General features: G+C 67.9%; 46 protein-coding genes, 5 pseudogenes and 3 CRISPR repeat arrays. Of the genes and pseudogenes, 39 read left to right on the top strand and 12 right to left on the bottom strand.

What is annotated here, in order from left to right:
- Positions 1-116: 116 nt before the first annotated feature.
- Positions 117-500 carry a toxin Doc gene (locus tag KM933_RS22015; RefSeq protein WP_221354777.1) on the bottom strand — a complete coding sequence of 128 codons (384 nt, stop codon included), beginning with the start codon at positions 498-500 and terminating at the stop codon, positions 117-119.
- A gap of 2 nt (positions 501-502) precedes the next feature.
- Positions 503-751: an antitoxin MazE7 gene (locus tag KM933_RS22010; RefSeq protein WP_221354775.1), complete on the bottom strand. Its 249-nt coding sequence runs from the start codon at positions 749-751 to the stop codon at positions 503-505.
- A 183-nt stretch (positions 752-934) separates the two neighbouring features.
- On the opposite strand from KM933_RS22010, the gene KM933_RS22005 reads away from it, so the two are divergent.
- Positions 935-1,741, top strand: a complete 807-nt coding sequence (locus tag KM933_RS22005; protein WP_221354773.1) for a hypothetical protein — start codon at positions 935-937, stop codon at positions 1,739-1,741.
- 217 nt (positions 1,742-1,958) lie between these two features.
- Here KM933_RS22005 and KM933_RS22000 read toward each other — a convergent pair whose 3' ends face one another.
- Together KM933_RS22000 and KM933_RS21995 are read right to left on the bottom strand one after the other, a co-directional pair.
- Positions 1,959-2,279, bottom strand: coding sequence for a 4a-hydroxytetrahydrobiopterin dehydratase (locus KM933_RS22000; protein ID WP_221354771.1), 321 nt, complete (start codon positions 2,277-2,279; stop codon positions 1,959-1,961).
- 2 nt (positions 2,280-2,281) lie between these two features.
- Positions 2,282-3,526, bottom strand: a complete 1,245-nt coding sequence (locus KM933_RS21995) for an NsdA family TPR-like regulatory protein (protein WP_221354769.1) — start codon at positions 3,524-3,526, stop codon at positions 2,282-2,284.
- 112 nt (positions 3,527-3,638) lie between these two features.
- Here KM933_RS21995 and KM933_RS21990 point away from each other — a divergent pair, with 112 nt between their 5' ends.
- The 4 genes from KM933_RS21990 (at position 3,639) to KM933_RS21975 (ending at position 5,311) form a co-directional block, all read left to right on the top strand.
- Positions 3,639-4,034 carry a DUF6415 family natural product biosynthesis protein gene (locus KM933_RS21990; protein WP_221354767.1) on the top strand — a complete coding sequence of 132 codons (396 nt, stop codon included), beginning with the start codon at positions 3,639-3,641 and terminating at the stop codon, positions 4,032-4,034.
- On the top strand, positions 4,031-4,345 hold the full coding sequence (locus tag KM933_RS21985) for a hypothetical protein (protein WP_221354765.1): 315 nt from the start codon (positions 4,031-4,033) through the stop codon (positions 4,343-4,345). The genes KM933_RS21990 and KM933_RS21985 overlap by 4 nt, the downstream gene beginning before the upstream one ends.
- Positions 4,346-4,691: 346 nt before the next feature.
- Positions 4,692-4,928, top strand: coding sequence for a hypothetical protein (locus KM933_RS21980; RefSeq protein ID WP_221354763.1), 237 nt, complete (start codon positions 4,692-4,694; stop codon positions 4,926-4,928).
- 8 nt (positions 4,929-4,936) lie between these two features.
- Entirely contained in the window at positions 4,937-5,311 is a 375-nt protein-coding gene (locus KM933_RS21975; protein WP_221354761.1) for a fic family toxin-antitoxin system, toxin component, read from the top strand.
- 176 nt (positions 5,312-5,487) lie between these two features.
- Here the strand turns inward: KM933_RS21975 and KM933_RS21970 are convergent, their stop codons facing one another.
- Together KM933_RS21970 and KM933_RS21965 are read right to left on the bottom strand one after the other, a co-directional pair.
- Positions 5,488-5,919, bottom strand: coding sequence for a ferritin-like domain-containing protein (locus KM933_RS21970; protein WP_221354759.1), 432 nt, complete (start codon positions 5,917-5,919; stop codon positions 5,488-5,490).
- Between the two features lie 379 nt (positions 5,920-6,298).
- On the bottom strand, positions 6,299-6,790 hold the full coding sequence (locus tag KM933_RS21965; RefSeq protein WP_221354757.1) for an NsdA family TPR-like regulatory protein: 492 nt from the start codon (positions 6,788-6,790) through the stop codon (positions 6,299-6,301).
- 12 nt (positions 6,791-6,802) lie between these two features.
- Between KM933_RS21965 and KM933_RS21960 the strand changes: the two genes are divergently transcribed.
- A complete protein-coding gene (locus KM933_RS21960; protein ID WP_221354755.1) occupies positions 6,803-6,943 on the top strand; it encodes a hypothetical protein in 141 nt (46 codons plus the stop codon).
- Here the strand turns inward: KM933_RS21960 and KM933_RS21955 are convergent.
- Positions 6,934-7,875: a hypothetical protein gene (locus tag KM933_RS21955; RefSeq protein ID WP_221354753.1), complete on the bottom strand. Its 942-nt coding sequence runs from the start codon at positions 7,873-7,875 to the stop codon at positions 6,934-6,936. The two genes, KM933_RS21960 and KM933_RS21955, sit on opposite strands and share 10 nt — an antisense overlap.
- Before the next feature lie 94 nt (positions 7,876-7,969).
- Between KM933_RS21955 and KM933_RS21950 the strand changes: the two genes are divergently transcribed.
- The 4 genes and pseudogenes from KM933_RS21950 to KM933_RS21940 all read left to right on the top strand — a co-directional run.
- On the top strand, positions 7,970-8,542 hold the full coding sequence (locus KM933_RS21950; protein ID WP_308013503.1) for an HNH endonuclease family protein: 573 nt from the start codon (positions 7,970-7,972) through the stop codon (positions 8,540-8,542).
- A gap of 106 nt (positions 8,543-8,648) precedes the next feature.
- On the top strand, positions 8,649-9,293 hold the full coding sequence (locus KM933_RS21945) for an SMI1/KNR4 family protein (RefSeq protein ID WP_221354749.1): 645 nt from the start codon (positions 8,649-8,651) through the stop codon (positions 9,291-9,293).
- 209 nt (positions 9,294-9,502) lie between these two features.
- Positions 9,503-9,654 (top strand): annotated as a pseudogene (locus KM933_RS40650) (IS3-like element ISRhosp1 family transposase); the annotation flags it as partial.
- Between the two features lie 45 nt (positions 9,655-9,699).
- Positions 9,700-10,214, top strand: a pseudogene (locus KM933_RS21940) (IS3 family transposase); the annotation flags it as partial.
- Here KM933_RS21940 and KM933_RS21935 read toward each other — a convergent pair.
- From KM933_RS21935 to KM933_RS21920, 4 genes and pseudogenes are all read right to left on the bottom strand, one after another.
- A pseudogene (locus KM933_RS21935) lies at positions 10,212-10,750 on the bottom strand (transposase family protein); the annotation flags it as partial. The pseudogenes KM933_RS21940 and KM933_RS21935 sit on opposite strands and share 3 nt — an antisense overlap.
- Before the next feature lie 42 nt (positions 10,751-10,792).
- Complete coding sequence (locus KM933_RS21930) at positions 10,793-11,239, bottom strand: hypothetical protein (RefSeq protein WP_260333948.1); 447 nt, start codon at positions 11,237-11,239, stop codon at positions 10,793-10,795.
- An 87-nt stretch (positions 11,240-11,326) separates the two neighbouring features.
- A pseudogene (locus KM933_RS21925) lies at positions 11,327-12,580 on the bottom strand (NF041680 family putative transposase); the annotation flags it as partial.
- Positions 12,559-12,951, bottom strand: a complete 393-nt coding sequence (locus KM933_RS21920; RefSeq protein ID WP_221354747.1) for a transposase family protein — start codon at positions 12,949-12,951, stop codon at positions 12,559-12,561. The gene KM933_RS21920 and the pseudogene KM933_RS21925, both read right to left, overlap by 22 nt.
- 165 nt (positions 12,952-13,116) lie before the next feature.
- Between KM933_RS21920 and KM933_RS21915 the strand changes: the two genes are divergently transcribed.
- From KM933_RS21915 to KM933_RS21860, 14 genes and pseudogenes are all read left to right on the top strand, one after another.
- Positions 13,117-17,739, top strand: coding sequence for a DUF6531 domain-containing protein (locus KM933_RS21915; protein WP_221354745.1), 4,623 nt, complete (start codon positions 13,117-13,119; stop codon positions 17,737-17,739).
- A gap of 1,001 nt (positions 17,740-18,740) precedes the next feature.
- Positions 18,741-19,193: a MarR family transcriptional regulator gene (locus KM933_RS21910; RefSeq protein WP_221354743.1), complete on the top strand. Its 453-nt coding sequence runs from the start codon at positions 18,741-18,743 to the stop codon at positions 19,191-19,193.
- A complete protein-coding gene (locus tag KM933_RS21905; RefSeq protein ID WP_221354742.1) occupies positions 19,190-19,501 on the top strand; it encodes a replication initiation protein, RepL2 in 312 nt (103 codons plus the stop codon). Before KM933_RS21910 ends, KM933_RS21905 begins: the two co-directional genes overlap by 4 nt.
- Positions 19,502-19,899: 398 nt before the next feature.
- Positions 19,900-20,196, top strand: a complete 297-nt coding sequence (locus tag KM933_RS21900) for a hypothetical protein (protein ID WP_221354739.1) — start codon at positions 19,900-19,902, stop codon at positions 20,194-20,196.
- Positions 20,197-20,367: 171 nt separating this feature from the next.
- A complete protein-coding gene (locus KM933_RS21895) occupies positions 20,368-20,646 on the top strand; it encodes a hypothetical protein (RefSeq protein WP_221354737.1) in 279 nt (92 codons plus the stop codon).
- A gap of 174 nt (positions 20,647-20,820) precedes the next feature.
- Entirely contained in the window at positions 20,821-21,465 is a 645-nt protein-coding gene (locus KM933_RS21890) for an RNA polymerase sigma factor (RefSeq protein ID WP_221354735.1), read from the top strand.
- Positions 21,462-22,454 (top strand): CU044_5270 family protein, encoded by a 993-nt coding sequence (locus KM933_RS21885; protein WP_221354733.1) that lies wholly within the window; start codon positions 21,462-21,464, stop codon positions 22,452-22,454. Before KM933_RS21890 ends, KM933_RS21885 begins: the two co-directional genes overlap by 4 nt.
- 173 nt (positions 22,455-22,627) lie before the next feature.
- A complete protein-coding gene (locus KM933_RS21880) occupies positions 22,628-23,302 on the top strand; it encodes a peptidase inhibitor family I36 protein (RefSeq protein ID WP_221354731.1) in 675 nt (224 codons plus the stop codon).
- Positions 23,303-23,683: 381 nt separating this feature from the next.
- Positions 23,684-27,565 carry a GDSL-type esterase/lipase family protein gene (locus KM933_RS21875; RefSeq protein ID WP_308013501.1) on the top strand — a complete coding sequence of 1,294 codons (3,882 nt, stop codon included), beginning with the start codon at positions 23,684-23,686 and terminating at the stop codon, positions 27,563-27,565.
- A gap of 8 nt (positions 27,566-27,573) precedes the next feature.
- Positions 27,574-28,047 (top strand): hypothetical protein, encoded by a 474-nt coding sequence (locus KM933_RS21870; protein WP_221354729.1) that lies wholly within the window; start codon positions 27,574-27,576, stop codon positions 28,045-28,047.
- 36 nt (positions 28,048-28,083) lie between these two features.
- Positions 28,084-28,200 (top strand): annotated as a pseudogene (locus tag KM933_RS39550) (IS630 family transposase); the annotation flags it as partial.
- Entirely contained in the window at positions 28,170-28,823 is a 654-nt protein-coding gene (locus tag KM933_RS21865; RefSeq protein WP_488269385.1) for an RHS repeat-associated core domain-containing protein, read from the top strand. The pseudogene KM933_RS39550 and the gene KM933_RS21865, both read left to right, overlap by 31 nt.
- Before the next feature lie 587 nt (positions 28,824-29,410).
- Positions 29,411-29,545, top strand: coding sequence for a hypothetical protein (locus tag KM933_RS39545; protein WP_260333947.1), 135 nt, complete (start codon positions 29,411-29,413; stop codon positions 29,543-29,545).
- Between the two features lie 96 nt (positions 29,546-29,641).
- On the top strand, positions 29,642-30,307 hold the full coding sequence (locus KM933_RS21860; RefSeq protein ID WP_221354728.1) for an HNH endonuclease family protein: 666 nt from the start codon (positions 29,642-29,644) through the stop codon (positions 30,305-30,307).
- A gap of 190 nt (positions 30,308-30,497) precedes the next feature.
- Here the strand turns inward: KM933_RS21860 and KM933_RS21855 are convergent, their stop codons facing one another.
- On the bottom strand, positions 30,498-30,989 hold the full coding sequence (locus KM933_RS21855) for a lamin tail domain-containing protein (RefSeq protein ID WP_221354726.1): 492 nt from the start codon (positions 30,987-30,989) through the stop codon (positions 30,498-30,500).
- 419 nt (positions 30,990-31,408) lie between these two features.
- A CRISPR array of direct repeats spans positions 31,409-32,047; the repeat unit is 29 nt; unit sequence GGGACCATCCCCGCGGGTGCGGGGAGCAG.
- Positions 32,048-32,787: 740 nt separating this feature from the next.
- Between KM933_RS21855 and KM933_RS39540 the strand changes: the two genes are divergently transcribed.
- The 15 genes from KM933_RS39540 to cas2e all read left to right on the top strand — a co-directional run bounded on the left by KM933_RS39540 (position 32,788) and on the right by cas2e (position 48,588).
- Positions 32,788-32,955 carry a hypothetical protein gene (locus KM933_RS39540; protein ID WP_260333946.1) on the top strand — a complete coding sequence of 56 codons (168 nt, stop codon included), beginning with the start codon at positions 32,788-32,790 and terminating at the stop codon, positions 32,953-32,955.
- 51 nt (positions 32,956-33,006) lie between these two features.
- The gene (locus KM933_RS21845; protein WP_221354722.1) at positions 33,007-33,777 is read left to right on the top strand and encodes a transposase; all 771 of its coding nucleotides are present in this window, start codon (positions 33,007-33,009) and stop codon (positions 33,775-33,777) included.
- A 567-nt stretch (positions 33,778-34,344) separates the two neighbouring features.
- Entirely contained in the window at positions 34,345-35,340 is a 996-nt protein-coding gene (locus KM933_RS21840) for a radical SAM protein (RefSeq protein WP_221354720.1), read from the top strand.
- Between the two features lie 2 nt (positions 35,341-35,342).
- Positions 35,343-36,140: a hypothetical protein gene (locus tag KM933_RS21835; RefSeq protein ID WP_221354718.1), complete on the top strand. Its 798-nt coding sequence runs from the start codon at positions 35,343-35,345 to the stop codon at positions 36,138-36,140.
- A gap of 60 nt (positions 36,141-36,200) precedes the next feature.
- On the top strand, positions 36,201-37,061 hold the full coding sequence (locus tag KM933_RS21830) for a hypothetical protein (RefSeq protein ID WP_221354716.1): 861 nt from the start codon (positions 36,201-36,203) through the stop codon (positions 37,059-37,061).
- Positions 36,983-37,594: an AAA family ATPase gene (locus KM933_RS21825; protein WP_221354714.1), complete on the top strand. Its 612-nt coding sequence runs from the start codon at positions 36,983-36,985 to the stop codon at positions 37,592-37,594. Before KM933_RS21830 ends, KM933_RS21825 begins: the two co-directional genes overlap by 79 nt.
- Positions 37,595-37,649: 55 nt before the next feature.
- A complete protein-coding gene (locus KM933_RS21820; RefSeq protein ID WP_308013500.1) occupies positions 37,650-38,096 on the top strand; it encodes an NUDIX hydrolase in 447 nt (148 codons plus the stop codon).
- A 145-nt stretch (positions 38,097-38,241) separates the two neighbouring features.
- Positions 38,242-39,001: direct repeats of the CRISPR family, unit length 29 nt; unit sequence GGGACCATCCCCGCGGGTGCGGGGAGCAG.
- Between the two features lie 356 nt (positions 39,002-39,357).
- Positions 39,358-42,177 (top strand): CRISPR-associated helicase Cas3', encoded by a 2,820-nt coding sequence (gene cas3, locus KM933_RS21815; RefSeq protein ID WP_260333945.1) that lies wholly within the window; start codon positions 39,358-39,360, stop codon positions 42,175-42,177.
- Positions 42,170-43,855: a type I-E CRISPR-associated protein Cse1/CasA gene (casA, locus tag KM933_RS21810; RefSeq protein ID WP_221354710.1), complete on the top strand. Its 1,686-nt coding sequence runs from the start codon at positions 42,170-42,172 to the stop codon at positions 43,853-43,855. The genes cas3 and casA overlap by 8 nt, the downstream gene beginning before the upstream one ends.
- Entirely contained in the window at positions 43,852-44,502 is a 651-nt protein-coding gene (gene casB / locus KM933_RS21805) for a type I-E CRISPR-associated protein Cse2/CasB (RefSeq protein WP_221354709.1), read from the top strand. The genes casA and casB overlap by 4 nt, the downstream gene beginning before the upstream one ends.
- Before the next feature lie 44 nt (positions 44,503-44,546).
- On the top strand, positions 44,547-45,737 hold the full coding sequence (gene cas7e / locus KM933_RS21800) for a type I-E CRISPR-associated protein Cas7/Cse4/CasC (protein ID WP_221354707.1): 1,191 nt from the start codon (positions 44,547-44,549) through the stop codon (positions 45,735-45,737).
- Positions 45,734-46,462: a type I-E CRISPR-associated protein Cas5/CasD gene (cas5e, locus tag KM933_RS21795; RefSeq protein ID WP_221354705.1), complete on the top strand. Its 729-nt coding sequence runs from the start codon at positions 45,734-45,736 to the stop codon at positions 46,460-46,462. Before cas7e ends, cas5e begins: the two co-directional genes overlap by 4 nt.
- Positions 46,462-47,235: a type I-E CRISPR-associated protein Cas6/Cse3/CasE gene (gene cas6e / locus KM933_RS21790; RefSeq protein ID WP_221354703.1), complete on the top strand. Its 774-nt coding sequence runs from the start codon at positions 46,462-46,464 to the stop codon at positions 47,233-47,235. The genes cas5e and cas6e overlap by 1 nt, the downstream gene beginning before the upstream one ends.
- Positions 47,236-47,239: 4 nt before the next feature.
- Complete coding sequence (gene cas1e / locus KM933_RS21785) at positions 47,240-48,244, top strand: type I-E CRISPR-associated endonuclease Cas1e (RefSeq protein ID WP_221354701.1); 1,005 nt, start codon at positions 47,240-47,242, stop codon at positions 48,242-48,244.
- Entirely contained in the window at positions 48,241-48,588 is a 348-nt protein-coding gene (gene cas2e / locus KM933_RS21780; protein WP_221354699.1) for a type I-E CRISPR-associated endoribonuclease Cas2e, read from the top strand. Before cas1e ends, cas2e begins: the two co-directional genes overlap by 4 nt.
- A gap of 87 nt (positions 48,589-48,675) precedes the next feature.
- Positions 48,676-50,046: direct repeats of the CRISPR family, unit length 29 nt; unit sequence GTGCTCCCCGCACCCGCGGGGATGGTCCC.
- Between the last annotated feature and the right edge of the window lie 2 nt (positions 50,047-50,048).

Below are 50,048 nucleotides of genomic sequence, written 5' to 3'. Positions count from 1 at the left end.
TCCCACCTGGTGCTACTTCCTCTGGAACCTCAGGCTCCAGTCTCCAGGCGTCCACGATCAAGGGGAAGGTTCACGGAAAGAGCGTCCCCCAGAAGCAGGGCACTCAGCTGACCCATTTACTCAGGGAGCCGCAGGGAGCGCAGCCGGTCGGCGATGTCGTACACGGTCAGGCGCAGTGCGCGGATGTCGGCGACCAGGTCGCGCCACGGCTCGTATGCGGTCGTGTCCACGTCGTGGCCGGATGCTTTGAGGTAGGCGACGGCGACTCCGTAGGCGAAGAACTCGTTGCGGGCGGGCAGGGGGCGCAGCAGTACGAGTTGTTCCATGAGCGCGGCCGCCCGCCAGTACGCGTCCGGGGAGCCCTCCGTGAGCTGGGGGGTGTTCACCCGGTGCCGGGCCACAGCGGCCACGAGCGCGGAGTAGTCCAGGACGCCGAGTTCTTTGCCGAGCAGTTCCTCCTGCCGGTCCAGCAGCCAGCGGATGTCGATGTACAGGTCCAAGATCAGGCCGCCCGGTGCGTGGTACGCGGAGCCTGCGGCAGACCCCCGAAGTCACGGTCAAACGCCTCGGCCATGCCCGGCCGGGAGACCGCTTCACGAAACGCGTCCGTCGCCACCCCCAGCTTGAGCTGGTTCTCCTGCTCGATGGCCAGCTCGGCGAGCAGCGCGCGCACACTCGTCTTGCGGGCGGCGGCGATCGCAGCGAACCGGTCCCGGGTCTCGGTGTCGATCTTCACGGTGGTATCAGTCATGCCTTGAGTATGCACCCGAGAATACCTTCATGAATACCTCTGTGCGGCACGCACCACCACGCCGGACAAATCCCGGCCGAGAGCCTGAACCAAGCCCGGTTCATCGAGGACTGCACCGACTTCCTCAGCACGCCCGGGCTGCGCGAGGAATACGCTCTTCGATTCGGCTCTGCCGAGGATCAGGTGCTGTGGCAGCGTCCCGCCCCGGCCAACGACACCGGCGACGCGCAGCGCTGGACGATCTCCACGCCCGACGGGCAGGTCGCCGCACGCTTCGCCTACTGCACCCGGGCCGGCGCCCAGGCCGCGGCCGCCCGCGTCGCGGCCGCGCCGCCCGGCGGCGCATGGCCTACGCAGGCCGGCACGGGCGCCGCGCAACTGCTGAAGGCGGCGCGGGAGGCCTCCGCCGTACCGGACCTGCTGCCGCTGACCCACCAGGGCAAGCCGGACTGGGGCTCGGGCTACGGCCTGGACTTCGCCTACTTCTGGATGCCCGACACCCGCGCCGCCTACGAGCGGATGATCACCGCATTCGGCCGCAGGCCGAAGAACTGCCGCACCTGCGCACGCACCGCGCGCCAACAGAGGAAAGACGGGTGGGACCCGGCCACCGGGCACTGGCCGTCCTGGACGGTGCAGGGCCACCGCGGCCGCTACGACCACCCGCACTGCCTGTGCACCGGATGCCTGCGCCTGCACCAGCGGATCGGCGCAACGAAGACCCTCACCGGACCGGAAGACCAGCCGGTCCCCGCCGCGGCCGCCGTCGGCCTCTTCAGCCCGCTGACGGCCGCCGAACAGCACGACCCCGATCCTGGAGAGCGGCCTTTCGCCTGGTTCGCGCACTTCCTGCAGGACGCCGGACACGTCGTGATCGACGAACGACCGACCGAAGGGCTGTGGCCGCGCGGGGTGCTCCACGACGACGCGCTCTTTTGCGAAACCGGCGTCACCGGCCCGTGCGACGCTACCGACGACGCGCTCCTGTAGCCGGGAGCGATCCCCGAGGCGGCCGCGAGGCAGCCGGCCCGCCGCAGAGCTCCACCGAAGCGCACCAGTGCGGGGCCGGCCGCATGCCACTGGCCGGCCAGGTCCTGCAGTTCCTGCCAGATGTCCCGTGGACCGCAGGCGGTGACGATCCAGCAGGAGCGTCCTACCGGCTGCACCCGCAGCCGCGATCCGCAGGCGGGCCGGTTCGGTGTCCCGGTCAGGCGTCGAGGGGTTCGGCCAGGTGCGCTGCCGCGATGGTGTCGATGCGCTGGGCGAGGTCGAAGTCCGCGGCTGTCAGGCGGTGTCCCGCGTCGTGCGTCGTGATGGTGAACCTCACCCGGTCCCAGCGCAGGTCGATGTCCGCGTGGTGGCCGATGAGCCGCTGTACGTCCGCGACGTGCACGATCAGCGCGACCCCGCCGTGATAGCGGATGCCGAACGTACGGGTGATCTCGTTGCCTTCACGGCGCCAGCCCGCCATACCGTCCAGCGCGATCACGATTTCGTCCTCGGTCAGCGGCACGGGTGCCTCGGGCACGCTCAGCTCCCCTCGGTCACGGGCGCCAGAACCTCCGCGAGATCCTGGCCGACCGGGGCATCCTGCCACGGCCGCATCGCTTGCTGAAGGGCCACCAGTTCCCGGCGCATACGCGCCGATCGGGTCTGGGCAGCGATGTCCGCGGCCGTGCGGGCGATCTCCAGGGCCTGGTCCGGTTCGCCTGCTCCCGCAGCCGCGGTGGCGTGCCGGGCCAGGTACACGCCGCGGTCGCGGCGGGCCGTCTCGGGAACGATCTGAAGCACCTGATCCCACAGCGCGAGTGCCTGGGCGCCCAGACCGAGGCGGCCGTAGCAGGTGGCCCGCTGTACCTCCAGGTATCCGGGGGTGCGCCGGCACGCGTTTCCCCAGGGCAGAGCGTCATCGACTCGCCCGAGCAGTGCGTCCGCCTGATCGATGAGCCGGTCCACCGCGCCCCGGTCCCGGACGAGGGACGCTCCGTGCGCCTGCTGCTGCAGGGCCATCACCCGCACTTTGGGCACCAGCCGGTCCGGGCCGGCGAGCGCCGCCTCGCACAGGTCGATGACCGCGGGCCCGTCCCCGAGGTCGGTGCGCACCTGCGCCTGGTTGACGAGGGAGTAGCCGATCAGGTGCGCATCGCGGGAGCGCATCGCGATCTCCTGGGTGACCCCGCGCCAGAAGCTGGCGCCGCCCATGTCGCCGGCGTCCTGGTACAGCCAGCCGACCAGCGCGGCGTACGCGGCGCCGATGCGCAGGAGACCGCGGCGGGTCTCGCCCTTGGCCGAGCGGATCAGTTTGTCGATGAGCTGGTACTGCGCGGACACCGTGCCGATCAGGTCGTGCGGGCCCAGGAGCATGTCCGCCCGGTAGTGCCCCTCCAGCTGCTGCCGGAAGTAGTCGATCAGGGCCGGGTCGACGTGCTGCGGAGCGAACGGCCCGGCGACGAGCGCCGCGGCGGTGACGGACACGAACGCACGGCGTTTCACATCAGCCTCTTCGTGGTGCTCGGGGCGGATCCACCCGGGCGGGGTGGTGAATCCCAGGTCCTCGGGCCAGCGGCCGAGCGCGTCGTGCAGGACGATCGCGGTCTCCTCGGCGGGCCAGCCCGGATGCGCTCCCTCCCAGCGGCGCCAGGTGCGCGCGGAGACGCTGAACTGCCGGTCGTCGAGGAGCTGCTGCCCGTGCTGGGTGAGGCGGGCGGCCGCCTGTTCCAGGGTCCGCCAGCCGGCACGCAGCCGTGCAGCGCGCAGCGCGTCGTTACGGCCCATATGCCCAGTCTGTGCTGTCATCGCGTCCGTCCCCGGCCGTGGCCGCTGTGTGGCCGTACGTGGCCACGGCCTGGCCTGGTTGCCTCCCACCGTGCACACCCATCATCACCGTGTGGCTACAGAACGTGCACAGAATGCGGCAAGTGTCCCTCGCGCGGTCGGGCAGGACCACCTGCCCCTGGACGTGGAGGCGATGCGCGTCGCGGTGAACCGTCTGCTCGACCCCGGCGCCGGCGCGCACGGCGTCCCGCCGGCCGCCGGCGAGCTGGAGATGCTCACGCTGCAGCTGCGAGGACACCTCCAGCTGCTCGCGCCCGAGATCCAGCAGACCGCCAGCAGACTTCCCCGGCAGAGCCCCTCACGGTGCTGCGTCCTGGCCTGCCTCGGCGAGGCCCGCATGACGCTGGACACCGAGCCTGAGCCCACATCGGCGGCCGGAGCCGCCCACGCCCGGCAGCTGGCCCGCGTCCTCAACGCCCTGCTCGACCACCACGAGAACCTGGCATGAGCGCGGCCCTGTGGCCCGTGCCGCCGCCTTTCATGTGGTCCTGTGTCACCTGTTCGACCCTGCTCGACCTGCTGAACGAGTCGCTCCTGCTGACGGACGCCTCCCCGACGTGTGAGCAGGGCCTGTACGTCCAGATCGCTCTGGCCCGCCACATCGCAACCGATCATCCGCAGTCGCTGCCCGCAGCCCACGACGAGGACTGCCTGATCTGCCTCGGCTACCGCAGCCGTGTACAGGACCCAGGCGGCATGTGGGCCGAACATCGGGCGCGCAGCCTGTTCCTGCCCGACGCCTTCGCCCGACGCCTGTAAACCCCCACCCAGCAGGACCATGACCAGATGCCCCGGCGAGCGTGTTTGCCGGCGGCATCCTGTGGTGCTCGGCCCCGGCCAGAGCACGGCCGCCCCGCCTCCCCCGGTGTACAGGGGCGGGGCGGCCCCACACCGGCACGGCATGACATCACCGGATTCCCTCTGGCCGCTCTCGTCGAATCCGGAGCCGACCCGCCGCCTGCGCCCCGGGACAGACCCTCGAAGCCCGCAAGGATGAGCGAGCTGCCCGCAGCTCTGCATCCCCTGCCGCTGCACCGCTCCGGCTGGCAACCGCTGATCAGAGGATTCCTTCCGGTACGCCAGCAAAGACGGCTACGGTAAGAGCATGGACAAGGAGCTCCGGCTGAACATCGGCGAAGAGCAGTACGAGCAGCTCGTGCGCGAGGCGCAGGAGCGGCACGAGGACCCGACGGTGTATGCCGGACGGGTGCTGACCGAGGGCCTCAACCGGGCCCGGTTCGTCCAGGGCTGCGCCGACTTCCTCAGCACACCCGGGATGCGCGAAGAATTCGCCCTTCGATTCGGCCCCGCTGAAACCGGCACCAGCGTGTCGGCCGCCTGAGTCTGCTTGTGGAACTGAACGTAGATCTTCCGTGGCTGCTTGAAGTCGCGCGGACCCAGCTTGCAGATCCTGACGTCACGGACTGGGGGGCACTGGAAGCCGCCCGGGCCCGCCACTGCTTCCGCGTCCTGGACGCCCCCGCCTATGCCCGTCCCCACCACCGGGCCGCCGCCCTGTTCGAGGCCCTGTGCCGCCTTCCGGCACTCGAACACAGCAACGCACTCTTCGGTGTGACCGTCGCGGTCGGCTACCTACGCGCCAGCGGCCTGCCCGTACGCGTCAATGCCAAGGAGGCCGCAGCCCTGGCTGAACAGGTGACTTCCGCACAGATGGACGTGCGCGCCCTGGCCGACACGCTCAAGGAATGGACCGAGCGCGGCTGAAGTCTGCGCCTGCAGTCCCTGGAACCCATCCGCAGCAGCCTCTACCTGTGCTGGGCCCTGCTGCCGAAGCCCCTGCCCGCGTCCGCAGGTACAAAGAAGGGCTGGAAGCTGGTTGATCGTTCCGCACTCTATGCCGCGAAGCGCGGAACCGTGCGAGACACGGAGGATGCCGCTCCTCAGCTCCTCAGCTGATCGAGCTGGCGTTCCAGAAAGAATACGTGGGGTTCCCTGGCGATGAAGAAGTCCTGGAGCATCCTCTGGGACGTCCAGTCTCCCCGCGTACCTGCTATCCCGATGCCTTCGTTGAGTCCATCCCGTACCTGTAACTCAAACGCCAGGTCATTCTGCAGCATCTCCTCTAGGGTCTCTCCCTGGCGGAGCGGGTGCCTTCTCTGCGCGTTGGGCATGCCTTCCAGGTCGAGGATCCGGAAGGAAAGGGTCCTGACGTGGGTTGTCGATCGCACAGCCGCGGCTTCGATGGACTGTGCCAGAGCTGCACGGCCCTGGTGTTCATGACGGAAGGCGTGCTGGGAGAACTGGTCGACCGTGGTCAGCTCCCGCGTGAGATGTTCCTGTAATGCCTCCATGACCTGCGGATCACCCTTCATGAATCCACCTTCCGCCGTCGCTACTCCGCCCGCTCCGGACGAAGACGCCAGACCCGCAGTGACACCGGAGCCCGGCATACGGAGAAAGCTTCCCGTCCCCTGGAAGAGCGGGACAGAGAAAGTACGGTTGTGGCTCAATATGTCCCGTGGTCGGCTGTCTGTTCCAGGCCGTCCGCGGACCGGAACAGAGCCGGTCCGGTGCACCAGCGGCCGCCCGGGGCCCGCGGGGAAGGCCGCAGTACTCACAGCACAGCCACCGGTATATGCGCCGCGGGTTGGCCTGCGAGCGGAGCGCTTGCGGGACCGGCCCGAGGACCGCTCGGCCGGCGCTTCGCCCAGCCGGGGCGCCGCAGTTGCGGTGAGCGTACGGAGCGCTCACTCAGGCAGCAAACAACCGGCGTCGGGCGTCGTGCATGAAGACGGCAACGCTCGCTTCTCTGCGCCAGGCATCCAGTGCCCGGACGGTCTCACTGACGTAGCCGTGAGCCCGCGGGGAGCGCAGGTTCTGCAGGATGGCCAGGGACTCCTGAGCATGGGGCAGGCCTTGGTCGAGGTCGAGGCGCTGAAGATGGGTGCAGGCCAGGACAGCCCTGCAGATGCCGACGGCGCGGGTGAATCGGCTGGCGGGCATGGGCGCGGCCTTTTCGCTCCACCGGAACGCCTCGGTGGGGTTGCCCAGGTTCCGGTGGATTTCCACGGCGTCGGTGGCTAGTCGCCCATACCCGAAATAGGCCAGTTGCGCCGGATCGTAGGCTCCGAGCCGGATCGCCTCCAAGTAGCCTTCGGCCGCCGACAGGGCGGCGTGGGTATCGCCACGCCGACCCGCCCGGGCGTGGGTCCGGGCCTCGGCGAGTTTGGCGAATCCCAGCACGCGCGGCGCGGCGTGGCCCTTGGCCTACTCGTGCGCGACCTCGGCCATGTCGGCGGTCTGCTCCGGATAGCCGCGCAGATAGGCGGCCCGGGCCAGACGCAGGGCCTGCACCAGGTGGCGGACAACTGGGATGCCGGAGGGGCCTACATGTAGGGCTCCTCTGGCCAGGTCTGGCCGATGTTCGGATCAACGAACCAACCCTCTTTTGCCTCCTCCCCGTGCGAGGCGCGGGCCACGAACGGCCTCCCTTTGTCTTTGATGGTCAAGGTGCCGGTCTCACCGGATTTGGTCCCTCGATAGTCAGCCTTGATCACGAATTCGCAGTCTTTGTCGGCGAAGACCGAGACGTTTAGCGCGCCTGGCGTCTCGCCGCCGCCCACGTAGATGACCTTGTTCCATCGCAGCTCAGACGAGGTAAGCAACTTCCCGCTCAGCGCAGCCTTCTCAGCCTTCTTCGAGTCAGATGGAAGCACCTTCGTGCCCTTGGTCGCCGCGCGACCCGTGAAGCCGAAGGAGATGTCCTCCCAAGCCTCCGGTCCACCCACCTGAAGGCCAGCGTTCACCGTGGCGACTCGATTCCAGCACTTGATCACCTCGGCACGCAGCTTCGTGAGCATGACGATCTCTTCACGATCGCTGGTAATCGTGACTTCCCAGCCGGGGGACCCCTTGCCGTTGATGACGTGCCCTCCCCGGGCTTTGAAGAAGGCCTCAACTTTGTCAACGTCCCCGTGCGTCGCAGTGAGGGCTTCCACGTCAGACGGTTCGAGTCCTCGTTCCAGCTCCCACTGGCCCGAGGCCCCGGCGAGAGCGACGTTCGCTTGTACCGCGTGCCGAGCCTTGTCGATAGCGTTCTGGGCCTTGTCCTCAGCCTGAGCGTTGTCCTCGGCGAAGAGGATGCCTACCTTGTTCTCCAGCACCATCCCGCCGATCACCAGAACCATCGCGACCAACGCAGTGAAGAGTCTCCACCGAAGAGGCTTGCCTCGCGTGGCCTCGGTGGCCGGGGCCACGTCCAACAGATGCTCTGCGCCCCGTTGGCTGCGTGTACGCCAGTCCGTCAGGCGTGCCCGCCAGCCGCTCATTGCCGCCTCCTTATGTAGTTGATCAGGTGTGTAGCGTGCGCGGAAACATACCCTCAGCGCGCCATCCGTGGAGGTGGTTCACCGTCCGCAGACAATCCTGTTCTACGGAGTCCACAATGCCCGCGATCGTGAACGTGGTGCCTGTAGTTCGCGCGCGAAGGTACTCATTTCGGAGGCTGTCGAGGCGCCGCAAATCGGCCCGAACTGCCGGCTGACGGGCGGCCGCTGGTTCTCCTACTACGACGCGACCTCGGTGACGTCCGCGGCCGGTCTGGACATCGACCACATGGTGCCCCTCGCGGAAGCCTGGGACAGCGGAGCTTCCGCCTGGACGGCGCGACGCCGCGAGGCCTACGCCAACGATCAGGGTGCAGAAGCATCCCTGGTGGCCGTCACGGCCCGCTCCAACCGCAGCAAGAGCAACCAGGACCCGGCCACCTGGCTGCCGCCCGCCCCGGACACCGCGGTGCGCTGCACGTACGCCGCGCAGTGGGTCGCCACGAAGCTGCGCTGGGACCTGACCGTCGACGACACCGAGCTCGCGGCGCTACCATCATCGACGACGACCAGGAGCTGGTCCTCGAGAAGCTCACCCGGGAGCAGGTTCTGGACTGGCGCCATCGCGCCACCGCGCCGCCGCCGGCCACCAGCTGGTCAACAAGGTTGAGCAAGTGCTGAGCAGGGGCGAGCACCGTGTCCGGCGCTTTGGCCGCGCGTTGTCACCATGACCACTCATACAGGGTGATCACTCGTACTACACTACGGTTGGCCGCATGCCTGCCGAACAGAACATCGACTCCACCCACCTTGAGGCGGCTTGGCGGAACATCACCGCATGGCTCGCCGAATATGCACCCCTCTCGCGCGCCTCGCTCCTGCCGCCTGCGTCCGAGGCTGAGATCGAGCACGCCGATACTCTTCTCCGCGAACGCCTCGGCTTTGGACTTCCTGCTGAACTTGGGCAGTTGTGGCGACTGTGCGGTGGTGTGGAGCACCAGGACATCGGAGCTGACGAGCAGGGCGAGATCTTCTCTGGGCAGTTCTTCCCTGACGGGTTGCTTCTGGCGCCGGCCAAGGCGCTGGCGCCGCGCCTTCCCGGGCCTGGTACGGAGGACCTCTGGGGCGGCGCCGAGGTAGTTCCCTGGCTCACAGGGGACGACGAAGACGCTCCCTTGCAAGGCTCCTACATCGGCGCCCGTGGTGTCGGGAAGTGGTCGTTCGAGGACAACCCGGTCGGCACGCCCGATTACCCGTCGATGGCCGCCTACCTGGAGAATGTTTACCGCACACTTACCGTAGGGCCCGCGAATCTGATGGGCTCCGATGTGCCCGGCATCGTGTGGGGCTGCCTGATCTGGGACCGTCCTGAGGGGTCCTGGCTGACGGATGCCGCCGAGCACTGGAGCCCGGTTCACTGACCAAAGCGGTCCCCGTCCGGATCCGGGCGGGGACCGTCAAGGATTACCTGCTACGGCTTGGCCATCGTGCAGACGATTGTGGCCTTGGACGGGTCACACGCCTTGAACCAGGCATTGCTCGGGTCGAGGGTGTAGGCGTCGCCTGAGGCTGATCCTTCGGAGTGGACACCCTGACAATGGATCTTGATGGTCCAGGGAGGGATGGCCAGGTGGGACGCAAGTCTCCGTATCCGGAGGAGTTCAGGAAGGATGCCGTCGCGCTCCATCGCGCCGCCGCCGGGAAGCGGACGTATGCGGCGGTGGCCGCTGATCTCGGCTCACCGCGGAGTCGCTGCGAACGCGGGTACGCAAGGACGAGGCCCAGGCTGCGCCCGTGAGCCGCGATGGCAGCGTGAGCCCGGAGGGGGAGCCGGCCCGGCTGCGGGCGGAGAAGGAGTGGCACCTGGAGCGCGAGATCCTGCGCCGGGCAGCCGCCTGTTTCGCCCGGGAGGTGAAGTGAGCCCCCGCCGCTGGGCCTTCATCTCCGACCACCGCGCCGACTTCGGCGTCAAGCGGATCTGCCGGGTGCTCGGGGCCTCCCGGGCCGGCTACTACCGGCACCTGGCCACCGAGCAGGCCCGAGCCGAGCGCCGGGCCGAGGAGAAGCGGACCGTGAGCGAGATCCGCGCCATCCACGCCGCACACAATGGCGCCTACGGCGCCCCGCGCGTCCATGCTGAACTGCGTGCGAGGGGACGGAGGCTTAATCGCAAGCGCGTCAGCCGGCTGATGCGGATCAACCACATCGTCGGCCGTCACCTGCGGGAGAAGAAACGGACGACGATCGCGGACCCGGCCGCGCCGCCCGCGCCTGACCTGGTGATGTGCGACTTCACCGCGGACACGCTGGACACCACGTGGTGCGGCGACATCACTTACGTAGCCGCCGTCTGCGATGGTCATCGTCTTGCCGATGGCGGCCTTGGCCCCGGATTCTTCCCAGCCGCGGGAGTCGTGCCGGTTTCCCGGTAGGGGCCGGCCGACCACGACGACCAGGCGGGTGCCGGCGTCGATGACCACCTGATGGGCCGTGGAATAGCGGTAGTTCTTGGACTGCTCTGCGATCGTGTGGTCACGGGTGGGAACCAGGGTGCCGTCCACGATCAGAACGGTGTCCTTCGCGAACCGCTTGCGGGGCTAGAGTGCGAGCAGCGGCCCGAGGTGGTCGATGATCCGGTCTGCGGCCGATTTCGAGATGCCGAACAGCGGGGCGATCTGGCGCATGGTCAAGTCCGTGCGCCAGTAGGCCATGACAAGCAGAATGCGATCCTCCAGTGGGAGCCCCCAGGGCCGCCACGCTGAAGTTCGGCATCGGTCTCGCGCCGCACGGCGGTCACCAGCCTGCGGAAGCAGCGCGGGCTCAGCCCGGTGAAGGGACCTATCCAGGACGGCACCGACGCCGTGATCACTGCAGTCACACCAAGATCGTTTCACCTGGAGTCGACCGGGACGGGTATGGGTCAGGTACGGAGCCCGAGGTGCCGGTCCAGCTGACCGCGCAGACACGCAGAAGCCCCACGGAGAGTCCCGAGTTGTCGCACTTCCGCCGCCGCAAGTTCCGTCCGCCCAGCCAGCGCGAGCACAGCGGCATAGGGCCGCTCACCTTCGGCGAGCTTCGCCGCCACGGCATCACGGACGCCTCGCAGCACCGCGCGGTCCGCACTCGGATGCTCCGCCAGCAGCCGAAGGAGCCTGTTGTCGTTCCAGGCGCTGTCTTGCGCCGTGCTCAGTTCCAGCAGAGTGCCAGGCGCCGTGGCGGGATTGGCGGCGAGCGCCTGCCATACGAAGGGGTACGGACACCGTGCGAGTCGGTGCAGTACGGCACTGTCACTCTCGGCATGCGCCAGTTCGAGGTAGTCAGCAGGCGTGTGCACGGACATGGCCCCCAGAATCGTCGGGGCGATCATCCTGCCATCAGGGCCCAGTCGCCCGCGCGCGAGGCACTGCCGCAACCGGTCGAAAATTGCTTACGGGACAGCCCTTAATCTTGTTCCTTAACCTGGATTGGTCACTCTCTGTGTTGTGGGTTGTGATCGCTGCGATCTGTTTCGATCGCGTTCGGTCAAGGTCTCGGGGCGCTTGAGGGTTTTCCCCACGTCGTAGCGGGTGGGCCGCTGCCGGTTGGGGAGTCCAGGCGGTCTGCCGGGGCCGGGGCGGGCAGGTTTGGGTGCGCGGGCGGGACTGCCGAGGCGAGGGCGGATGTTCCTGAACCATCGCCGCACCCGGGTTGGGGTGAGTGCGGTGCCGGGGCGGGTGGTCTTCTCCCAGGGCTTGCGCTGATCGGCTGCCAGCGGCAGCGCGAGGCGGAGCTGGGTGTGGGCTGCGACGACGAGCCAGGTCCACCGGTCCGCGGCCTGAGGGTCGCGCAGCCGGGGTCGCGTCCAGCCCAGAGACTGCTTGAACAGGCGGAACGTGTGCTCCAGGTCGAATCTGCGCAGGTAGCAGGACCAGACGAAGTCGACGTCGTCCGGGGCGGCTCCGGTCGCGGAGGACCACAGCCAGACCGGTGGCGCGTCACGGTCACCGGGAAGGCGCTCGACTTTGAGGCGGATCAACGTGCCTTCGACGAGCGGAAGTTCTCCGTTCAGGTCGAGCCAGGCCGAGCGGTGGGTGAGCCGGGGATGGACCCGGTCCCAGGCGCGGGCTTCGGCTTTGCCGTAGCGGGAGGTGTCGTTCACCGTGAGCACCGCCGGTTCCGGCCAGGTCTCCGGCTTCGCCAGGCGGAACTCCGGCCCGTGCTTTGGCGGTCGGCCGCCCCTGGGGTCGTAGATGCGCGGCGGCTTCGGCATCCGCAGGACCCGGTCGGAGCGCAGGCGCCCGACGAGCTCGACGGGCAGATCACGCAGCACCCAGGGCAGCCGCATCACGTCATATCCCGCATCCATCACGACCAGGATGTGCGGGGGGTCCCCGCACTGCCACTGGCCGACCGCGACCAGGCGCTCGACCACGGCCCGCAGCTGGCCGGCCGTCACGGCCGCGGCGTCGTCGGCGGGCGCCAGCCGGACCACATCCAGCACCTGCGTCCACGAGGTGCGGTCCGGGGTGAGCGCGGCAACGAACGAGTACGGCCAGCCCGGCACCACGTGGTCCGACGAGCGGCCGTTGCGGCCGTGGACCAGGCAGAACAGCCGCTCCGGCGAGCAGGAGGCATCCGACCGCAGCCACGGCGAGACGTCCACCGTGAGCACGATCCGCCCGTCGAACCGCGGAAGTGCCAGCGATATCAGCAGGTCACGCAAGGCTTCGGCACTATCTTCCGCAGCGCCGGCGTCCTGCGCTGATATCGCTCCGTCAGCCCGCTAACCTGCTCGACGAACGTTGTCCTCGGACAGTCCGCGTTTTCGCAGTACAGCCGCCGCACCGAAAGATCGATCACCACGGGCCGCCCACCGATCGACTCGTCCGCGACGTGACGTACATACCGCGAGTGCACCCAGTTCGACTCCTGACCACACCCTGGGCACGCACGGCGCGCATCTTCCCTGGTGAAAGCGGTGATTCTCACGGTCTCCGGGCCGGTGCTCACCCGCTCAACTCGTAACCCCGCCAGCCGGGGCAGCAGTTTGTCGATGGTGACGTCACACACCGCCAGCCTGACACCGGCAGTCCGAGTCATGTGGCCAATCGTCAGAACGATCAACGCCTACGAAACTCTTGGAAGAGCCGCTTGTTCTGACAGACCCGAGTACGTCGGCTGGATTGAGGGGTACAACGAGTGAACCCGAGTGGTCAGGATGGAACGCGCGGAACCGGGTGCCACCGCATGTATATGGGGGGCAGTATGAGTACCGAGTCTTCATTCTTCGACCGGCCGGTGGCGGAGACGCTGGGGCGCTGTCCTGGTTATGCGTTCGCCGGGGACGGTGTGCAGACGGCGACGGGCAACTACACGCGCACGGACGTCGACCTGGTGACCCACGACAGGCTGCTCACCTGGGCACGTACTTACAACTCGCGCACGAAACGGGGCGGGGTGCTGGGGCGTGGCTGGACGTTCACATACTCCATGCGGCTGGAATCAGCAGCGGAGGGCGCTGTCCGCTTCCACGACCGCGGCGGACGGGTCCTCTCCTTTGTACCGGGGGACGACGGAGACTACCGGCGCCCACAGGACCTCGACGCAGACTTGCACCGCGAGGACGACGGAAGTTTCACCCTCTGCTTCTTCGCGGGGGAGCGGTGGCACTTTTCTGAGGATGGCAGGTTGCTGTCCTTGGCGGCCGAGGGGCGACGGGTGGAGTTGCGATACGACGATGAGGGGCGGGTCGTCATGGTCGTCCACTCGGCAGGGCTGCGGTTTGATCTCTCGTACGGGGCGGGTGGCCTGCTCTCGAAAGTCACCGCCGACGACGGGCGCGAGGTGGCCTATGCGTACTCCGGCTCCGACCTGGTGGCAGTCACCGGATCCGACGGCGCGGTCCTGCATTACGACACGGACGATGACGGCCTGCTGACGAGCGTGCGTGAGGCCGATGACATCCGGCTGATCATCAACTCCTACGACGACGTGCGCCGGGTCACCGAGCAGCAACTCGCCGGGGCAGGCGGTGTCCAGTTCATGTACCACTCGGAGAACGGACGTACCGATGTCACGGCCCGGCCCTCGGGGGGCCGGTCGTTCTTCCAGCATGACCGTATGGCTCGCGTGTCCGGGGTTACCGATGCGCTGGGTAACACAGTCAGCATCGCCTACGACCAAAATGGCCGCTTCGTTGAAGGGATGACCGCGGGCGGTACCCGGCTGGAGCGGGAGTACGATGCGGACGGTAACCTCCGCGTGGAAGTCTGGGGTGGCTCCGCCACACGCTACGTGTATGACGACAAGCGACGCGTCGTCCGCCGGACCGACCCCACGGGAGGGGTCACCAACTACGAGTACATCGGGGCAAGCCGCTTACCGGTCACCGTCACGGATCCCTCCGGTGCCCGTACCCGCTACACCGTCAAGGGCGGGCTCGTGACGAGCAGACGGGATCCCGACCAAGGAACGCAGCGCTGGGAGTACAATGCGCGGCGCCTGCTCGTAGCGGCCACCGATGCGACCGGGGGCAGGACGGAATACGCCTACGATGCCGCCGGACGGCTTGTGCGGGTCACGACGCCGTCCGGGGAGACGATCCGTTACAAGTACGACCGGGCGGGACGCATACTACAAGTGATGGATGCGGCAGACGCTACCACCCAGTACCGCTACTCCTCAGCGGGCCGCAGACTGTCTGTCACCGACCCGGTCGGCGCCGTCGAAACCCTCGGCTACGACGAGGCCGGCCGTATGACCGAGCGCGTCGACCGGCTCGGCGCCCGGACCCGGTTCGCCTACGACGACTCCGGCAGGCTTTCCTCGGTGACGCTGCCCGATGGCACTGAGACCACAGCTACCCGTGACGTTCTCGGCAGGATCATTGAGACCAACGATCCGACAGGGACTATCCAGTACACCTACGACTCCGACGGGCGCTGCATCAAAGAGGAGGGACTGGAAGGAACGACCACCACTGAATGGGACGCCCGCGGCAACCCCCTGGTGATCACCGGGCCCGATGGCACCGCCTGGCACTACACCTACGACCTCGGTGACCGCCTGATCACCCTCACCGATCCGGCTGGCGCCGTGCAGAGTACCCGCTACGAGGACGAGCACCGCAGAATCGTCGTGACGAATCCTGCGGGTGCCCGGACCACCCAGATCTTCACCGGCGGCGGCCACCTGCACGCTGTAGTCGACGCGTTGGGCAGGCGTACCGAATTCCAGCGTGACCGGGCAGGGCGGGTCGTCGAGAGAGTGGATCCCGAGGGCGGCCGGACCCGCTACACCCATGACAGTGACGGCCGGCTCATCGCGAGGATCTCTCCGGCGGACCTGTTAACCCGGTGGGCGTACCAGAAAGGGCGGTTGATCGCCGTCACCAATCCGCGTGGCTTCATCACCCGCTACGCCTACGACGCGCGCGGCGACAGGACACAGATCATCGAGCCGGGCGGCGCTGTAACCAGGCGCGCCTTCGACAATGGCGGACGGCTCATCCGGATCACCGACCCGCGTGGTGGCGTGACGCGCTTGACATACGACGCGGTCGGTAACCTCACCTCGATCACCGACGCCAAGGGTGCCGTCGCCCGCTACACCCACGACGCGGCGGGACGACGCACCTCGCGCACCGACCCGCTGGGGCGGCGCACCCGCCGCGAATACGACGTCGCGGGCCGGCTCACGGCGGTCATCGAGCCGTCAGGCCGTACTGTGCGAATGGAGTATGACGAGGCGGGTCGACTGGTACGCCGGTACGCCGAGGACGGCAGCGAAGTCCGCTTCACCTACGACAAGGCAGGCCGTCGCCTGACGATGCAGGACGCGAGTGGCGCCACTCGGTACACGTACGACAAGGCAGGTCGCCCGGTCACCGTGACCGGCCCGGACGGCGCCGACTTCCATTTGGCTTACGACAAGGCGGGACAGCGGATCGCGCTGCGTTACCCGGATGGCGCGAAGGTGACGTACCGCTACAACCTGAACGGCCATCTGGTCGGTATGCGCGACTCGGCCGCAGGCGAAGCCGTCTACGCTGTCGACCCGGACGGCAAGCTCCTCACGGAGCAACTGCCCGGCGGCTGGCTGCGCAAGTACGCCTACGACGGCGGGCTGCTGTGCCACTTCTCCGAGATCCGCGCGGGCGTACCGGTCACATGTACCCGGCTCGCCCGCAACGCCGACGACCGCATCATCAGGCGTGAGGATAGTGACGAGAGCTGGACGTACGCTTACGACCCGGCGGGACAACTGGTCCGCGCGATACAGGGCTCCGGCACGGCGCCGCCCAAGGTGACCCACTTCGCCTACGACCTGGTCGGCAACCGCACCAGTGTCGTCGACGGCAGCACCGCCACGCGCTTCTTGTACGACGCCGCCGACCAACTGCTCGCGCTGGAAACCGAAGGGCGGCGCGTCGCCTACACCTACGATCCCGCCGGACGGCTGCGTGAGGCCTACGACGGCGATGTACGGCACCGCGTTGAGTACGACGGTCTGGGCTCGCCCCGGGAGGCCGTCCGTACCCGTGCGTGGGCGATGGAACGCGTCCGGACCACGTACGACGGGGACAAACTGCTGGCGTGCGTCTCGGTAAGCACAGGCGATCAGCACGCACCGGAGACCACAGTGGACTACCGGTGGAGCCCCGACAGCGTGCCGCAGATCCTCACCCAGCGGGTGCGCACCAAGGTCCCGCAGGCGGACGACACGGCTCCGCTCGGGCGGGACCTAGCCAGCGCGCGCTTTACCTACGGTCACGGACGCGCATTCGCGACCTCGGCGCACGGATCGGTGAACTTCGCACGGGACGTCTTTGGGACAGCAGTCCACACGGAACAGACCGCGCCCTGGACCTGGGACACACCATATGACCCCTTCGGCGCCCCCGCGGGCGAGCAGCCCACCCGCCCACCGCTACTGCGACCGGAGATCCCCCGCTTCGGCTACCGGGGCGAGCTGATGTACGGCGCGTGCGCGGACCTGCGGGTCCGCCAGTACGACACCACACTGGGCCGCTTCACGACGCGCGACCCGCTCTCCGTCCTCGCTGCCGGAAGCGGGGCCAACAACCCCTACGCCTACGCCGCCAACGACCCGCTGAACAAGATCGACCCGCAGGGCACCTGGGCGGTGGCCGACACCGTCGCGGGACTACTGGCAGGCCTGCGCGCGCCCTTGGTCACCTGCGACGGCTGCCCAAGCGGGACCAATAGCATCGAGTCCCATCGCAAGTGCTTCCAAGGAACGGTCTGCTTGAGCACGCGCGGCGGTTTCGACTCCGATGAGCTGAACGCCGAACAGGCCAAGCTGGTCGGCCTTTGGAAGAGGGGCCAGGGCGAAGCAGCCGGTCAGGCGATGGCGATCCACGAACTCAACCGCCGCCGCCAAGGCCTCATGGACAAGTTCCTCCAATCCCTGGGAGCGGACACGGAGATCAGCTACAACGTCGATTGGGAAGTCGGAATCCGCGGCCCAGTGCTCGGTGGCTACCGCATAGACATCATGACGTCCGAACGCAACCACTTCGAGTGCAAGCGCTGGGCGGGTCCCGCGACGTGGTACGTGGTGGAGGAGCAGCTCCAGGACTACGAGCTGATCTGGCGCTTCGACTACGGACTTACGATCACGCCTAGCACCGAATTACAGGACTGGGCCGACGGATTCCAGGTGTACAACCACTGGTACTCGATCATCCCAGACACCGTCTACGTGTGGGGCCTGGGCAACACCGCAGGCCACATCTACATCGCCAAGGACGACAAGACCAGGGACGACGTCAAAGAGAAGGCCAACGAAAAGATCGCCCAGCGTAAACTGATGCCGGACGCCCCACTGATTCCTGGGATCCGCTTCCCGGTACCGGTCCCGGTATAGCAGCCCTCGGCACAGACACTTCCACGGATCACAGTGGCGGAATCAGGCAGTACCGTGCAGAGCTCCTCAAGTTAATCAGCCCTCAGTGGTCCTCGCTCCTGATGAGCCCGGACACCACCCTCAGCCGCAGCCTGTACGAGCGTCTCGGGTAAAAATGTGCAGGTCTGTACCACAACGAACCGGCGGTCCGGTCTACGACCTCCTGCTCCTCCAAGGCGACAACACGACGAACATCTCAAGATAACCACCCGCTGGCGAGTCGACATCGTGCACAGCAGGCGAAGTGCGGCTCTCTGCGCCCAGGGATCGGCCCCTGGGGGCCTCCGGTGCGCCGAGGGGGCTGGAGGTGACGGGCGGCTGCAGCTCGCTGGGCGTTGTCAAGACAGCGTGGCTGAGATTCGTAAGGGCTGACGGAGGCATACGTGGCGGGTGATCCCTCGGCTGCGGCCGCGTCGTGGCGTGCTTTCGTGGGCTGAGGACGGGGGAGGGGGCAGCAGTTTTTCCGACCGGTGAGAGCGGGTACGGATGTGACCGCCCCTCAGAGGGCTCGGAAATGCCGTGCGCGACTGCTGTTGAGGGCCACGCTGCTTGTGGCAATCCGGGCCGGGGACGGCCTGTCCTACTTACTAAAGAGAGCGCTGGCGTCGAGAGCACTCTGACCTGCACAAACGCGCTTTCCATCCAGATCCGGCGATCTGGCACCCAGTCCATACCATCGTGCACCCGGTTCCTAAGAGCAGGGCAGACAGTTCATGAAGCCTGAGTACCCACGTCCTGAGAACCGTGACCACGGTTACAGGAACCGACCAGATTGACGTCAGGTTCATCAGTAGGCGCTCTGTCCGCGCTCGAGGAAGAAGCGACGGACCGACGTCAGGTTCAGCGACACGCCCTGGGGGCGGAGTTCATGAACTCAGTGCTCATGTACGTTAGGTTCATCTAGTCGGCCTGAGGGCCGCGGCTCATGCACGTCGAGGCAATGTCCAGCTACGGAGGGCCCGTTGGGAGCAGTACGCAGACTCGTCGACGCGGACACGGGCGAGGCCATCCCCTATGCGCCCTATGCCTTCTCTGGTGAACACATCCAGGTCGACAAGGCGAGAGTCGCAGCGATCACGGAGAGCAGGGAATTCACCCCGAGCCAGAAGTACCTGGTGCTGTGGTGGATCGGAGTCTCTCCCCAGGGTATGGCACCCTTGAGGGCGACCGGCGCGGACATCGCCAAGAAGGTCGGGATGACCGCCGATGCCGTCGGCAAGATCAATCGGAAGCTCCTCAAGCGCCGCATCCTGATTGAGCGCGGCCGGATCGGCAACTACAGGCTCTACCGGATCAGCCCGTACATTGCTTTCCACGGGACCGGGATCGAGCAGCGCGAAGCGATCAAGTCGTGCAACCCGCCGGACATCCCCGGCTTTGACAACACGTCCCCTTCGTGGCGGGAGGCCCAGTGAACAACGACGACAAGCGAAAGCTCCTGGACGTCCTCCACCGCACCGCCGGCATGACCGCCAACCAGCGCCTGGTCGTCATGCTCTACGCGGTGCACCCCACTGACCGCGCCGGCGCCGTCGTCGAGACCGGCGCCAACCTGGCCAAGCTTGTCGGCATGTCCCCGACCGTCTTCTCCCGCACCCGACGCCAGGTCGTGGAAGCCGGATGGCTCGAGGAATCCGAGAGGCTCGCACACATCAGCTACTACCGGCTCAGCGAGAAGAGCACCGGCGAGGACGTCGTCGTCCCTCTGCGCCGCGCAACCTGAACGGTTCCGAGAACCACAGCTCATGTACGTGAGGTCAATGAGTACCGATCCCGGGATTGGTACTCATTGACCTCACGTACATGAGCTGCCCGTCCTGAAGCTCGGTCGAAATTGCCAGGCTCCCGGTCAGCCTTTCCCCGACGGCCCGACTCCTTTGCCTTGCGAAGATGGTTTAGAGATCGCGCGGATAGATTGCCGTCAGGCAGGGCGGATACCCCGCCGGTTCCAGTAGCGCCCGGGTGACTGGGAGCCGCGCGGATCGTCGCCGCGGCCAACGCGGCAGCCGGAACCGACGCGGTGCGCACGGTGCGGGTCCTGCCCCCCCCCCGGGGGCCGCGCCTGCGCCCCGGACCGCACCCAAGGCCCCGGCCGCCGCACCGGATGCTTCGCAGGCACCGGTGAAGACCCGGCAGGAAGCCTCGCCCGGCTTCCACCAAGCGCTCGCCGCGCACCAGGCCGTCGCGTCCCCGAGCCGCGTCGACCCGTCGATCGCGGAGACGGTAAAGCGGCAGACCGCCGCGATGCGGGCGCTCAGCCATGGGGCATTCCCCGAGCCGCCGGACAACGGGCCGACCAGGATCGAGACGGCCCGTGCCCAGCGCTGCCGCCAGACCGCGGCGACCGAGGCCGCCGCCCTGCGCCGGGCTCGTGCCGAACGAGCTGGAGCGAGCGTGCCCTCGGCAGGCGGCTGGTGAGGTGGCATGAGCCGGGGGCGCGCCAGACCGCCCCGATGCGCGCTGAGCACCCAAGCGTTCCCCAAAACGGTGCCGGCCAGCTGGCCCCCTCAAGGCGGCCCGGGCCCGGCGCCGCAGGAAGTTAGAGGTTGCCTGTCTCGCTGTGCTGCGCCCGCGCCGTCAGCTCCGGTCGTGCTGCCCGTTGCCCGTCTGGCACCTGCCGCCGCACCGAAGCCGCAGGACGACGTCGTTGACCAGGCGCCGCTGGTCCTTGAGGAAGTGACCCGCGAGCAGGTCCTGGACTGGCGCAACCGCGCCGCGAAGGACCACCAGCTGGTGTTCGACCACATCGACCGGTACGGCGAGGTGTCGGCGCAACGGCTGTTCACGAGGGCGTTCGTCTCGCAGGTGACCCGGATGTCCCGCCTGGGGCACCTGAACCTCGGCTCCACCACGTGGGAACGGTCATGAGCGGCGGCGAGCTGTCAGGGGCCGACTTGGCGCAGGTCGCGTTGCGGGCCGCGCTGGAGACGGCGCGGAAGAACGGCGGCAACGGCCGTACGGCGAAGTTGCCTCAGTCCAGCCGAGTTCTGTCTTCGTCGGAAAGGAAGTGGAACCGATGCAGCCGTGCGGACACTTGTAGCTGTGGACTTCCTATTGCATGAACGGGTCCGGTCCGGCGACCGGTCGGCGTTCGCCGAGATCTTCGATGAGCACGCGCGCGTCGTCTACGCCCACGCGATCCGGACGACAGGTGACTGGGCCCTCGCTGAGGACGTCATGTCCCTCACCTTTCTGGAGGCCTGGCGACTGCGCGACAAACTGCGTGAGGAGGTCAGGAGCGTCCGGGCGTGGCTTCTGGGCATCGCGACCAACGTGATGCGCAACATCACGCGGGCGGCGCGGCGGCATCGGGAGGCGATGTCCCGTTTACCGCCGCCAGAAGGGCTGCCCGACTTTTCGGACGAGGTGGTCGGACAGCTGGCCGACGCCCAGCGGCTGGCCGCGGCGGCCCGGGCGCTGCACCGTCTGAAGCGGGCTGAGCGCGAAGTCTTCACTCTCGTCGTCTGGTCCGATCTGGGGTACGCGGCGGCCGCCGAGGCCCTGGGGATTCCCGTGGGCACCGTACGCTCCCGCCTTTCACGGGCGAGAAAGAAATTGCGCAGACTCGTCGAGGAAGAGCTTGCGGCGGATTCGCATGACGCGGAACCGCAGACCGGCAACGGACAACACATGTCGCAGAACGGGGCGGCCGCACCCCGCGCCTTCCACCGGAGGAGTGCACGATGAGCCTGGAGCAGGAACGATCCGAGCGTGAGCAGGCGATCCGGATACTGCCCCCGCTCCCCTACCCGGAGCCGGCACCTGGACGAATGGAAGGGCGCCGTGAGCACTTTCTGAGCGAGGTCGACCGGCAGGTGCGATCCCGCTCTCCCCGTCCGGCCCTGCGAGGGCGTTGGGGACTGGTGCTGGGCACAGCGGTGGCCGCCGGAGCGACAGTCGTCGTTCTTGGTATCGGCTCCGGACCCACCGACGCTCCGCGCGATGTGCCGCCGGCTTCGGCGGCGTCGGTCCAACTGCTGGAGAGAGCGGCCCTGGCCGCCGCCACGACGCCGCAGACGAAGGTGCACGCCGGGCAGTACTCGTACGTCAAGACGGTCGGCCACACCTCGGTGCTCTCCGAGACCCGGGCCGGCGAGATGGAACTCCTGCGGGAGGAGGAGGACATGGAGCAGTGGACGTCGGTGGACGGCAGTGAGCGGAGTCTGCAGCGCAAGGACGGCAACGACACTCTGCTGCCGGGCACTCCGGGCGGGGGCAACCTGAATTCACCGACCTACAACTTCCTGGCTGCCCTGCCGGCCGATTCCGAGACCCTGCTGAAGCGGATCCGCGACGACGCGGAGAAGAATCACGGAGCCGGTTCCGGCTCCACGACGGGACCGGACCAGCAGGCCTTCGTCACGATCGGCGACCTCCTGCGCAATGGGGTGGTTCCCCCCGAGACCTCCGCCGCCCTCTACCGGGCCGCCGCTCTCATTCCCGGAGTCGGGGTCGTCCCCGATGCGGTGGACGCGGCGGGCCGGCACGGGGTCGCCGTCACCCGGACCCATGACGGCGAACGCATTGAGTGGATCTTCGACAAGAGCACTGCCCGGCTCCTGGGGGAGCGCACCGTCCTTGTGGAGGACAACGCCTGGGGGAAGGCCGGCACCGCCATCACCTCCACCGCCCTGGTGGACAGCGGCATCGTCGAGGAGGCCGGACAGACTCCGTGACACCTTTCCGCGACACAGGGTAGTACATCGATTACAAAAATCGCGCAAGATCGAACATTGGGGCGATTGTGATCGAGTATTAGACATGCTCGATCACAGTTCCCCCGCATCCCGGATCTTGCTGTGAGGCTCTTGTGACGCACTGACACCACTTCGTCACAGGAGAAAACAGCATGCGCCTTACGCGCACTCTCGTCCCGTTCGTTGCCGCCCTCTGCGCCTTGGCGGCAAGCGCGACGACCGCAACCGCAACACCGGAGCCCTTTCCGTCGCCCGAGGTTGGACTCAACACGCCGGCCGAGGAGGCCGAGTTGCAACAGCAGCTCGACGAGGCCCAGCCCGTGATCGCCACCTACAACGGCGAGAAGATCAACCTGGCCGACGGCTGGCAAGGGGCACAGGCCTGTTCCGAAGTGCCGAGCGGTGAGGTCTACTGCTACGACAGCGCCGAGGAGGCGGATCAGGCTTTGGCCGCAATCGCCCCGGAAGTCGCGAGGGGTTCCGGGAGTGGCGCGGCATCGGCGAAGGCCAACGGTGAGCTCAGCCCCACAGCCGCCGGTGACTGCACCTACGGGTGGGTCTGCCTGTGGGAGCACGGGGAATTCACAGGGCGCCGGCTCCAGTGGTCCGCCAAGGGAACCAAGCAGCTCGCAGACTGGGACTTCCGGGACAAGGCCAGTGCCGGCTGCGTCAACCGCAACCAGGGAGGCGCGTCCGTCTATGACGCCCGAACGGCCCTGCCCGACCCGTACATGGTCCTGGCCAACGGCTACTGCTACAAGTTCATCAGCGCCAGCTACCCGACCGGCGGCTCCTTCAATGACAAGGCCGACTACATAAAGATGTGACCGACCTGGTGGCATCGCCTCGTGCTCACGACGCCCCGCTCGGGATTGCCTGAAAGACGTGTGTCCAGGCTGCCCACGCCGTGGTCCCGCACCGCCCCGGTCGGGGCCACGGCGATCCAGCTGAGCCCTGAGGCCGAACCGCACCACACCAGGTCTCCAAGCGGGCAACACGCGGACAGTCCTTGCTGACGCCACGTCATTACTGCCTCAGTCGACCGCCACCCTTCTCCAGTCCGCGTAGAGGTTGCGTCGGCTTGTCGATCATGTCCCGCATGTTCCGATAACGCATCGTTGGAGTGGCAGTTGAGTGTTCACAGATCAGCCCGTACCGGGATCGCGGGCCTAGCGGCCACCGCGGTCCTGACCGGGCTCATACAAGTCGTGCCGGCGTTCGCCGACTCCGGCCTTCCCGACCCGAAGCCTTTGCCGAAGTCGTCTGGCAGCCCGTCCTCGGATCCGTCGACGCGGGTGCCGGACCCCGTCAGGAAGCTCGGCAAGAGCTGGGACACCTCGATGGACCGGGCCGTGACCACGGCCGCCGACAGCGGCGGCTTCAAGGTCCTCGTGGCGGACAGCAAGGACGCCTACCAGTGGCGGACCGTCGCCACGCTGGCGGAGCCCGGTATGCCGGCGGACTCGTGGATCGGCAACTCCTGCGTCATGGACCGTGATCACGCTGCGGTCGTGTATGCGCCGCGGACGTTCACGAACAAGCCGGACCTGATGCAGGGTGGCGCGTTCACCGCAGTCGTCGATCTGAAGTCCGGCCGGGTGACGAAGCTGCCCTTCACCGGCTCGCTGGCCTACTTCGACCCTTCGTGCAACGCCGAAACCGGCACGGCCGCGTTCACCGCGTTCCGTGACAGCAGAACCCGGCTCGTCACCGTCGACACCAGCGGCAGGACGACCACCGATATCTCCGTCACCGGCCAGGTAACCTCGGCCGTCCCGACGCAGGACGGTCTCGTCGCCGCACACGGCCGCCACCTGGTGCACGTCGACCCGGCGGACAGCAAGCTCCAGAAGCTGGCGGCCGCAAACGGGGTACCGTTCGACATCCGCCCCACCAGTGAGGGGATCGCATTCCTCGACCGCAGCGGCAACACGGCACACGCCAAGCTGTGGAAGGGCAGGGGCACTCCATCGCTACTCGCGTCGGGGAAACTCGGAGACCTGGCGCTCGAACAGGGCGCTGAGGGCCAAGCGTTTCTCACCGGGGACACCACACACGCCAACCTCGCGGGTACGGGAGTGACCCGCCTGGACGTTGCGGCGGACACGGATGTGTCCAGTCACGGCCGGCTGGCCGTCGATCCTGTGCTCATGCCGGGCGTACGTGCGGGCCTGGAACGGATCGGCAGCGCGGGGAAGGGCTTCACGAAGGCGGAACCCTCGCCCCGGGCCCGCATCACCGAGGACCCCACGAGGGGCAGTACCGCTCCGCTGACCATCACCAGTGTCGCGACTGCCACTGGCGAGAAGATCACCCAGGCGGTCACCGACACCACCAGCGATACCGGGAAGGGCTCTTTCTCACCCGCCCTGCGTGCGGCAGGTGGAACCGGGAAAAATGGGCGGGCCGCGCAGGCGGACGAGCTGTCCCACAACCCGGTGGACACTGACCGCTGGTGCTCCGTCCCCCGCAACGACGTCAAGGCGCTCGCCCTGCAGCCGACTCCGAACCAGGTCGAGTGGGCCGTCAACATGGCGATCCGCGGGGAACTGCGCGCCAAGTGGATCAAGCAGGGAGGCTGGCGCTCGCAGGCGGGGCTGGGCACCGTCGACCCGCAGGGTCTGTTTCCTGCCCCGACACTGAAGGGCAAGGCCGGCTCACGCATCCCTGCCCAGGTGCTGCTGGGCGTGCTCGCGCAGGAGTCGAACCTGTGGCAGGCCGAAGGCGGCGCCATCCCCGGCCAGATGGGCAACCCGCAGGCGGCGATCGCCGGGTTCTACGGGCACAAGGGGGAGACCTCCGAGGAGTACTGGGCTATCAAGTGGCACCTGTCGGACTGCGGCTACGGCGTCGGCCAGGTTACTGACGGAATGCGCCTGGCCGGCTACGAGAAGCCCAACGAAACCTCCCTGCCTCCGGCGAAGCAGAAGGGCGTCGCCCTGGACTACGCGATCAACATCGCCGCGTCGATGTACATCCTCGCGGACAAGTGGAACCAGGTGCACACCGAGGGCCAGACCATCACCGTCAACAATGACGACGCCTCGAAGCCGGAGAACTGGTTCGCCGCCCTGTGGAACTACAACCTCGGCTTCAACCCGAACAACGGCGACGGCAAGCCGTGGGGTCTGGGCTGGTACAACAATCCGGCCAACCCGTTCTACCCGCCCTCGCGGTTCCCGTTCATGTCCGACCCGCGCGACGCCGCAAAGCCCCAGAACTGGCCGTACCAGGAGAAGGTGATGGGCTGGGCCGCCTGGTCCATGGACACCGGCTACTCCTACTCCACCGACGGACGGCAGGACTGGCCCGGCGAATCCGGTTTCTCCAGCGCAGGGTTCCGGCCCGCCTGGTGGGTCAGCGAGGGCCAGCGCGACCTCGTAAAGCCCCCGTTGGACGCCTTCTGCAACGCGACCAACAACTGTGACTCCGCGAACCCGCCGGACTGCCCCGACGAAGACTGCTACAAGCGGTACTGGTGGCGCGGATCGAACGTGACGTGGAAGAGGAACTGCGCCAACGACTGCGGCAACGAAAACATCAAGTACGTCACGCTGCGCGAGGAACCGGGCCGGGGCTACCGGCTCCGGTCCGGCACCCCCCAGTGCGACAGGAACGGCCTTCCCTCCACAGCGCTCATCGTGGATTCCCTACCCGACAACACCGAAACCTACGGCGACTGCGGGTCCAGCGGCACCGATACCGGCAGCTTCCAGTTCACGTTCCACCCGAACCCGGCAGCGACCGGACCCGGACTCGGCCCGTATGAGGCCAAGGGAGACCTGCACCAGATCGGCGGTGGGCACGGCGGCCACTTCTGGTACACGCACACCCGTGACACCGCTCATCTCGGCGGCACCGGCGCCCGGATGACCATCGACGGCACCTGGACCCTCGACCGTAATACCGAGTGGACCCGTGTCTTCGCACACCAGCCGGACACCGGGGCACACACCCAGCAGGCGCACTACGTGATCAAGGGCGTCGCGGGCGGTGACCGCCACCGTTACGTCAACACCCACTTCGGCACCAACACCTGGGTGGAACTCGGCGTCTACCGCTTCACCGGCACCCCCCGGGTGGAACTGACGAACACCACGGCCGACGGCACCGCGGACGAAGACGTCGCCTGGGACGCTGTCGCCTTCCAGCCCCTGACGGGCAAGCCCAAGCACATGGTGGTCGCCATGGGCGACTCCTACACTTCCGGTGAAGGTGCCGGAGCCTATTCACCCGAGTCCGACAGGGACCACGGGGAAAGCAGCTGGAACGCCTGCCGACGCAGCGCGAACGCGTGGCCCCGCAAGGTGATTCTCCCGGGCCAGACGAAGAGTGTCGGTACGCTCGCGGACAGCCTCGATCCTGCGCTGGACTTCCAGTTCATCGCATGCTCCGGAGCCAAGACGTTCCAGCTGACCGAGGGGGACCCCAATGTGTGGGGCCGGGACGGGAACTTCCACGAGAAGACCCAGATCGACTCGGGAGTGCTCAGCGAGGACACTACCGCGGTCATGCTGACCATCGGCGGCAACGATGCGCGCTTCGACAACAAGATCCAGAAATGTGTCATGGAGGGGTGCCTGCCGGAGGCCTCGATGAAGGCAGACATCGACGCTGCTGTAGCCGAGACCTGGACGGTGCTGGAGCAGATCCATAACCGTGCGCCGAACGCGACGATCTCGCTGATGGGTTACCCATTGCTCTTCAGCCGCACCCAGGCATGCTCGACCTTGGTCAGTGCATCCCAGCGTGTCATTCTGAACGACATGGCGCAGTACTTCGAAGACGAGCAGCGTGAGCTGGCCCTCTCCATGAGCGCATACAACGTGAAATACCGGTCCCCGCAGTCGGCGTTCGAGGGAAAGCGCATCTGCGATTCCCCGGAGGGAATCAACGGAGTTGTGGCAGGGCCGAAGGGCGATGGCGACTTTCATCATGGTGATGAGGTCACTCAGCTCTGCTGGTGGTTCACGGGAGGCACCTGCCTCAGCCGCGAGAGCTATCATCCGAACCAGACCGGGACCGGCGCTTACGCGCAGGCGTTCATGACGGCCAGCCCCATGGCGGCCGTCACACGCAAGGAGCAGTGAGTACGCGTATGTCCGATCACGGCACCGTGGCGCGGCAGCACCGCGCTACGGTGCCGTCCCCGGGATGCCTCATCGCCCTCCTGGCGCCCGTAGTGGCAGTGCTGATCATCGCCCTGGTTCTCATGGTCACGCACTACCGCCAGGAGCGTGCGAATGACCGAAACGAGGCAGAAGCCCTGCACAGGACGGTCACCCTGGCCCGGTCGTACGCGCGCGACGTACTGGCGGTGCCGCACTACCCTCCCGGCAGGGAAGCCGTGCGCGGCATCGCCGAACGGCACGACGGCAGACTTACCTCCTACGCGCGGTCGGAAGGTTCGCTGGCCACCACCGTCCGCTTTTTCGGGGAGTACAAGGACACCAGCATATTCGGCACCTCTTATTCCAGGGCCTATCGCTGCTATTCCATCGTGTTTCACAGGGACACGAAGGACGAACCGCAAGAGAAGACGACCCGCCTTGAAAAATGTGACGGCGCCTGATCCAACCAACCATGCCACCAACTGAGGTTGGTCCTCTGGCGCGATGCCAACGCCCGCCACTGCGACGTCCTGGCTTCAGAACGCAAGGAACGCGCCCGCATCCGCAGCGAGAAGGGCATCCGCTGGGGCGGGCGCCCCAGCGCGTCCGCAGCTACTACCTCACCGACGCCGTCGGCTCCGTCATCGGCCTCGCCGACGAGTCCGGTACAAAGGTGAACACGTACGCCTACAGCCCCCGCGGCGTCACCCGCTCCACCACCACCGAAAAGGCCGGGGTCTCCCAGCCCTACCGGTTCGCGGCCGGCCACCAGGACCCCACCGGCATGTACCACCTCGGCGCCCGCTACTACGACCCCAACATCGGCTGCTTCACCCAGCCCGACCCCTCCGGCCAGGAGAAGAACCCCTACCTCTACGCCGAAGGCGACCCCGTCAACCGCATCGACCCCAACGGATTGCTCAGCTTCTCGTCCGTTACGGAGACCGTGGGTAGCACGCTGGGCACCGTCGTGGGCGCCGCAGCGGCTGCTGCCCTCTGCACGGCCGCCACAGTGGGCTGCATCGCCCTGGGCGTCGGTATGGGCGCTCTCGGCGGGGGTGCTGGAGGTGCTATCGGATCTGCCATCGGCGGTGGTGGCAGCGAGGACCGTAAGAGGTCGTTTTCATCTATTTTGCACCGCCACAACTGCCTCATTGGAATACTTGCGCTTCCTGAGTGCCGGACCGGCGGGGGCAACTACGGGGCGGATCGCCCATGCAGGCAATATTTGGGATGAGACGGAACTTGCTCAGATGAAACGGAAATTTGAAGCACCGCCTCAGTCACTCTGAGTTCTAGAGAAGCCATCGCCCCAATAGTCACGTCTCGACACTGCGACCTGTTGGGATGAAACGGGCTTCGTAGATGAAAACGACCTCTAAGAACGCGTTCTACAACGGCGCCTTGGGTGGCGGGCTGGGTGCGGCTCCTCTGAGCAGAGCTCCCTGGCTTCGAAACCTTTTCTAAATCGTATGGCGGTGGTGGCCTGCGCGGCTCTGCGCAGACCACCACCGCTTTTGGACGTTCACAAAAGGATGTGTGATGCCTGAATCAAAGAAAGTCAGTTCTCGAGTGCGTAGGATCGGGGCGATCCGAGGAGCCCTCATGGGCATTGTGGTCACCTTCGTCTCACGCGCTGTAGGGTCGGGCTTCGGCTGGGATCTCCTCGTACTGACCTGCATCGGCGCTGTGGTGGGAGCTCTTGCTGGCCTTGTGTTCGCAAGGTACCTGGTGAGCGACTAAAGATTTTTAACGGCTGAGGTTACGGCGGTTGGATTAGGGCGGGCCGAACGCGAACAATGTCTTCTAATAAATCCTGAATGCATGAAACAGTTCGCTGCGGTGGCAGTGATGCAGGCGCTCGTCAAAACCGGCTTCAGAATCACAAAGACATCCGGTGAACAAGCCAGCATCGTGTTGATCGTCGCGGGTGCAGCCATGCCAGAGAAGACCCCGTAAGCAGGTTCGTTTCTCCGGTATTACTGTTCCCCTCACATGGGTGACCTGCACGGCAGTTACCGCACGGCGCGGCCGGCCGGCCGCTATCAACAGCAGATGATCAAGTCTGCTCTGCGGGGCCTCACCGCCGCCGCCATCCTCGTCCTGCCACTGGCCCCCGCCCCGTCGGCCCATGCGGCAGAAAGCGTGCCGCTGGCCGCGGCCGTCGAACGCCTACCCCTGGCCGCGGAATCGCGGGCCGGCTATCAGCGCACCGCCTTCAAGCACTGGAACGCCGGCACCAACCCTGCCGACGGCTGCAACACGCGCGCGGAGGTACTCATTGCGGAAGCTGTCGAGGCGCCGCAGATCGGCCCGAACTGCCAGCTGACGGGCGGCCGATGGTTCTCCTACTACGACGCGACCTCGGTGACGTCCGCATCGGGCCTGGACATCGATCACATGGTTCCCCTCGCGGAGGCCTGGGATTCCGGGGCCTCCGCCTGGACGGCGCGGCGCCGCGAGGCCTACGCCAACGACCAGGGTGCAGAGGCATCCCTGGTGGCCGTTACGGCCCGCTCCAACCGCAGCAAGAGCGACCAGGACCCGGCTACCTGGATGCCGCCCGCCCCCGACGAGGCGGTGCGCTGCACGTACGCCGCGCAGTGGGTGGGCACGAAGCTGCGCTGGGGCCTGGCCGTCGACGACACCGAGCTCGCGGCGCTGCGGGACATCGCCGGTGGCTGCCCGCTCAAGGCCGTGGCGTACGAACCTGCCACGTAACGCGCCGGAGCCAACCGGGCAGCAGCCCCGGCTGGACGAGGAAGAGCACTCGCGGGGCTGCCTCTGTCCGGCTCCCTCACCGGCACTGGCCCTGCTGGTCCTGTATGCGGCGCCGTGACGTGCCGCATAGTTCTGTGACGCAGGGTGATCCCGCCCGTGGCGGGCGGGATCACCGGGTGTGCGGGGTGTGTCAGTTGTGGTAGCCGATGTAGCCGTTGCCGTCCCTGTCGTTGGCCCTCTTGGTGTAGGCGTGGGAGTCGGCGCCGGCGCCGCCGGGCTTGAGGAAGTGGATGGTGTCTTTGTCGTTGTTCCACAGGAAGTTGCAGTTCTGGCGGTAGACGACGTTGCCGGCGTCGGAGTTGGGGCCCTTGCCTCCGCGCTGTTTCACGTAGTCGCCGGGCTCCAGGACGTGGCTGGCGGTGAAGGTGTACTTGGTGCCCGCGGCGTCCTTGACGGCGTAGCCCTTGAGGTCGATCCTGGCGGTCCTGGCGTAGTTCTTGATCGTCAGGTATTCGTTCTTCGTGTTGCCGCTCGAGCACTTGTTGGAGTCGGTGCCGGGAGCGTCGTACTGCACGCCCTTGATCTTCAGCGACGACGTGTACTCGGCGGCCTGGACCGGGCTGACGACGGCGGCAAGGGCGCCAGCGGTGGCCACCGCGGTCAGGACAAGACGCATACGCATGAGGAATCCCCCCTCTGTGGTGCGGATGAAGCGCCCGGAGCCTACCGAATGAGCAGAGAACGTGTCGATCTCATGGGATACATGTGAAGGCGGAGCGGCGATCGTCTCCCGTGTCCCGAGCCATCTGCACTGTGAAGCGCACAGCGCTCACCGGGCCGTATCCATCCGACCAAGTCGTCCAACGCAGCCAACAGACTCTCTGCGTTGGACTACTCACCCGCAGACCGAGCAGCTGGACCTGCGCTCGGACTGCCCGCGCCATGTCCGGCCACCGTTGTCCCCGCTGCGGAGCCGGAGCCCGCCGACATCGACGACCAGGAGCTGGTGTTCGACCACATCGGCCGGTACGGCGAGCTGTCGGTGCAGCGCCTGGCCGGCGGGGAGCAGATCATGCCCACTACGGACGCGCCGACGGACACGGGACCATCCCCGCGGGTGCGGGGAGCAGACTTGAACCAGGGACACACGGATTAACAGTCCGGGACCATCCCCGCGGGTGCGGGGAGCAGAGGATGTGCGCCGCGGACTTCGCGAACTCGGTGGGACCATCCCCGCGGGTGCGGGGAGCAGAGCAGGACGACGGCCAGGGTGATGGGCGCGTAGGGACCATCCCCGCGGGTGCGGGGAGCAGCGCGAGCTGACACGTGGCTAGGGCACGGTTGCGGGACCATCCCCGCGGGTGCGGGGAGCAGCGTCGGCCCCGGGCAGTGACCTCGGCGTCGCCGGGACCATCCCCGCGGGTGCGGGGAGCAGTCCGACCCTGGCCAGTTCCCCGAGTTCGGTGAGGGACCATCCCCGCGGGTGCGGGGAGCAGAGCGGCCGTGCCCGTGCCCGTATCCACGCGATGGGACCATCCCCGCGGGTGCGGGGAGCAGGTAGCGGAGATCGTCGGCGATCCGGGCCCGCAGGGACCATCCCCGCGGGTGCGGGGAGCAGGACCTTGCCGACGCCCTGGTCGAGGCGGGCGAGGGACCATCCCCGCGGGTGCGGGGAGCAGCACGGCGAAGCAGGCCGTGCCCGGCCAGGAGGTGGACCATCCCCGCGGGTGCGGGGAGCAGACTCCGCCACCTGCGAGTTTCCCTCAGGATCAGAGCCGTTTCCATCACTTTCAACGAATTGCACATTCCGCTCAAAAGGTTCTCTAGGTGGGGTGACGGCTATATCACAACTCACTCGGTACGTCTGCTAGCAGACACAGATCCGCCTGCAAGAGGACGTGCTCGCCGCCGCAGCCGCCCCAACAACTACGTAGAGCGTCTCATCATCTAGGACGCCATGGGAGTGATGATCTTCTGTTTGTCCATGCCGGTCGCCGGCGCGCTGGGCGAGGAAGTGGGGCCGACGCTTTTCGGATGCGCGGTGGCGTGGCTAAGCGCTGTCCCGCTACTCCGTCCCGGACGGCATGCGAGGTTGAGCCTCGGGGCGATGGGCCGATGCCGGATGCGGTTTCCTGACCGTCGCCGGGCCGTAGCTCCTGGCATGATGTTGTCCATGTCCACGTACCGAAAGGTCGATGCCGCGTAAGCGGCCCGGCGCGCTGCGCGCTGAACAGTCTCTCCGTGTCGCGTGGGGCTTGCCTCCAGAGCGGATCCACGGGCTCTCTGCCCGAACTAGCATCGCCATAGATCGAGTAGAGCGGCTCTCGGGCGACTACTACGTGTATCCCAATGCCACCGACCGTGCGCTGCGGCAGTATCGGGCGTTTCTGCAGCCCCCCGGACGACGACCCCTGTATCCACAGGATGCCGAGTGTTCGTGCCGCGGCTGCTCCTTCGACGACGTGCGGCACGCTCGCGACGTGCTTGAGGAGGTCTTGCGGCAGTTGCCTCCCCGGTCCCGCGCCCAGCTGCAACGCCAGGTGCGCGCCCTGGACGCCAAGTACGTCGAGCGGACGCTGCCCGACCCGTTCGCCGCTGATCGACAGTGGCGTTCTGACCTCTGGTGGCGGCGCCGTCTGGCCGGCTGACGAGAAGCTGGATGAGGGACCCGGCCCAAGCCGCGGTGAAAAGATCAATCCGTGGCTGGTGTGATCACGGCGTCACAGCCGTCCTGGATAGGTCCGTTCACCGGGCTGAGCCCGTGCTGCTTCGGCAAGTTGGTTACCGCCCTGCGCCGCGAAGGAGCGGACACGGTCCGCCGAGGCCGACCGTGGGGCCTGCCCCTGGAGGACCGCGTCCTGCTGGTCGCGGCGTACGGGCGGACGAACTTGGCGCTGCGCCAGCTCGCGCCGCTGTTCGGAATCTCGAAGTCTGCGGCCGACCGCATCATCAACTGCCTCGCACCCCTGCTCGCGCTGCGGCCACGCCAACGATTCCGCAAGGACACCGTGCTCATCGTGGACGGCACCTTGGTCCCCACACGTGACCACGCGGTGGCCGCACAGTCGAAAAACTACCGGTACTCCACCAACCACCAGGTCGTCATCGACGCCGACACGCGACTGGTCGTCGCAGTTGGCCGGCCCCTGCCCGGCAACCGCAACGACTGCACGGCATGGGAGTTGTCCGGAGCGAAGGCAGCCGTCGGCAACACCACAGTGATCGCTGACGGCGGCTACCGCGGCACCGGCCTGGTGATCCCACACCGCCACGAACCCGGCCAGGCCGAACTCCCGGCCTGGAAAGAGGAGCACAACCACTCACACCGCAAGGCCCGTGCCCGCGTCGAGCACACCTTCGCCCGCATGAAGAGCTGGAAGATTCTCCGCGACTACCGATTGAAGGGCGACGGCGTTCATCACGCCATGCTCGGCATCGCCCGCCTGCACAACCTCACTCTCGCCGGATGAAGCAGCGGCCCGCACCGCACGGGACCGCATCCCAGACTCACTGCTGATCATTACGGGACAGCGCTTAGCCGGGGAAATCTGTCGCTCCCACGGCGCCTGGCCGGACGACAGGGCTGCCTACACGGCCGTGCAGCAACTACAGCGCTGGAAGGCTGCACGCCTACTTCGGCGAGATCCGCGTTGCCGAGTGGCGTACTGGACTTTGCGCGGGAGAGTTTGTAAGGGCTGGCCTCTCGTCCAGGCCCTACCGAGACCCCCGCACAGTCCGCAACCTGATTGTCTCAACTGCAGCAGCAGGGTTCAAAATTCGAAGACAATGTGATTGGTCGATCGAGGCGCGGGTGCACCCAGCGGTCCTCGCGTGAAAGCGGAGCAAACCACCCCGTAGGTCGAGGTGCGGCGGCTGCGCGGGCCGCCGCGCGGGCTCCAACCGGCCCGGTCTCATGGGGCGCGGCCTATCGCGTTTCCCCGAGCCCCGGCATGGGGCAGTGGCCGGTTCGTCTCCCTGCAAGGCCCGCGTCAGGGCACGCACCACTTCCGGATCCGCAGGCAGAGAGGAAAGTGGATATGACCAACCTCGGAATCCCAGCCGTTCCTCAGCGGCAGCGCACGGAGATCGGCGGAGGTGTCGGCTACGCGTTCAACGGCCAGCACTTCACGATCGGCTCGGGGGCCGATCTCAACCAGGTCGCCGCGACTCTCCAGCACCCGCTTTCAGTGATCCTTCAGGTCACCAAGCGCTGCAACCTGGACTGTGGTTTCTGCTCCGAGACCCTGCAGATGCCCGACCCTTCCATCGAGCAGCTCGCCGTCATCCGGGACAACCTCAGTGGCGTGAACCGTGTGTTCCTTTCTGGCGGGGAGCCGCTGTTCCGCCGTGACTTCGGCGATGTCGTTGACCTTTACCACGGCGGTGGGCACATCGTGGCCGTGCCCACGAACGCCGTGTACGCCGAGCTCCACGCTTCCCGCATGGTCGGCAAGGTCGCGTACGTCAACGTCGGACTTGAGGGCCCGCGTGCGGTCACGACCCGCATGCGCGGTGACTACGACGCCATCATGGCCGGCGTGCGGGTTTTCCAGGAGCATGGCATCCCGCTCGCGATGTCGGCCGTCGTCTACCGCTCGAGCCTGACGGCCCTCCCGTTCACCGCCCAGATTGGCGACGTTATCGGCGCCAGCAAGGTGAAGCTGATCCTGCCCCTGCGCAAGGGCAACGCGCTGGGCCTGCCGGAGCTGGAGTTCATCACCCAGGACGAGGCCCTGGCCGCGTTCTCGCGCCTTGAGGAGAAGGCCGCGGAACTGCAGTGGTCACCCGCGCTGCGGATGACGACGTGGACCCCCGAGAACGAGGGCCACATGATCGTCATCGAGCCGAACGGCACCGCACGCGCGTGGCCGGTATACGACGCGAAGGATCTGTGGGAGGACCTGGGCAACGTCCTCGAGGAGCCGATCACCGAGATCTGGAAGCGGTACCGCTTCAAGGTGCAGCATCTGTCCAAGTACGTAGGAAAGTCGATCCTCACCACCGCTCAGGGCGCGCTCACCGGGAAGAAGTGACCATGCGGTCCTACACCAACCTCCTGCGTCCGGACACCCCGTTCGGGTCCGTCACCGATCCGTGGCGACGGCCGACGAAGTGGCTTGCCGCGATGTCGCTGCTGTGGGGCGACGCGGGCGCCGACGAGCCGCCCGTCATCATGGCGGCCGGCCTCGTGGTGATCCCCGTGCACCGCGCCCGGCCCCGCACGGTCTGCGCGCCGCTGGCCCAGTTCGGGTACCGCGTCGTCGTCCCGGAGTCGATCGGCGAGAACGACCAGATCATCAAGGTCGTCGACGACGCCCTCGTGCAGGGACGCCGGGAGGCGGAGGTGATCGCCTGGCACAATGCGGCCGACGACCTGTACGTCCTGCAACAGCTGCCCCGCCGCGAGGGGGCGCCCCGGCACGCGGGTATCGCCGCCGTGGCCCAGGCCTGCGGCGACCGTGCCGTGCACGAGCGGTCGACCGCCCGGCTCGTGGACTGCAGCCACGACCTGGGCCCTGCGGCCGGGCACGTCAGCGACACCGCCCTCGCGCACGGCCTGGTGCCGATGAAGGAGTTCACCCGCGCCGCCCAGCAGGAAGGTGCGCAACTCGCCTGTGAGGCGCTCGTCGACGAGCGGTGGGGGGACTGTTCCCCCGGCATCCTCGCGGCGAGCGTGCTGGCCTCGGCCGTCTCCACCGCGCTCCTCGGCGGCAAGCACGCCGGGCGGCTGGTGTGGCGGGAGCCGCTGAGTATCACCGAGTTCGTCGGGGCCGTCGCCTGGGAGGTGGCTCCTCCTTTGTTCTCTGGCGTGGCGCCGTCCGTCAGCGAGTAGCGTCCGGCGGGGCCGCGTGCACCGGGCGCGGCCCGTCGTCCTACGGCAGGAACACACCACATGATCATCAAGAGCAGTGCGCCCACCGCACGGTCCCTGCAGCCGCCGCCGCTGCGCACCGGGGCCGTGCGGATCGCGTCCATCGACGTCGAGTGGACGAAGAACTACAGGATCAAGAACGGACAACGCCCCTTCTGCTACAGCGTCGCGTGGCTCGACCTTCCCGCCCATGGCCAGCCGGACCTGGCGGATGTGGCGTTCGAGTGGACGAGCGTGTACGTCCAGGAGCCCGGCGAGATGGACGAGCTGATCCGCACCGCCGCGGCGACCGTGGCCGCGGCCGCGGAGACGTCCCGGATCGTCACCGGACACCAGTTCTGCAGCGACCTGGCCGTCCTGGAGGCGAACGCCCCCACGGATGCCGTCCCCCGCCTGCAGGCAGCGCGTGCGCAGTGGAAGGCCCGGCGCGACGCAGACCCGGACGAGAGCCACTACGTCGACACCCGCTTCGACGCCGGCCACCTCCTCACGGGCAAGTCCCGCCGCCTGGTCGACGTGTGCAACGAACTCGGCCTCGACGTCACCCAGCCCGAGCTCCTCAAGGTGACGATGCCCGCCTGGCACCGCCGATGGGTCGAGGACGGCAACGACGAGGGCAGAGAACGCGTCAGCGTCCTGAACCTCCGGCACTCCCTCTCCACCGCCTACGTCGCCGCCCACGCCGCCGGACTGGGCAGGTGGGCCGACGACGGCCTGAACGTGAACCGTCTCATCGCCGAGGGCGCAAAAGGCGCCTGGGGCTGGCTCGAAAACCCTGTCTTCACCAACCTCCTGGAGGACCCGTGCCCGTCCGAGGATGCCGCGTTATCGCCGTCGAAGGCACCCAGGCCACAGGCAAAACCACCTACGTCCACGCGCTGACCGCCCACCTCCGCGAGCAGGGCGTCAACGTCGCGTGCACCGGTGAGCCCGCCCGCACCAGCCCCTTCATGGAGGACATCGTGCTGCACGGTGAGGGGAACTTCGACCTGGTCGCCGAGGTGGACCTGCTTGCCCAGCACCTCACCGTGCCCCTGCGCGCCGCCCGCCACCACCAGGTCCTCATCACAGACAAAACCCCCGCGAACGTCCTGGCCCTGGCCGGCCTGGTCCTCGACCCCGCCGAGCCCGGCACCGCCGAGGTTCTGGCCGCGGCCGAGGCGCTGTGCCAGGCATGGATGCCCCTCGCCTACGACGCGATCGTGTACTGCCGGGACCGCTACGACCAGAAGGCCGGCGGCGACCGCATGCGAGAGAAGGTCCTCACCCTCCAGGACAAATCCGACACCGCCATCCACGAAGCATGCACCATGCCGGGCGTGCAGATACTGGAGATGCCCACAGGCCTGACGGTCGCCCAGCGTGTCCAGTGGACCATGGAGCGCATTGGGAACATGGGGCTACTGGCAGCCTGATTCCGACTAAAGTCCCCTACCGGCAGACGCCCCACCGGCCGGAGGACTAAGCACCGTGGCCCCGCAGCTCCCCGTGAACGACGTAATGCTCATCCTCGAGCGCGACGGCGCCGTGTGCCTTGCCGAGCGGCAGGACACCGGCTACGCCGACGGGCAACTGAACCTCCCCTCCGGGAAGCTCGACCCCGACGAAAACGTGTTCGACGCCGTAATCCGCGAGACGCTCGAGGAGATCGGCATCGCCGTCGAGCGGGAGGCCCTGCGCATCGTGCACGTCATGCACTTCCGCAACCCAGAGGGGGAACCCCGGGTCGGCTGGTTCTTCGCCGCCCGGCACTGGAAGGGCGAGCCGCGGAACATGGAGCCGCACAAATGCGCGGGCCTGTCCTGGCACCCCGCCGACCACCTTCCCGACACCACCGTCCCCTACAACGCTCTCGGGATCGCCCACTACCTCAAGGGCGAGCCGTTCTCCGTACACGGCTGGGAGAAGTCCGAGTAAGCCCGAATCACCGGATACATGACCATGGTTGACGGCGTTGCGATGGAGAGCTGACGGCGCATCGAGCAGGAGGCGAGTACGGAGCCGGTCGCTGCCAAGACGCAGTGGCCGGACAGCGGGCCGACATCAACGCCTCGCAGTGTGTGGGACCATCCCCGCGGGTGCGGGGAGCAGTTTCCCGGCCACTATCGAACTAGCGTCAGCTAGGGACCATCCCTGCGGGTGCGGGGAGCAGACCACCGGTCGGTGTGGGCCGGTCCGGGGTGCGGGACCATCCCCGCGGGTGCGGGGAGCAGACCGGCTCACGGTTGGGCAGGTGCAGCACCCCGGGACCATCCCCGCAGGTGCGGAGAGCAGGACCGAGGAACAGCTCCACGGCCTCCAGGAACGGGACCATCCCCGCGGGTGCGGGGAGCAGGCCGGGTCACGGCGCACGATGAGCGGCGTGTAGGGACCATCCCCGCGGGTGCGGGGAGCAGACCGCCTGCGGCTACGTCTACGACGAGGCCGAGGGACCATCCCCGCGGGTGCGGGGAGCAGGCGCAGCAGGGTGCCGGGCACTTCGGTGCCCAGGACCATCCCCGCGGGTGCGGGGAGCAGACGTTTCTGGGCTGCAAGGTCATCAGCGCGGAGGGACCATCCCCGCGGGTGCGGGGAGCAGTTCATGGCGGGCTCCGGTCAGTCCTCGTTGCTGGGACCATCCCCGCGGGTGCGGGGAGCAGGGCCTCGCGCTGTCCACCAACACCTCCGCACGGGGACCATCCCCGCGGGTGCGGGGAGCAGTGGCCCGCGCCTACGGTTGGGGATTCTCCGGAGGGACCATCCCCGCGGGTGCGGGGAGCAGTAGGCGGCGGGCGGGTCAGTCGTACGCGACTGCGGACCATCCCCGCGGGTGCGGGGAGCAGACTGCCTGACCTGCTGTTTCACGATGGCGAGAGCAGGTTTTCAATGACTTTCATTGATTCCGGCAAACCGATCATTTTGCACTTTCCCCACGTTCTGCGTACTGGTGGTTTGTTGGCTCAGAGGCCCAACTCTATGGCTCGTTCTGAGGGGTTGCTGCTGCGTAGGGCATCCGGCGTCGAGTTTCGCAGTTTTTTCGTTCTTGGCTTCACGAGCTGCTTTTTGCATGTATTGATCTGATGTGACGTACAGGGGAGAGGGATCTGCCGGGTTGCGCGCGAGGCTCAGCGGACCGGTGCTGAGTGTGTGGGCCAAGCACGACCGGGACTCGGACGGATGGCTGCCGTTGTGGCGGCACATGGAGGACAGCGCCGCGGTGGCCGGGCGGTTGTGGGACGAGTGGCTGCCCCACGCTGTGCGCAGGCTGATCGCCGACGTACTGCCCGGGGACCAGGCGGATGCGCGTCGGCTGGTGGTGTGGCTGGCAGGGGTGCACGACGTCGGGAAGGCGACGCCGGCGTTCGCCTGCCAGGTCGAGACGTTGGCGCAGCGGATGCGGGACCGCAGGCTGGAGATGCGTTCGCGGGAGACGATGGGCGCTGACCGGCGGCTGGCACCGCATGCGCTGGCAGGTCAGGCGTTGCTGGGTGAGTGGCTGGAGCAGCGGCACGGTTGGTCGGTCAAGGAGGCCGGGCAGTTCACGGTGCCGATCGGTGGGCATCATGGTGTTCCGCCCGAGCCTGGGCAGATCACCGCGGTGGATTCCCGTCCTGAGCTGCTTCGGACACCGGGGCCGAGCCGGGCGGTGTGGGAGCGTGTGCAGCAGGAGCTGCTGGATGCGTGCGCGGACGAGTTCGATGTCCGGGAACGGCTGGATGCCTGGCGGGGGGTGAAGCTGCCGCAGCCGGTGCAGGTACTGCTGACCGCTGTGGTCATCGTCGCCGACTGGATCGCCAGCAACTCCGAGCTGTTTCCCTATTTTCCCCAAGACGTTGCCCGTACGGGCCCGGAGCGGATCGCCGCGGCATGGCAGGGCCTGGACCTGCCGGGGCCGTGGTGCCCGCAGGAGCCGGTCGGGGACGTGCAGAAGCTGTTCGCCTCGCGTTTCGCGCTGCCGCCCGGGGCAACGGTGAGGCCGGTGCAGGCGGCGGCGGTCGAGCTGGCCCGGACGATGGACGAGCCGGGCCTGATGGTGATCGAGGCGCCGATGGGGGAGGGCAAGACGGAGGCCGCGCTGGCCGCCGTCGAGATCCTCGCCGCGCGCTCGGGAGCAGGGGGCGTGTTCTTCGCCTTGCCGACAATGGCCACCGGCAACGCGATGTTCCCGCGTCTGCTGCGCTGGCTCGATCAACTGCCCTCGCCCGAAGGCGCGCGCCACTCGGTGCATCTGGCGCACTCCAAGGCCGCGCTGAACGAGGACTTCACCGACCTGATGGGCCAGGGCCAGCAGGTCCGTGCGGTCGATCTCGACGGCGAGGAGGGTGGCGGGCGGCAGCCGCGGCTTTCGAGCGGTGCCGGGCGGGCGCCCGCCGAGCTCGTCGCCCATGCCTGGCTGCGCGGACGCAAGAAGGCCATGCTGTCGTCGTTCGTCGCCGGCACGATCGACCAGCTTCTGTTCGCCGGGTTGAAAAGCCGGCACCTGGCGCTGCGTCACCTCGCGCTGGCGGGCAAGGTCATCGTCATCGACGAGGCGCACGCCTATGACACGTACATGAGTGTCTACCTCGACCGGGTGCTGTCCTGGCTGGGCGCCTACCGGGTGCCGGTGGTGGTGCTGTCGGCGACGTTGCCCGCCGGCCGCCGGCGCGAGCTCATCGAGGCGTATGCCGGGCGCAGAACTCGTGAGAGCACGGCTGGCTTCGATGCTGTTGCCGCCGCGCGTGACTATCCCCTGCTGACGGCCGTCGCGCCCGGCGGATCTCCGCAATGGCGCTGTCCGGATGCTTCCGGGCGCGGCACGGACGTCGTACTGGAGCGTCTGGAGGACGGCTTTGAGGTCCTGGCTGACCGTCTGGAGAGCGAACTCGTCGACGGTGGCTGCGTCCTGGTGGTGCGCAACACGGTGCGCCGTGTGCTGGAGACCGCCAGTGTGCTGCGCCGACGGTTTGGCGAGGACAACGTGAGCGTGGCGCACTCCTGCTTCGTCGACCTGGACCGTGTCGCCGTGGACGAGGGCCTGCTCACTCGCTTCGGGCCACCGGGGAAGACCACCGACCGCCCGAAGGGTGCGCATATCGTCGTGGCCAGCCAGGTGGCGGAACAGTCCCTGGATGTGGACTTCGACCTGCTCGTCACGGATCTCGCCCCAATCGACCTGCTGTTGCAGCGAATGGGTCGTCTCCATCGTCACCTGCGGGGCGGCGAGCAGCAGTCCGAGCGCCCCGCGCGGCTGCGCACGGCCCGCTGTCTGGTCACCGGTGTCGACTGGACGGCGAGCGTTCCCACACCCGTGCGCGGTTCGACCACGGTGTATGGAGCACATCTGCTGCTGCGTTCGGCTGCCGCACTGTTACCCCATCTCGATGGCAGCCCGCAGCGGCCGGTGCGGCTGCCGGCTGATATCAGCCCACTGGTGCAGCATGCCTACACCGATGACACAGACCCTCCGGCCGGATGGGCTCAGGCGTTGGAGGCGGCTCGGGCAGGCCACGACGCTCACCGTGCGGACCAGGCCGAACGAGCGGCCACCTTCCGGCTCGGTGCCGTCGGGCGGCCCGGGCGGCCGTTGTTCGGCTGGCTCGCTGCCGGCGTCGGGGATGCGGACGACACCCAGCGGGGCCGGGCGCAGGTACGCGACAGCCGCAACAGCGTGGAGGTCGTCGTCGTCCAGCGGCGCTCCGACGGGAGTCTGGCGACGGTTCCGTGGCTGACGCCGGACCGTAAAGGACGCCCACGCGCCGGACTTCCCCTGCCCACCGACCAGGTGCCGACCGCTCTGGCTGCACGCACGGCTGCCGCGTGCGGACTGCGGCTGCCGATCCAGTTCACCTACGGCGCCGTCATGGACCAGGCGATCACCGAACTCGAAGAGCTGTACGTGCCTGCCTGGCAGACGAAAGACAGCCACTGGCTCGCCGGTCAGCTCATTCTCGCGCTCGATGAGCACTGTCAGACCCACCTGGCAGGCTTCCGTCTGCGTTACGACCCCAGCGACGGCCTTGAGGTGACCCGTGCCTGAGAACGATCCTCACAATGGTGGCGCACTGTCTTTCGATCTGACCGATCAGCCGTGGATCCCGGTCCTGCGCAGCAACGGCCGTGCGGATGAGCTGTCGCTGCGCGAGGTGTTCGAGCAGGCCGGTGATCTGCGGCGGATCGCCGGGGATTTGCCGACGCAGGAGTTTGCTCTGGTGCGTCTTTTGCTGGCCGTTGCTCACGACGCACTGGAGGGGCCGCAGGACATCGACGGCTGGGCGCAGCTGTGGGAGGAGCCGCAGTGCTTCGCCGCGGTGGATTCCTACCTTGACGTCAACCGTGAGCGGTTTGATCTGCTGGATGGCCAGGTGCCGTTCTTTCAGACGGCAGGACTGCAGACGGCGAAGGGTGAGGTGTTCTCCCTGAACCGGATCGTGGCCGATGTGCCCAACAACGAGCCGTTCTTCAGCGCCCGGTTGCCGACCGTGGACCGGCTCACGTTCGCCGAGGCTGCCCGGTGGGTCGTCCACGCGCATGCCTACGACACCTCCGGCATCAAGACCGGCGTGGAGGGTGATGCACGGGCCAAGGGCGGCAAGGTGTATCCGCTGGGGGTCGGCTGGGCCGGCAACCTCGGTGGCGTCTTCGTCGAAGGCGCCACCTTGCGTGAGACGTTGCTGCTGAATCTGGTGGCCGCCGACACCGGCGATACGCAGATTGATGGCGATGATGCTCCCGCGTGGCGCAGGCCGCCGTGCGGCCCCGGTGGCGCCGAGCGTGCGCCTACCGGCGTGCGGGATCTGTACACGTGGCAGACGCGGCGGTTGCGCCTGCATTTCGACGCCACGGGTGTGCACGGCGTGGTCCTTGGTTACGGGGATCCGCTCAGCGCGCGCAACCGGCAGCACCGCGAGCCGATGACGGCCTGGCGGCGCAGCCAGGCGCAGGAGAAGAAGCTGCGCACCTCGCCCGTTTACCTGCCCCGCGAGCACGTCCCGGAGCGTTCCGCCTGGCGGGGCATCGCCTCTCTGGTCGCCAGTCAGCCTGTCGCCTCCTCCTCGGCGGAGGCGCCCGCCTTTCGCCAGCCGGCGGTCCTGGAGTGGGTGGCCCGCCTGGTGACCGAAGGGGAACTGGAGCGCGGGTTTTTCATCCGGGCCCGTCTGATCGGTGCGAAGTACGGAACGCAGCAGTCGGTCATCGACGAGATCGTCGACGACCAGGTCTCCATGGCCGTTGTGCTGCTGCACCAGCACGACAGGCGTTACGCCGAGCAGGCCATCGCAGCCGTTGGTGACGCCGATCTCGCGGTCAACGCCCTGGGGGACCTTGCCACGAACCTCGCCCGGGCTGCCGGTACCGAGACCGAAGGGCCGCGTGCCACGGCGCGTGACCTCGCCTACGGGCTCTTGGAGTCCCCTTACCGTTCCTGGCTGGCGCATCTGGCCGAGGCCGATGACCCCTACCCGCGGCGTACCCAGTGGCAGCGGCAGGTGTACACGCTCATCGACGCTCTCGGGGAGCGGCTCATGGCGCAGGCAGGTGACGGGGCCTGGCAGGGCAGGGTCGTCGCCGTGAAGAAGGGCGCCGAGTGGCTCAACTCCGCGCTTGCCGGCAAGTGGTTCCGCTCCGCTCTGCGCAAGGGTCTGGGGCAGGCCGGTTCTTCCGACAATTCGCCGGATTCGGTCCCGGCGCCCGACAGCACACCGAAGGCACCCGCATGAGCACCGACACCGTACTGGCCACCCCTCGCAAGCAGATCGCCCGTCTCGCTGCTACTTGTATCGGGCAATGGCAGCGCGGCTATCTCGCCGATCAGTCCCAGGCGGTAGCCGCTCTGGCCAGGCTGCGCCGTGGTGCGGGCCGTGAGGCCGGGCAACTGCCCGACCTGTGGGATCTGATCGACCTCGGCCCCCTGCACGAACCCCCTGCCGGCGCCCGGCCCATGAGCGAACACGAACTGGTGCGCGCCGAGGACGCTTTGCACGTGGCGTTCACCCTGTGGGCGCTGCACCAGCAGTCCCGCCCGCAGGGCATGCACCAGGGCGATCAGCCGGGCAAGAGCCGCGGGCTCGGCGCTGCGGTGCGGCAGATGATGAAACCCGGGGAGATCGACGAACCTCTGCGCAAGCGTCTGATCCGCGCCGGCACGGCTGCCGACCTCACAGCCCTGTCCCAGCGGCTGCGCGACATCGTCGTCCTGCTGCGCCGCCAGGACATCGCCCTGGACTACGGCCTGCTCGCCGGGCAGCTCTACACCTGGCAGTGGCCCGGCGGAGCGGACACGGTCCGCCGCGAGTGGGGCCGTTCCTTTCACGCCTGGCACGACAAACCCGCTGCCACCGAACTGCCTTCCGGCTCAGGCCAGTAAGCCGACACCGTCACCCATACCACGGACTTCGACAAGGACGCCTCGTGAACCGCATCTTCCTCGACGTGCACGCCCTGCAGACCGTGCCGCCCAGCAACCTCAACCGCGACGACACCGGCGCACCGAAGAGCGCCGTGTACGGGGGAGTGCCGCGTGCCCGGGTCTCCAGCCAGGCGTGGAAGCGTGCCACCCGCACCTACTTCCGTGACGAGCAGCTGCTGGACCCCAGCGAGCTCGGAGTGCGTACCAAGAAGATCGTGGAAGCGGTCGCCGGCCGGATCACCGCCCTGGACCCGTCCGTGCAGGATGAGGCGGCGCTGCAGCTCGCGGATGAGGCAGTCAAGGCCGCCGGTCTGAAAACGGAAGTGCCCAAGCGAAAGGCCGACCAGGCCAAGGAGGGAGAGCCCGCGCCCGCCCCGGAGGCGAAGTACCTGGTCTTCCTCAGCTCCCGTCAGCTGGACGGCCTGGCCCGCCTGGCCGTCGAGGGCGCTGCGGACATCACGGCCTTCTTGAAGGACAAGAAGAACAAGGACCGGGCCAAGGAGATCGCCGACACCCGTCACTCCGTCGACATCGCCTTGTTCGGGCGCATGGTCGCCGACGTCGCGGACATCAACGTCGATGCTGCCGTCCAGGTCGCCCACGCCATCAGCGTCCACCGCGTGGAGAACGAGTCCGACTACTACACGGCCGTCGACGACGAGAACACCGACGAGGAGACCGGCGCCGGCATGATCGGCACCGTCGACTTCAACTCCGCAACCCTTTACCGCTACGCGGCCCTTGGCGTGCACCAGCTCGCCGCCACCCTCGGCCAGGGCCTGCGCGAGGACGAGCCGCTCACCGAGCCGGTCCGCCGGGCCGTGGAAGCCTTCGTCCACGCATTCATCGCCTCCCTGCCCACCGGGAAGATCAACACATTCGGGCACCACACACTGCCCGACGCCGTGATCGTCACGCTGCGCACCACCCGGCCGGTCAGCTTCGTCTCCGCTTTCGAAGAGCCCGTACGCGCAGAGCAGGGTGGGCACGTCCGTCAGGCGGCCGAGCGTCTGGCCGCGTACATCCCCGACATCGAGCGCGCCTACGGGGAGAAGGGCGCCCCCACCTGGGTGCTGCGGGTGGGCTCCAACACCACGCCGCTGGCCGGGATCGGCACCGAGGCGGGCCGCCTGGAGGAACTCGTCGCCGCTGTCGGCAAAGCCGTCGCCGAGCGCCTGGAGAAGCCCGCATGAGCGTGCTCACCCTCCAGCTCGCCGGACCCCTGCAGTCCTGGGGGGCCACCGCCCGCTTCGCGCGCCGCACCACCGAGTCCGCTCCCACCAAGAGCGGCGTCATCGGCATGCTCGCCGCGGCCGCCGGTATCGAACGCGGCGACGATGCCCGTCTCGAACCCCTGACCGCACTGCACTTCGGCGTACGCATCGACCAGCCCGGCACCCGTGTACGGGACTTCCACACCGCCCACCACGCGGTCACCGGCAAGTCCATGCCCCTGTCCGAACGCTTCTATCTCGCCGACGCCGTCTTCGTCGCTGCTCTCGAAGGCGACCACGCCCTCCTCGCCCAGCTGCACGCCGCACTGCAAAACCCGGTCTACCTGCCGTTCCTGGGCCGCCGCTCCTGCCCGCCGTCCGCTCCCGTCGAGATCGGCCTGAGCGACGACGCCAGCGTGATGGACGCGCTGCGTGCACTGCCGTGGCGGGCCTCCCCCTGGCATACCCGCCCGCACCGCGACCTGGCCGAGATCGAACTGACCGTCCTGCGCGAAGCCGACCCCAGCGATACGGGCGCCGCCGACACCCTGCGCGACCAGCCGCTCAGTTTCTCCGCGGCCCACCGCCGCCACGCCTTGCGCACCGTCGTCACCGACCGCGTCCGCGTCCGCAACCCCTTCGCCCGGCCGCAGCCGGTCCGTCACGACCCCTTCGATGCCCTGGACGAGGAGAAGAGCGCCTGATGTTCCTCACCCGCTTCCGCGTGAACACCGCGCGCCCCGGCGCCCGCCGCCTGCTGTCCTCCCCACAGGCCATGCACGCGGCCGTGATGTCGTCCTTCCCCACACTGCTGCCCACCGACACACCCGCACCCGACGCACCGCGCGTGCTGTGGCGCCTGGACCGCACCGCACGGGCCGAGGTCATGCTCTACCTCGTCAGCCCTCACCAGCCCGACCTGACCCACCTGGTCGAACAAGCCGGATGGCCCGCAGCAGCCGCCTCCGATCCCGCCTCACCAGGCTGGCACAGCCGCCCCTACACCCCGTTCCTGGACCGGCTCGCCGCCGGTGACCAGTGGGCGTTCCGGCTGACCGCGAACCCCGTGCACCACATCCGCCGCAAGGACGACGAACCCACCAAACGCACCGCCCACATCACCCCCGTCCACCAGATGAGCTGGCTACTGAAGCGCCAGGAACGCTGCGGTTTCCGCATCACGCAAAAACCTGACAACCAGCGCCTCCTGCCGGACGGCACCACCCACCACGGACACGCCCACCACGGCGACCGCTACCACCTCACCGTCAACGACAAGCGGGCCCTCGCCTTCGACAAGACCCGCCCCCCCACAGGCGGCCGTCCCAAACAGCCGATCAGTCTCGTCACCGTCACCTTCGACGGCCAGCTCGAAGTCACCGACCCCCAACTCATGCGCCGAACTCTGACCCAAGGCATCGGCAAGGCCAAGGCTTACGGATGCGGCCTGCTCACCCTCGCGCCCGCCACCGGATGACGTGATGACCACCATCTCCCGACGCCCCGCGGCCAGCCCCCGCCAGCTCACCCGCACCGCAAAGCGGCTGTCCTTCATCTACCTCGAACGCTGCACCGTCCACCGCGACGCCAACGCCATCACCGCAGAGGACGCCGAAGGCACCACCCACATTCCCTCGGCGACCATCGGCACCCTCCTCCTGGGCCCCGGAACCCGCATCACCCACCAGGCGATGAGCGTCCTGGGAGAAACCGGCGCCACCGTGTGCTGGGTGGGAGAACACGGCGTGCGCTACTACGCCGGCGGCCGCGCCCTGACCCGCTCCTCCGCCCTTGCCGAGGCCCAAGCCGTGCAATGGGCCAACACCCGCAACCGGCTCGCTGTCGCCCGCGCCATGTACCGCCTGCGCTTCCCCGACGAGGATCCCGCCGGCCTCACCCGCCAAGAACTCCTCGGTCGCGAAGGCCGCCGGGTCAAGGACTGCTACCGAACCCAGTCCGCCCGCACCGGTGTCCCCTGGCGCGGCCGCCGTTACACCCCCGGCGACTTCGGCAGCGGCGACCCGGTCAACCAGGCCATCACCGCCGCCGCCCAGTGCATGTACGGCATCGCCCACGCCGTCGTGACCTCCCTCGGCTGCAGCCCCGCCCTCGGATTCGTGCACTCCGGCCACGAACTGTCCTTCGTTTTGGACATTGCCGACCTGTACAAGACCGAGATCGGCACCCCCGTAGCCTTCGATGTCGCCGCACAGGACGAGGAGGACACCGGTCCACGTACCCGCCGGGCGCTGCGGGACCGTATCAACGAACTGTCCCTGCTGGACCGCTGCGTGAACGACATCAAGCACCTGCTACTGCCCGAGGCGTCGCCAGCCGCGGCCCGCGAGGACGACCGCGACATCGTCACGCTCCAGAGCGACGGCGATCACAAAGTCGCCGCAGGCCGCAACTACGCAGGCAACTTCCAGGATCAGGACGAGTTCGGCGGGCACCTGGGATACGGCGATACGGAGACGACCTGGTGACCGTCATCGTCCTCACCAACTGCCCCGCCGGCCTACGGGGATTCCTCACCCGCTGGCTGCTCGAAATCTCCGCTGGCGTCTTCATCGGCAACCCGTCCGCCCGCATCCGCGACCTGCTGTGGGACGAGGTCCAGCAGTACGCCAACCAGGGTCGGGCCCTCCTGGCCCACACGGCCAACAACGAACAGGGCTTCATCTTCCAAACTCACGACCACGCCTGGCACCCGGTCGACCACGAGGGACTGACCCTGATCCGCCGCCCGAACGCCCAAAGCACGCCCAGCTCGGCCGCGCCGAAAAAAGGCTGGAGCAAAGCGTCCAAACGACGTCGATACGGAAGTTAGGGAAGCGTAGAAATGGGCGTTATGTCGGATTCTGTGAAACTACTAAAAATGGGCCTCTTGCCGTAACGAAGCTGCAGGTCACCAAGTGTGCTCCCCGCACCCGCGGGGATGGTCCCCGCTCCAGGGACTCGGGCAGGAGGACGGTGTCGTGCTCCCCGCACCCGCGGGGATGGTCCCCACTCCCGGAACTGACCAAGGACACCGGAGCCGTGCTCCCCGCACCCGCGGGGATGGTCCCGCGGGCCCGCTCAGCCTCGGACTTGTTGGACGGTGCTCCCCGCACCCGCGGGGATGGTCCCAGCAGATCCAGGCCCGCGAGGAAGCCGCCCGGGTGCTCCCCGCACCCGCGGGGATGGTCCCATCAATGGGCACTGCGGGAACTTGGGTAGCTAGTGCTCCCCGCACCCGCGGGGATGGTCCCAAGGGCTCAAGAGGGCTTCACTCGCTACTTCGGTGCTCCCCGCACCCGCGGGGATGGTCCCCGCTCGGGCGGGCTCTCATCGCCAAGACGAGCGTGCTCCCCGCACCCGTGGGGATGGTCCCATCGTCATGCAGCCGGCCAGGACACAGATCACGTGCTCCCCGCACCCGCGGGGATGGTCCCCGGGCCTGCGAGTTCACCCCCAGCGAGCCGGGGTGCTCCCCGCACCCGCGGGGATGGTCCCCACGGGGAGAACGAGACCGACCTCGAATCGGCGTACTCCCCGCACCCGCGGGGATGGTCCCGATCTGGTGTCCGAGCGGGCTCCGATGGTGAAGTGCTCCCCGCACCCGCGGGGATGGTCCCACCATCCTGTGGAGCCAGAACTACGGCACGCCGTGCTCCCCGCACCCGCGGGGATGGTCCCACCGACATCTCCGGCTGGAAGAACCGGAAGTCGTGCTCCCCGCACCCGCGGGGATGGTCCCGTGTCGAAGACTGCGCCGGAGGCCAGGCACCAGTGCTCCCCGCACCCGCGGGGATGGTCCCTGGTCACCACGGCGGGGCGTCTCACTCTCGACGTGCTCCCCGCACCCGCGGGGATGGTCCCTCCGTGCCGTACACCGACCGGAAGTCGGTGGCGTGCTCCCCGCACCCGCGGGGATGGTCCCCGCCCCAGGCGTGTCGCCACCCTGTCCCAGGTGTGCTCCCCGCACCCGCGGGGATGGTCCCGCCCGGCGGCGGACGAACCGGTGGGGCATCACGTGCTCCCCGCACCCGCGGGGATGGTCCCCGCCCCAGGCGTGTCGCCACCCTGTCCCAGGTGTGCTCCCCGCACCCGCGGGGATGGTCCCGCCCGGCGGCGGACGAACCGGTGGGGCATCACGTGCTCCCCGCACCCGCGGGGATGGTCCCCGCAACGCCGCGGTGGCCGTGTACGTCTTGGTGTGCTCCCCGCACCCGCGGGGATGGTCCCGATGTTGACCTGCGGGGACTGGCGGCTGCCCGGTGCTCCCCGCACCCGCGGGGATGGTCCCTG

The sequence above is a fragment of the Streptomyces beigongshangae genome, from assembly GCF_019710745.1.
GTDB classification, from domain to species: Bacteria; Actinomycetota; Actinomycetes; order Streptomycetales; family Streptomycetaceae; genus Streptomyces; species Streptomyces beigongshangae.
Note: the sequence above shows the minus strand (reverse complement) of the source record. Positions and strands in the feature narration are given on the sequence as shown.

Excerpts from the sequence above, each read along its gene's own strand:
- KM933_RS22010 (WP_221354775.1), bottom strand. The coding sequence starts at position 751 with ATGACTGATACCACCGTGAAGATCGACACCGAGACCCGGGACCGGTTC.
- KM933_RS21995 (WP_221354769.1), bottom strand. The coding sequence starts at position 3,526 with ATGGGCCGTAACGACGCGCTGCGCGCTGCACGGCTGCGTGCCGGCTGG.
- KM933_RS21985 (WP_221354765.1), top strand. The coding sequence starts at position 4,031 with ATGAGCGCGGCCCTGTGGCCCGTGCCGCCGCCTTTCATGTGGTCCTGT.
- KM933_RS21980 (WP_221354763.1), top strand. The coding sequence starts at position 4,692 with ATGGACAAGGAGCTCCGGCTGAACATCGGCGAAGAGCAGTACGAGCAG.
- KM933_RS21970 (WP_221354759.1), bottom strand. The coding sequence starts at position 5,919 with ATGAAGGGTGATCCGCAGGTCATGGAGGCATTACAGGAACATCTCACG.
- KM933_RS21955 (WP_221354753.1), bottom strand. The coding sequence starts at position 7,875 with ATGAGCGGCTGGCGGGCACGCCTGACGGACTGGCGTACACGCAGCCAA.
- KM933_RS21945 (WP_221354749.1), top strand. The coding sequence starts at position 8,649 with ATGCCTGCCGAACAGAACATCGACTCCACCCACCTTGAGGCGGCTTGG.
- KM933_RS21930 (WP_260333948.1), bottom strand. The coding sequence starts at position 11,239 with ATGATCGCCCCGACGATTCTGGGGGCCATGTCCGTGCACACGCCTGCT.
- KM933_RS21920 (WP_221354747.1), bottom strand. The coding sequence starts at position 12,951 with ATGACTCGGACTGCCGGTGTCAGGCTGGCGGTGTGTGACGTCACCATC.
- KM933_RS21915 (WP_221354745.1), top strand. The coding sequence starts at position 13,117 with ATGAGTACCGAGTCTTCATTCTTCGACCGGCCGGTGGCGGAGACGCTG.
- KM933_RS21885 (WP_221354733.1), top strand. The coding sequence starts at position 21,462 with ATGAGCCTGGAGCAGGAACGATCCGAGCGTGAGCAGGCGATCCGGATA.
- KM933_RS21880 (WP_221354731.1), top strand. The coding sequence starts at position 22,628 with ATGCGCCTTACGCGCACTCTCGTCCCGTTCGTTGCCGCCCTCTGCGCC.
- KM933_RS21870 (WP_221354729.1), top strand. The coding sequence starts at position 27,574 with ATGTCCGATCACGGCACCGTGGCGCGGCAGCACCGCGCTACGGTGCCG.
- KM933_RS39545 (WP_260333947.1), top strand. The coding sequence starts at position 29,411 with ATGAAACAGTTCGCTGCGGTGGCAGTGATGCAGGCGCTCGTCAAAACC.
- KM933_RS21860 (WP_221354728.1), top strand. The coding sequence starts at position 29,642 with ATGATCAAGTCTGCTCTGCGGGGCCTCACCGCCGCCGCCATCCTCGTC.
- KM933_RS21855 (WP_221354726.1), bottom strand. The coding sequence starts at position 30,989 with ATGCGTATGCGTCTTGTCCTGACCGCGGTGGCCACCGCTGGCGCCCTT.
- KM933_RS21840 (WP_221354720.1), top strand. The coding sequence starts at position 34,345 with ATGACCAACCTCGGAATCCCAGCCGTTCCTCAGCGGCAGCGCACGGAG.
- KM933_RS21835 (WP_221354718.1), top strand. The coding sequence starts at position 35,343 with ATGCGGTCCTACACCAACCTCCTGCGTCCGGACACCCCGTTCGGGTCC.
- KM933_RS21830 (WP_221354716.1), top strand. The coding sequence starts at position 36,201 with ATGATCATCAAGAGCAGTGCGCCCACCGCACGGTCCCTGCAGCCGCCG.
- cas3 (WP_260333945.1), top strand. The coding sequence starts at position 39,358 with ATGGAGGACAGCGCCGCGGTGGCCGGGCGGTTGTGGGACGAGTGGCTG.
- casB (WP_221354709.1), top strand. The coding sequence starts at position 43,852 with ATGAGCACCGACACCGTACTGGCCACCCCTCGCAAGCAGATCGCCCGT.
- cas5e (WP_221354705.1), top strand. The coding sequence starts at position 45,734 with ATGAGCGTGCTCACCCTCCAGCTCGCCGGACCCCTGCAGTCCTGGGGG.
- cas6e (WP_221354703.1), top strand. The coding sequence starts at position 46,462 with ATGTTCCTCACCCGCTTCCGCGTGAACACCGCGCGCCCCGGCGCCCGC.
- cas1e (WP_221354701.1), top strand. The coding sequence starts at position 47,240 with ATGACCACCATCTCCCGACGCCCCGCGGCCAGCCCCCGCCAGCTCACC.